The sequence below is a fragment of the Micromonospora sp. NPDC050495 genome, assembly GCF_040655175.1.
GTDB lineage: Bacteria > Actinomycetota > Actinomycetes > Mycobacteriales > Micromonosporaceae > Micromonospora.
This window is the reverse complement of sequence record NZ_JBFAJK010000020.1, coordinates 20491-75714: the sequence shown is the minus strand read 5'-3', so window position 1 is coordinate 75714 and position 55224 is coordinate 20491. Positions and strand designations below refer to the sequence as shown.

Here is a 55224-nt window from a genome sequence, read left to right as displayed (position 1 = left end):
CCGGCCGCAGCTCCAGCGGCCAGACGGTGAGGCCGCCGCCCGGGTCGTCGCGGGGCGGGCCGACCGGGACGGCGGTGCCCGCCGCCCCGGTCAGCCAGGCCGCGAGGTCCGCGACGGCCGCCTCGATCGCGCCGGTCATCGCGGCGGCGTCCCCTGGATCCGGTACGCGATGGCCTCGTTCCACACGTGCGGGTAGACGCCGATCTCGAAGTACCGGGTGAACCGGTTGATCGGGGCGTTGCTGTGGTCGTGCCAGAGCAGCCACACCGGGGCGATGGTGAACAGGACGTAGTTGAGCACGACCAGCGGCAGGTAGAGCGGGCCGAGCAGCCGGGCCTGGAAGACGTGTACGTCCTCGTGGCGCTGGATGCCGGGGCTGGAGCCGGCGCAGACCGTGCCGATCGTGGTGGCGTACCGCGGGGAGACCCCCTCGATCAGGTTGACCCGGCCGCTGGCCTGGGAGATCACCCGGTCGAGCTGGTGCCCGAAGATCAGGTGCAGGGCGAGGTAGAGCGCGCCGACCACGGTGTTGAGCAGGCTCCACGTGTGGTCGACCACGAACAGGAAGATCCCCCGGGCGTCCGTGCCGTACGTGCCGGCCGAGGCGACCGCCCAGCCGAAGGGGGCGCCGAGCAGCAGCCCGACCGCCGCCCCGATGAGCAGGCCGAGGGGGCCGCCGGCGAGCCCGCCGAGCAGGGCGCCGAGGCCGACGTGTACAGCGGCGCTGATGATGCCGAAGACCATGGCGGGTACCTCTTTCAGACCCACGAGCGGATGAAGCGGGGCTCGCGTCCCTGCGCGAGCTGGGTGGGCGAGGCGTTCGTCGCCTGCCGGTTGCCGGGTGGCAGCTGGTTGATGCCGAGGGCGGCGGAGAAGATGACCAGCCCGTTGAAGAACGCGATGATCCACTTTTCCGGTCCGGCGTCGTCGGCGAACCCCGCGGTCAGGTAGGACAGTGCGAGCGCGACGCCCAGCGCGAGCCACTTGCGCGCCTTGTCGCCGCTGGGGCCGAGCAACCCGCCGATGACGTTGGTGGCCAGCAGGGTGGCGGCGCTGGCGCCGGTGAGGCTGCCCAGCGCGGCCCAGGTGAAGAGATCGTTCACGGCGATCTCCCTTCGGGTGGTGCCTACGTGCTCGGGGTGATGGGGGAGGTACGGCGGGCGGGCCGGTTGCGGCCGGTCCCGTCCGCCCGTGGTGCGGCACCGGGCCGGGTCAGGCCGGATGGTCGGCCTGGGGGGCCGGCGCAGGGCTGGCGGCGGCCGGGTCGGCGGCCGCCGGGCTGGCGGCGGTCGGGGCGGCGCCCGGACCGCGGGGGCGGCGGAGCAGGAGGATGACGACCACGGCGACCAGCAGCAGGGCCAGTACGCCGCCGACCACCAGCAGCCAGGGGAAGCCGCCGCCGGCGGGGTCGGCCGCGGCCGGCGCGCCGCCCGGCGCCTCGGCCTCGGCGACCAGCTCGGCCGGCTTGTTCTGGTTGCTGTCCACCTTCCAGGTCACCGAGCGGCCGTTGATCGTGCCGTTGGCGTCGAGGACCCGGCCGGGAAATGTCACCGAGATTTCGAACGACATCAGTTTGACGAAGGTCCGCCGGGTGTCCGCATTTAGTTCGGGCACCTTTCCGGCGTAACCGTCCGGGTCGAGCGGGAAGGAGAAGTGGTAGCGGTCGCCGGTGCGGATCAGTTTCACGCTGTCGCTGGTGAATTGTGACAACGGCTTTTTCCGGTAGCTGACCTGTACGCCGTAGTATTTGGCGTCCTCGTAGCGGCTCTCGTCTCCGGCGGGCAGCGTGGGCAACTGCCGTCGCATGTCGGCGAAGGCCGTCGGTACGTCGGGGTTGCGCCCCTTGAGCAGGCCCTTGTCGGCGGTGACCAGGAGTTGGCCGGTGACCGTGTCGTCGGCGTTCACGGTCAGCCCGAGATTGAGTTGCATGCAGCCGCTCAGCGCCGCCACGAGGGCGAGACACACCGCGAGCGAAAAAACGCGGCTGCGGCGGAGTCTCCTATTCATGTGCACAGTGTGTGTGATCGCTATCACGTCCAGCAGTCAGCGATCAGTCACATGCCTGTCGCCGATCTTACGGGCCGGTCATCCCGTTCGGCTGACGCCGCGAACTCCGCCGGCCGATAACCTGAAGGGTTGACCATTTTCCACAATTGCGCGGCGGCCGCCGCCGTCCGGGCCGCCGCCGTCCGGGCCGCCGCCGTCCGGGCCGCCGCCGTGCGGCCGGCCGGATGCTGGCCCGCCGGCCGGATGCTGGCCCGCCGCGATCCGCCGTGCGGCACCGGCCGGCGTGACCGGCCCCACGGGGTGCACGTGGTGTTCAACGCTGCTGGCCGCCCCGGCGCGACGCAGGATGGTGGGGCGAGGCGACGGGAGGCGGCGATGGTGCGGTGGGGCAGGGGCCGGCGGCGCGGCGGGGCCGGCCCGACGGTGCGGGCCCGCGCCGCCGTCCGGGCCGCCGCCGGGCGGCTCCGCCGCGGCTGGCCGCCGGTGGTCGAGGCCACCCTGGCGGCCACCGTCGCCTGGATCCTCGCCACCCGGCTGGTCGGCCACCCGCAGCCCTTCTTCGCCCCGGCCGCCGCGCTGATCGTCCTCGGTCAGGCCCGCGGCCAGCGGATCCACCGGGCCGTCGAGGTGGTGCTCGGGGTCGCCGCCGGCGTGCTGGTCGGCGACCTGGTGGTGCAGGCGCTCGGGCCGCGGAACACCGGGACGGTCCTCACCGTCATCCTGCTCACCATCACCCTCGCGGTGGCGGTCGGCGCCAGTTCGGTCACCGTCGTGCAGGCCGCCGTCTCCGCCCTCTACCTGGTGGTCGCCGAGCCACCGACGCAGGGGCTGATCCCGTTCCGGTTCGTCGACGCGTTGATCGGCGGGGGTGTGGCCGTCGTGGCCAGCCAGCTGGTCGACGCCCGGCGGCCGCTCGCGCCGCTGGTCGCCGAGTTCCGGCACACCTTCGATGACCTGGCCGGGGTGCTCGACGACATCGCCGGTGCGCTGGACCGCCGCGACGACGCGGCGGCGCTGGCCGCGCTGGAGCGGGCCCGGCACGCCGACGCCGGGGTGGAACGGCTGCGCGGCGCGGTGCGGGCGGCCGGCGAGGCGCTCCGGCTCAACCTGCGCCGCCGGGCACAGCTGGGGCGGCTGCGCTCGGTGGAGGGTTCCATCCGGCAGATCGACTACGCGGTACGCAACGTGCGGGTCCTGGCCCGCGCGGCGGTCACCCTGACCCGTAGCCCGACGCCGGCGCCACCGGAGCTGGGCGACGCGGTCCGGACCCTGGCCGAGGCGGTGCGTTCGGCCGGGAACGCGCTCGCCGCCGACCTGACCGGGCAGGACGCCGCCGCCGACGCCCACGCCGAACGGGTCGACGTGGCCGCCCTGACCGCGGTGCGGGCGGCCGGGCGGCTGTTCACCGCCGGCCAGACGCTGCCGCTCGCCATGATCATCGGCCAGGTCCGGGCCACCGCCATCGACCTGCTGCGCGGGGTCGGGGTGGACGACGACGCCACGGTGCTGAGCCGGGTCGACGCGGCCGTCGCCCGGCCCGGACCCTGACCGGGCTCAGCCCACCAGCCAGTCCACGGCCTGCCGCCGGATCTCCGCCGGCACCTCGTGCCCGCCGGTGAACTCGGCGTACTCGGCCGGGTAGCCGAGGGCGTGCAGGCGGGGCACCAGACGCCGGCTGCATACGTCCACCGGCAACACCCGGTCGTCGGTGCCGTGCGAGACGAACAGCCGCGGCCGGCCCTGGGTCACCAGCGGCGCCGCGAAGCCGGGGGAGAAGGCCAGCACCGCGTCGACCAGGTCGCCGTTGGTCAGGCCCAGGGAGAGGGCGTACGAGGCCCCGTCGGAGAAGCCGCCGAGCGTCACGCCGTCCACCGGATAGGCCGCGAGCGTCCCGGCCAGCAGCGCGTCGATCCGGGCGACGTCCGGGCCGTACCCCTCGGCGATCAGGTCCCAGGTGCTCGCGCTGGCCTGCGGGGCGAGCAGCAGCAGCCGGTGGGCGTCGGCCAGCGGCAGGAGCAGGTCCAGGCCTTGCCGGGCCGACCCGCCGGCGCCGTGCAGCAGCAGCACGAGCCGGTACGGTCCCGGGCCGCCGGACGGCACGTGGCGCAGCGCGGGCGGCCCGCCGGCCGGATCGGGGACCTCGGCCGGGCCGGTCGGGCCGGGCGCCGCCACGGTGACCGGCCGGGCGGTCAGCCGGCCGTGCCGGTACCCCGGCGCCGGTTGCCCCGCTGGCACGGGTCCGGTCACCTCGCCCGCCCCCAGTCGCGGCGGGCGAGCGGCAGGCCCACCCAGAGCAGCAGCAGGACCACCGCGGTCAGGCCGGTGAGCAGCAGCGCGGCGGCCCGCGGGAGCACGAAGTCGGTGATCAGCAGCACCGCGCTGGCCATGGCGATCAGCAGGAAGCCCAGCGCGCCGCTGGACAGCCGGTGCGCGTACCGGACCAGCTCGGACTTGCGGCCCCGGCGGAACAGCGCCGCGTGCAGGGCGACCGGCGCGATGATCAACGCGGTCGCGGCGCCGGCGGAGGCCAGCGCGACGAGATACGCGCCGCGCTGGAACGGGGTCACGCGCGGGAACCCGGCGGTGAACGGCAGGGTGAGCAGGAAGGCGAAGAGGATCTGCACGCCCGTCTGCGCGACGCGCAGTTCCCGCAACTCGTCGGTGAAGTTGCGCTCCAGGCGCTTCTTCTCGGTCTCCCTGGCCATCACCCTGCACCGTCCCGTCCGGCTCGGCCGCCCGGGGCGGGACCGGTACCCGATGCTAGAACGGCGCGGGCCCGCCGCGCCGGTGTTCGAGGTTGGCGGCCCTGGTCACCCGCGGGAACCGGGGTCGCCGACGCCGCCGGGCGCCTGTTCGTGCCGGGACGTTAGGTCCCGCCCCGAACAGGTATAGGGGGACATGGCGACGGCCGGTGGCAGCGGGACGGTGGCGGGTGCGGGAAGGCCGTCCGGGCCGCCCAACATCCTCGTCATCCTGGCCGACGACCTGGGCTGGGCGGATCTCGGCTGTTACGGCTCCACCCGGATCCGTACCCCCCATCTCGACCGGCTGGCCGCCGCGGGCCTGCTGTTCCGGCACGGCTACGCCTGCTCGCCGTGGTGCTCGTCGACGCGCATCGGGCTCTACACCGGGCGCTATCCCACCCGGCTGCCGGCCGGCCTGGAGGAGCCGCTGACCACGCGCGCGGCGGGCAACGGGATCCCCGCCGACCAGCCGACCCTGTCGTCGTTGCTGCTGGCCGCCGGTTACGAGACGGCGATGTTCGGCAAGTGGCACTGCGGGTGGCTGCCCTGGTACAGCCCGCTGCGCATCGGTTTCCAGCGCTTCTACGGCAACTTCGACGGGGCGATCGACTACTTCGAGCACATCAACACCACGGGTGAGGCCGACCTGTACGAGGGGGAGACCCCGGTGGCGGAGGCCGGCTACTACACGTCGTTGATCTCCGACCGCGCGGCCGAGTTCGTCGCGGCGGACCGGGCCGGCCCGTTCTATCTGCAGCTCAACTACACCGCGCCGCACTGGCCCTGGGAGGGGCCGGGGGACCGCGACGTCAGTGCGGAGATCCGCCGCAGGTTCGCCCGGGAGCCGGTGCCCACCCCGCTGATCCACCCGGACGGCGGGTCCCTGGAGAAGTACGCCGAGCTGGTCGAGGAGATGGACGCGGGCATCGGCCGGGTGCTCGCCGCGCTCGCCGGGGCCGGGCGCGCCGAGCAGACCATCGTGGTCTTCACCTCCGACAACGGTGGTGAGCGATGGTCGAAGAACTGGCCGCTGGTGGGCGAGAAGGGGGATCTCGCCGAGGGGGGCATCCGGGTGCCGCTGATCCTGCGCTGGCCGGCCGCCGTGGCCGGCGGCCAGGTCACCGACGCGCCGGTGCACACCCTGGACCTGACCGCGACGCTCGTCGACGCCGGCGGGACCGTGCCGGACGAGCGGTACCCGCTGGACGGGGTGAACCTGGTGCCGTGGCTGGTCGACGGGGCCGACTTCCCCGCGCACGACCTGTTCTGGCGCACCTCCAACCAGGGTGCGCTGCGTCGCGGCCGGTACAAGTACCTGTTCGACCGCCGCGACCGCTCGGTGCTCGGCAACTGGCCGCGCCGCCCGGGCCCCTTCCATCTGCTCTACGACCTGAGCGTGGACGGCCGGGAGCAGGCGGATCTCGCCGGCCACCACCCACGCCTGCTGGACGAGCTGCGGACCACCTGGGCGCGGATCGACGCCGACCTGCTGCCCTTCCCGCCGGAGCATCCGGGCGTGCCGGCGGAGGCGGTCGAGCACAGCGAACCGGACTGAGCCGCCGTGAGCACGGTGCGCGAGTGGCTGTCCGGGCTGGCGAACCTGGCGGTCCTGGTGTTCGCCGTGACGTCGATGCTCTCGGTCGGGTTCGCCTACTCGGCCCGGCAGATCCTCGGCCCGCTGCGGGACGTGCCGAAGTTGCTGCGGGCGTTGCTGGCCAACTTCGTCCTGGTCCCCCTTCTCGGGCTCGCCATCATCCGGCTCTGGCCGCTCGAGCGGCCGCTGCAGGCCGGGCTGGTCCTGGCCGCGATGACCGCCGGCGCGCCCTTCCTGATCAAACTGACCGCGGTGGCCAAGGCCGAGGTCGCGCTCAGCGCCACCCTGCTGGTGCTGCTGCTGCCCGTCACGGTCCTGTACGCGCCGATCGCCGTGCCGCAGGTCCTGCCGGAGGCGGACGTCTCGGTCGCCGGGCTGGCCGTGCCGCTGGTGCTCACCCTGCTGCTGCCGCTCGCGGTGGGCCTGCTGGTGCGCGCGCGCTGGCCCGCGCTGGCCCGGCGTTCGGTGCCGATCGTCCGCCACGCCTCCACCGTCGCGCTGGTGGTGCTCGTCCTGGGCACCACGCTGGCCAACGTCCCGACGATCGTCGAGCTGTTCACCACGGGCGCCATCGTGGCGCCGGTGCTGTTGATCGTCGGCGCGTTCGTGATCGGCTTCCTGCTCGGCGGCCGGGACCGCGACGTCCGGCACGTGCTCGCGCTCGGCACCGCGCAGCGCAACATCTCCGCGGCGACGGTGATGGCCACCCAGGGCTTCGCCGACAACGACACGCTGGTCATGGTGATCGCGACGTCACTCGCCGGCTTCGCGCTGCTCTTCCCGGCGGCCGCGGTGCTGCGCCGGATCGAGTCCGCCGCCGCCGACCGGGACGGTTGAGGCGCCCGGCCGGGCGCGCGGGGCGTGGTCGGTCACTCCACCGCGATCCGTACCACCTGGACGCCCTGGTCGACGCGCACCTCGAGGATCCGGGGCCCCTCGTGGCGTGGGATCACGCTGATGGTGCCGTCCCGTTCCAGGTAGGCGAGCCGCACCCGGGAAAGGTCGGCGTCGCTGCCCTTCTCGTGCAGCGCCTGGTCGAGGTCCATCCGGGAGATGTGCGTGTCACGCAGCGCGGCGGGGTCGGCCCGCCCGTCCTGGACCAGCAGCACCGGATGCCCCTTGACCAGCGGACCGAACCAGTGCAGGTGGTACGCGAGGGTCGCCATCAGCCGGTGCAGCAGGATGAGCACGAAGCCGGCGAGCCAGACGGCGAGCAGTCCCAGGGTGTTCGTGATGGCGCGGCTCAGCACCGAGCCGATCATGATCGCGACGACCAGGTCGAACGCGGTCCCCTTGCCGAACAGCCGCTTGTGGCCGAGGCGGACGATGATCACCGCGACCACGAAGGTCAGCACCGCCCGCACCGCCATCTGGCCGGGGTTGAGGGTGTCCGCGTCGATGCCCAGCACGGACCGCAGAAATTCGATCATCGGACGGGCGCCTTCCCCCGAATGGTCAGAATCGGGACTAACCGGAGGCTACCGGGCGCGACCGCGCGGCGGGGCGAAGCGACGTTCTGCCGTGGGCGGGACGGATCCGGCGGGTGCTCCGAGCGCCCCGGCTGCCGCTACGCGCTCTCCCGGGCCACCAGCCGGGAGGGGAACGCGGTCACCGGCGGCACCGGCCGGCCGTCCAGCACCGCGCTCGCCGCCGCGGTGGCGATCCGGGCCACCGGATGGGTGGCCGTGGTCAGCGCCGGAGCGCTCACCGCCGCGTACGGGATGTCGTCGAAACCGGCCACCGCCACGTCGTGCGGCACCCGGATTCCGCGGCCGCGCAGCGCGGCGATCACGCCCAGCGCGGTGGCGTCGCTGACCGCGTAGATCGCGTCGGTGTCCGGCCAGCGGCGCAGCGCCGTCAGCGCCGCCCGGCCACCGCGCGCGGCGGTGAAGTCGCCGGTCACCAGCCGCACCGGCAGCCCGGCCCCCCGCATGAGCCGCTGGTACGCGGTCACCGACCGCTCGGCGCAGCTCAGCCAGCGCGGGCCGGTGACCATGGCGATCCGGCGGCGGCCGCCGGCGTGCAGGTGGCGCAGCACCGCCTCGGCGCCGCCCGCGTTGTCCACGTCGAACGAGGGGACGTCCGGCGAGCCGGCGCCGATCGAGATGACCCGCCCGCGCAGCCCGGCGGGCACCGCGTCGAGCACCGGCGCGGTGGTGTTGACCAGCAGCACCCCGCAGACGCTCCGGTCGTCGCCGAGGCGGCGCAGCCCGGCCGGGGCGTCCCGCGGCAGCCACTCCAGGGCGACGCCGACCCCGTGCGGGGCGCACACCCGGGCCGCCGCGCCCACCAGGCGGTCCACGTACGGATCGTCGAGCACGGTGGCGTCGGTGCCGGAGACCGCCACGACGAGGCGTACCCCGGCGCCCCGGACCAGCGCGCGGGCGGTGATGTTCGGCACGTAGCCGAGCCGGTCCGCGGCGGCGCGTACCCGGTCCCGGGCGTCCACCGAGGCGAACCCGTAGCCGCCGAGCACCCGGGACGCGGTGGCCCGGGAGACCCCGGCCGCGCGGGCCACGTCGTCGAGGGTCGCCGGTCGGGCGGTCGGTGGCTGCATGTCTGGTCCTCCCCGTGCTGGCCGTTCTGCCGGCATCATGCCCGGTCCGGGCCGGCCGGGGTAAGGGGTGGGGGCGTTTGTGGTGGTAGCGCTCTCAGGTGTGCGATGGTCGTCGGACCAACCCTGGGGGAGAGGACACCAGCACGGTGAGCGGCACCATCAACGCGCCGGCCGAGGCCCGCGGCGCGACCCCGTGGGCGGTCGTGGCCGCCCGCAACGGCGTGGCGACGGTGTTCGCCCTCAACGGGCTGGCGGTGGCCACCTGGTTCTCCCGGGTGCCCGCGGCCCGCGAGGCGCTCGGGCTCAGCGCCGGGCGGCTCGGCCTGCTGCTGCTGGCCATGTCGGCCGGCGCGCTGGTGGCCATGTCCACCGCCGGCCTGGTCACCCTGCGGCTCGGCCCGGCCCGTACCGTGGCGGCCTCGACCGCCCTGCTCGCGCTCGGCCTGGCCGTCGTCGGCCTCTCGGCCAGCCTGGCCGGTTCGCTGATCGGCGTCGTGGTCGGCCTCTTCGCGGTGGGGTACGGCTCCGGCGCCTGCGACGTGGCGATGAACGTCGAGGCCGCGGCGGTGGAGAAGCGCCTCGGCCGGACCATCATGCCCCGGTTCCACGCCGCCTGGAGTCTCGGCTCGGTGGCCGGCGCCGGTCTCGGCGCCGGGGCCGCGCGGCTGGGCGTGCCGGTCGGCTGGCACCTGCCGGTGATCGCGGTGCTGGTCCTGACCGGCACGCTGCTCGGTGTCCGTGCCTTCCTGGCCGCGCCGGCCGAGTCGGCCGATTCGGCCCGGCCGACCGACCACCGCCGCGCGCTGCTGGCCACCTGGCGGGAGCCGCGCACCCTGCTCATCGGCCTCTTCGTGCTGGTGATGGCGTTCACCGAGGGCAGTGCGAACGACTGGCTGGCGGTCGCGTTCGTCGACGGGTACGGGGTGAGCGAGGCCGCCGGCGCCGCCGTCTTCGGGGTGTTCGTGGTCGGGATGACGCTGGGCCGGACCGCCGGCACCGTGGCGATCGACCGGTGGGGTCGGGTGCCGGTGCTGTTCGGCACCATCGGGTTGGCCGTCGCCGGGTCCACCTGCGCCGTGCTGGCCGGCTCCGGCGCCCTGGCCGTGGTCGGCGTCGTGCTCTGGGGCATCGGTGCCTCGCTCGGCTTCCCGGTCGGGATGAGCGCCGCCGCCGACGAGGAGGACCGCGCGCCGACCCGGGTCAGCGTGGTCGCGATGATCGGCTACACCGCGTTCCTCGCCGGCCCGCCGCTGCTCGGCTTCCTCGGCGACCACCTGGGCATCCTGCCCGCCCTCGGTCTGGTGCCGCTGCTCCTGCTGCCGATCCTCGCCCTGGTCCCGGTCCTGCGCCCGCCGGCCCGCTGAGGGGCGGGACGGGCTCCGGTCGGCGCCCGCCCGCCGCCCGTCGCCGGCCGCCCGGTGGGTGGCGGAGAGGGCTCAGCTGACTGTCACCCGGCTCGCAGCGCGTTGACAGGTACCGGTGCTGCACTGGGAGGCACGCCGAGGAGAGGAGCCGGAGATGGGCTGGTTCAGCCGCCGGGCCACCGACCCGACCACCCCGACCAAGCTCGACCGCGAGGCGAACCGGGAGGACCTGGCCGCCCTGGCGGCGTTCGCGACCAGCCGCCGTGGGGTCGAGTTCTACCTGGAGCCGGAGACCACGGCCACCGACACCACGGTGGTCGCGATCGCCCACGACGGCGAGTGGATCCGGCGCCGGACCGGCTCGCCCCGGGTCGCCGCGAAGATCGCCCAGCGGCACGGGATCCCGCTCTACGAGGCGGCCCGCACCGGCTATCCGGAGCGGATGCGGGCCTGGAACCGCGCCCACCCGGAGCGCCACGCCCGCTGACCCGGTCGCCGTCCACCCTTGACGGTGTACGGCGTACACCCTAGCCTGGCCGGAGACGTGTACGCCGTACACCTCAACGGACGGGGTCGCCATGAACTCCACCCGCACCCGGGACTGGCTGGTGCCGGCCGGCCTGATCCTGCTCAGCGCCGTACCGGTCATCGCCGGCGCGGCCCGGCTCACCGAGATCACCGGCGGCGCGACGGTGACGCCGGAAAACGCCCGCTTCCTCGCCTCGCCCGTGCCGGTGCTCGTGCACATCGTCGGCGCGACCCTGTACTGCCTGCTGGGCGCCCTCCAGTTCGCCCGCGGCCTCCGCCGCCGCCGGCCCGGCTGGCACCGGCTGGCGGGGCGGCTGCTGATTCCCTGCGGGCTCGCCGCGGCCCTGTCCGGCGTGTGGATGGCGGCGTGCTATCCCCGGCCGCCCTTCGACCACGTGCTCCTGACCCCGATCCGGCTCGTCGTCGGCGTGGCCATGGCCGGCTGCATCGTGCTCGGCGTCGCCGCCGTCCGGCGTCGGGATCTCGCCCGGCACCGGGCCTGGATGGCCCGGGGCTACGCGCTCGGTCTCGGCGCGGGCACCCAGGTCCTGACCCACCTGCCCTGGATGCTGCTGGCCGGCCAGCCGAGCGGCCTCGGCCGGGTCGCGCTGATGGTCGCCGCCTGGGTGATCAACCTGGCCGTGGTCGAATCGGCGCTGCGCAGGCGGCCGCGACGGCCGGCCCAACCGGTCGGTGCCCCCGCGGCCGTCCTCGCCCGCTGACCCGCCGCGGACGGGAGTCGACGGGGCCGCCGATCGGCACGGGGCGGACGGGATCGGGCATCGTTGATAGCCTCCCGCCATGCACCGCAGCCGACTGGTCGGGATTCTCATCGACACACCTGCCGCGCACGTCGACGCGACCGTGAGCTTCTGGTCCGCGGCGCTGGGTGCCCAGCCCTATCCCGCGCCCGGCGAGGAGCAGTTCACCGCCCTGATCGACGCCGCGCCCGGCCTGTTCACCGTCGTCCAGGCCGTCGATGACGCGCCGCGCTACCACGTCGACATCGAAACCGACGACCTTGAGGCGGAGGTGGCCCGACTGACGGCGCTGGGCGCGGAACTGGTGACCCGCTGGAAGGACGCCTTCACCCTGCGCGCCCCGGGCGGCCACCTGCTCTGCGTGGTGCCCGTGCACAGCGACCCCGAGACGTTCGCCGCGTCGGCGCGGACCTGGCCCTGAGCGCACCCGCCGGCCTCCGTGGCACCGGCGTCGTCAGCCGGTCAGGGCGGCCCGTGCCTCGGCCAGCCGCACCGGCTCGTCGTGCGCCGAGACGTACCAGTCGACGTCGTCGCTGAGCAGGCCGCGCGCCATCGCCAGGTCGGGTCCGTCCTCCGGCCTACGCAGGTGCGCCGGGGGCGGGTACCAGCAGTCGCCGAGCAGCAGCACCCCGGAATCCGGCACCAGCACCACCGCCGAGTCCGGGGCGTGCCCGCCGCCCACGTGCCGGACCAGCACACCGGTGGGCAGGGTCAGCTCGTCGGCGAACGTGCGGGCCGGCGGGAGCACCGCGAACCCGTCCCAGCAGTCCACGGCGAGCGCCCGGGCCCGGAAACTGTGGCCGAGCAGCGGGTTCTCGCGTACCTGCTCGCGGAGGTAGCGGTGGCTCCACGGCCGGGCCGCCTCGGCGCGCAGCGGCGCCACCCCGGCCTCGTGCCCGACGATCTCGACGCCCGGCCACGCGCAGGCGCCCCAGACGTGGTCCCAGTGGTGGTGGGTGTAGACCAGCCAGCGCGGCTCGGGCAGCCCCGCGGCGGCCAGCCCGGCCTGGATCTCGCGGGCGTGCGCCGGGCTCTGGCCCGCGTCGACGAGCGTGCTTCCCCGCTCGTCGGCGACGACCGCCACGGTCGGCCGGACCGCCAGCGGATCCGGGTCGCCGGGAAACAACCAGACCCGGCCGGCCAGCCGCGTGGGTGCGAGAGCGTCGATGGCGGCGACTCCTCTCGGTCGGTGGCGGACGTTCCACAGCCGATGTGGATGCTATCGGTCCGGGTCCGCCCCGCCTCGGGTGGCGTGCCGGCCCGGGCGGGGTGCGGCTGACCCGCGCCGGGGCGCCGGCGGCACGTACCGGCCGGCCCGCCGGCGCCGGTCAGCCGGTGACCGCGCGGGCCAGCGCGTAGCCGACGGTGGCCGCGGCCAGCCCGGCGGCGATGCTGGCCAGCGGGTAGGCCAGGGCCAGCCGGCGGTTGCCGGCCCGGCGCAGTCGCAGCGTCTCGTAGCTCAGCGTCGACCAGGTGGTCAGCGCGCCGCAGAACCCGGTGGCGAGCAGCGCGGTCACCGCCGGGTCGGTCGGCAACGCGGCGACCAGACCGAGGATCAACGAGCCGGCCACGTTCACCGTCAGTGTGCCGAACGGCACGGGCGAGTCGTGGCGGGCCTGCACGGCCCGGTCGGTGAGGTACCGCAGCGGGGCGCCGAGCGCCGCGCCGAGCGCGATCAGCAGCGCGGTCACCGGGGCGCGCTTCCGGCGTGGGCCAGCAGCCGGGCGGCGAGGGCGTCACCGGCGGCGACCGCCAGCAGCGCCCCGACCAGGGTCGCCGCCAGGTACGCCAGCGCGGTGCCGGGCGCTCCGGCCAGCACCGCCCGCTGCCCGTCGACGACATAGGTGGAGAAGGTGGTGAACCCGCCGAGCACGCCGACGCCGAGGAACGGCCGGGCCAGCGGGCCGGCCGGGCGGGCGGTGAGCACCGCCATCAGCACGCCGATCAGCAGGCAGCCGCTGACGTTGACGCCCAGGGTGGCCCACGGGAAGCCGGTCGGCGAGTGCGGGAACAACGCCTGCGCGCCGGCCCGGGCCAGCGCGCCCAGCGCGCCGCCGGCGGCCACCGCGCCGAGCACCGCGGCCGGGTGCGCGGCCAGTTCGCCGCGGTCGGCGGGTACCCGAAGGTCGACGTCGGGATCGACGCGAAGGTCGACGTCGGGATCGACGCGGCGCTCGGACGGTCCGGTCACGGAGCCTCCCCACCAGGACGGGCAGCACTGGCAGGGACCGTCGGCGAGGGTGTCGCGGTTCTCCCGGCCGGTCCCGGGACGGCGGGCCCCACCGCCGGTCCCGCCGAGCATAACGCCGGGCCCCGCCGCCCCGGCCGGGCCGCCCGTGCCACCCGACCTCGCCGCGCCTGCCGGCTCCGGCGCCACCCGACTCCGCCGCGCCTGCCGGCGCCGGCGCTGGTCGAGGCGGTTTCGGGACGACCGGCCCGGGGCACATGCGGGAGGTGATCGACGTGTGACGGAAGGGGGTTCCGTGATGTCGGGAGGCAGCACCACGACCGGCACCCGCTCGGCGCGGTCCCGGGTCACCGGCGGCAACGGGGGTGGCCGCCGGGCCGGGCGGGAGGGCCCGCCGTTCCGCAAGCCGCGATGGCCCAAGGCGTACTCCTTCGCCCTGGTCACCGGGGCGCTGTTCCTGTTCTCCTGGCTCGGCCAGTTCGTCTTCCAGATGGCCGTGGAGAGCAACGAGGCCAGCCAGCACGGGCAGTCCTTCGCCTGGAGCGAGTTCCTGCCCCAGTTCTTCGCCAGCACCTTCGAGAACTGGCAGTCGGAGTTCCTCCAACTGGTCTGGCAGGCCGCCGGGCTGGCCCTCTTCTACTACTGGGGCTCCTCGCAGTCCCGCGAGTCCGACGATCGGATGGAGGCGAAGCTGGACGCGCTGCTGCGCGAGCGCGGCCTCGACCCGGAGAACCCCTGACCGTCGGCGCACCTCCCCGCGGCCCGGCGCCTTCCGCGCCGGGCCGCCGCCCGGATCGGTGGCCGGCGATGGCCGCCCAGCTGACCTGGCAGGACGGGCCGTACGGGCGTACGGTGATCGGCATCGCCCGGCGCGCGGCGGCGTCGGGGCCGTCGCGCAGGAGGCAACCGTGCAGGACCGCACCCCTCGTCCGGAGGAGCTGGAACCCGTCGAACGGGTCGGCGTCGACGAGCTGCGGGCCCGGCAACTGGAGCGGCTGCGCTGGTCCCTGCGGCACGCCTACGAGAACGTGCCGCACTACCGGCGGGCGTTCGAGGCCGCCGAGGTGCACCCGGACGACCTGCGCGACCTGGCCGACCTGGCCCGCTTCCCGTTCACCGGCAAGGCCGAGCTGCGGGAGAACTACCCGTTCGGGATGTTCGCGGTGCCGCGGGAGCAGGTGGCCCGGCTGCACGCCTCCTCGGGCACCACGGGCCGGCCCACGGTGGTCGGCTACACGAAGCGGGACCTGGACACCTGGGCGAAGCTGATGGCCCGCTCGATCCGGGCCGCCGGCGGCCGCCCCGGCGACCGGGTGCACGTGGCCTACGGCTACGGGCTGTTCACCGGCGGGCTCGGCGCCCACTACGGCGCCGAGGAACTGGGCTGCACGGTCATCCCGGTCTCCGGCGGGATGACCGAGCGGCAGGCGATGCTGATCCGCGACTTCACCCCCGAGGTGATCATGGTCACCCCCAGCTACATGCTCGCCATCGTCGACGAGCTGGAACGCCAGGGCGTCGACCCGAGGTCGACCTCCCTGCAGGTCGGCATCTTCGGCGCGGAGCCGTGGACCGAGGACATGCGCCGGGAGATGGAGCAGCGCCTCGACATGCACGCGGTCGACATCTACGGCCTCTCCGAGGTGATGGGCCCGGGCGTGGCCGTCGAGTGCGTGGAGACCAAGGACGGGCTGCACCTCTGGGAGGACCACTTCTACCCGGAGATCATCGACCCGGTCACCGGCGCCGTGCTGCCCGACGGCGAGCGGGGTGAGCTGGTGCTCACCTCGCTGACCAAGGAGGCGATGCCGGTGGTCCGCTACCGCACCCGGGACCTCACCCGGCTGCTGCCGGGCACCGCCCGCAGCATGCGGCGGATCGAGAAGATCACCGGCCGGACCGACGACATGATGATCGTCCGGGGGGTGAACGTCTTCCCGACCCAGATCGAGGAGCTGATCCTGCGGACCCCGGCGCTCTCCCCGCACTTCCAGTGCGTGCTGGACCGGCAGGGCCGGATGGACACCCTCACGGTGAAGGTGGAGCGCCGGCCCGGGGTGGCCGCCGACGAGGCCGAGCGGGCCGGAGTGGCCCTGGTGCAGCAGGTGAAGAACACCATCGGCGTCAGCGTGGCGGTGCGGGTCATCGAGCCGGACGGGGTGGAACGGTCGATGGGCAAGATGCGCCGGATCGTGGACCAGCGGCGGGGTCGCTGAGATGGCGGGGAACGACGGCCGCACCCCGGCCCACGACATGTTCGACGCCGATGTGGCGTCCAAGGGGCTCGGCATCGAGCTGGTCTCCGCCGGTGACGGCGCGGCGGTGGCCCGGATGCGGGTCACCCCGGCCATGCTGAACGGCCACGCCATCGGCCACGGCGGGTTCGTCTTCCTGCTCGCCGACACCGCGTTCGCGCTGGCCTGCAACAGCCACGGACCGGTGACCGTGGCGGCCGGCGGCGAGATCAGCTTCCTGCGCCCGGTCCACGAGGGCGACCTGCTCGAGGCGCGGGCCACCGAGCGGGTCCGGCACGGTCGCAGCGGCATCTACGACGTCACCGTCTGGCGCGACGGCGAGGTGGTCGCCGAGTTCCGCGGCCGTAGCCGCACCATCGCCCGCGGCTGACCGGCGTGCCGGCCGATCGTGTCGGTGGGGTGCGACAGGATGGGCCGATGGCACACATCCTGCTCCTGCACTCCGTCTACGGGCTGCGGCCCGCGGTGTCGGCCGCCGCCGACCGGTTGCGCGCCGCCGGTCACCAGGTGACCACCCCCGACCTGTACGGACTGCCCGCCGCCGACACCGTCGAGGAGGGTTTCGCGCTGCTGGAGAAGGTCGGCCGGGACGCCGTCCTGGAGCGGGCCCGGGCGGCGGCGGCCGAGCTGCCCGCCGCGGCCGTGCTCGCCGGCTTCTCGATGGGTGCCGGCGTCGCCGGGGCGCTGCTCGCCGAGCGGCCGGCCGCCGCCGCGCTGCTCCTGTTGCACGGCACCGGCGGCGACCCCGAGTCGGTCCGCCCCGGCCTGCCGGTCCAGCTGCACCTCGCCGACCCGGACGAGTACGAGCCGCAGGAGGAGGTGGACGAGTGGCAGCGTGCGATGGCGGACGCCGGCGCGGTGGTGTCCGTGCACCGCTACCCGGGCCCCGGCCACCTCTACACCGATCCTGACCTGGCCGACCACGACCCGCTCGCGGCCGCGCTCACCTGGGACCGCACGCTGGCCTTCCTCGCCGAGCGCTGACTCCGCAACCGCCGCCGGCGCACCGCGTGCGGCGCACGGCCGAGCCGTTCCGTGCGGTCGGCCGCGTCCAGTCGGCGCGGGTCCGCCGCCGGCCGCGCCGTGTCGCCGGCCGGACGTGCCCCGTGGCCGGCCGGTCGGCGGCGTCCCGCCGTCCGCCCGGCGTGGTGCCCGGGTCGGAGTGGCCCCGTGCCCGCTCCGACCCGGGCGCCGGCTCAGGCGGCCCGTGCCGGATCGCCGCCGGTGTCCCGGGTCCGCGCCGCAGGCCGGCCCGGGCGCGCCGCCCGGGCCGGCCGGCGCTGCCGGTCCGGCGCGGGCGGCCCGACCGTCGGAGGTCGACCGCCCACCGCCGCGACCGGCACACCCACCGGTGCCTCCGCCCCGCGGCCTTCCCCCGGCTCGACCGGGGCGACCGCTTGCCGGGCCCCCCTCGGCCCGGCCGGGGCCACCGCTTGCCGGGCCCCCGTCGGCCCGGTCGCCGGCACCGCCCGCAGCGCGGCCCCCGGGCCGGTCGGCCCGGGCACCGGCGGCACCGCCGGTGCGCGCCCCGGCCCGGCCGGCTCGCGGCCGTCGGGCCGTAGGCCGTGGGCCGCGCCGGTCGCCTCGGCGGGCGCACCCCCGGCCCGCCGGCCGGCCCGGTCCGCCGGCCCACCGGGGTCCGGGACCGGAGCCGAGCCGTCGGCCCCATCGGCGGCGGCCCCCACCCGTGGCCGGTCGCCCGGCCCGGGTCGGCCAGAGCCAGCCGTCCGGACCGGTGCCGCCCCCTCAGTCGGCACCGGCCCGCCCGGGCGGCCCGCGACCGCCAGCCCCGCTCGACCCCGGACCGCGCGCCGGGCCCGGCGCACCCGGTCCCCACCGGCGGCGCCGGCCGCCGCGGTGGCGCGGGTACCGGCCCGACCCGGGCAGGACCCGGGCTCGGCGTGGCACGCCGGCCGCACCGGCCCGCCCTCGGCGCCCGCCGGCACCGGGTGCGGCCCGTCCGGCAGGCGGCGGGTGAACTCGGCGCGCAGCGCGCGGGGCAGCCGGTCCCGGGCCACCCGGCCCACCGCCGGTTCGGCGACCGCGTACCCGCCCGGGACGCGGCGCAGCAGACCGGTGCCGGCCAGCGCGCGCAGCACCGGCTCGGCGTCCGCCGCGAGCCAGTCGAGCAGCCGGGCCACCAGGTGCGCGTCGGCGGTCGCCCCGTGGTGCGCCACCGCCATCAGCGCGGCCCGCTGCTCCCCGTCCAGCCGGTCCAGCCGGACGTCCACCAGGCGGCGTACCGGCTCCGGTACGCCGGCCGGCACGCCGTCGCGGTCCAGGGCCGCCACGTACGCGCCCGCCACGGCCGGGTTGCCGCCGACCAGCGGCAGCAACCGGTTGGCCAGCGCGGCCGGACGGTCCGCCCGGGTCAGCAGGTGGCGCAGCAGCCGCCCGGTGTCGACGGCGCCCAACGCGGGCAGCGGCACCCGCCGGCGCCGGCCGGCCGCGCCGGGGAGCAGGTCCGCCCAGCCCGGCCCATGGGTGGCCACCACCGCCAGCGGCAGCGACCGTCGCGTCGCGGCGGCGAACAGCAGGTGCAGGAACCGGTTCAGCGGCGCGGCCGCCCGGTCCAGGTCGTCGACGGCCACCACGACCGGCTGCTCCGCCGCCAGCGCGAGCAGGACCTCCCGCCACGCCTGCGCGCCGCGGCCGGCCGCGGTGTCCGCCTGCGCGGTCACCAGGTCGGCCAGGGCCTGCACCGCCTCGGCCCGCCCGTGCGGCGCCAGCAGCCCGTGCAGCGCCCCGGCCAGCCGCCGCCGTACCGTTGCCGGCGGATCGCCGTCGCGGAGCCCGGCGAAGGCGCGGACCATGTCGGCCAGCGGCGCCAGATCGCCCCGCGGGTACGGCGGGCAGTGCGCCACGTACCAGCGGACCGGCCGGCCGTCCACCGTCGACACCGCCCGGGCCAGCTCGTGCAGCAGCCGGCTGCGCCCGCTGCCACCCGGGCCGACCAGGGAGACCCAGCGGGGCCGGCGGTCCCGCACCGCGCGGCTGATCTCGTCGCCGGCGGTGGCCAGCTCCCGCCGGCGGCCGACCAGCCGGCCCCGGTGGCGCGGCCGGCGGGGCCGGGCCAGCCCGGCGACCCGCCAGACATCCAGCGGCGCCGGCCGGCCGGCGAGCGCCATCGCGGCCGCCGGGCGCAGGTCGAGCAGGCCGACGGTGGCCCGTTGGGTGGCGGCGCAGACCACCACCCCGCCCGGCGGCGCGTACTCCTGCAGGCGCGCCGCGGCGGTGATGACCGCGCCGCTGGCGGCCCCGTGCCCGCCGTCCCGGGTGCCGGCCAGATCCACCAGGACCTCGCCGGTGGCCACCCCGACCCGGACCCGCAGCCGGACGCCGGCCGGTGCCCGCCGGGCCAGCGCGTCCTGGATCTCCAGCCCGGCCCGCACCGCCCGGTACGCGTCGAAGCCGTCCGAGCCGTGCACCCCGAACAGGGCCATCACCGCGTCGCCGACGTACTTCTCCACCACGCCGTGCCACCGGCGCAGCACCCCGGCCACGGTGCCGAAGTACGCGCGCTGCAGCGCCCGGACGTCCTCCGGGTCGAGCCGTTCCACCAGCCCGGTCGAGCCGACGATGTCAGCGAAGAGCACGCTGACCGTCCGCCGCTCCTCGGGCACCGGCCAGCGCGTGACGGCATCCCGACACCCCACGGTCGAGGTCATTGGCATCGTGCCCACCCTTTCCCCCCGTCCGCTGCCTGACGACCTCCGGAGACTTTCACCACCGGGTCGTCGGGGGATCGGTAGGACGACGTATGTCGACCACCCGCAACCTTTAGTCGCAATGTCGACGCGAGAGGTACCGCAAGGGCACCGAGCCCGTAGAAGGGCGCGGGAAGCGGTGACTAGGCTGCGTGCCATGGCCAGCGATGTGGACACCGCGCCGCTCGTCGGCCGTGCCGACACCGTCGCGTCGCTGCGGTCGGCGCTGCTCGACGCCGTCACGCCGGGCAGCACCGCGGCGGTCTTCCTCACCGGCGAGAGCGGCGTCGGCAAGACCCGGCTGCTCACCGAGGTCAGCGAGCGGGTGAGGCAGGCGGGCGCGCTGGTGCTGACCGGTTCCTGTCTGGACATCGGCGACGCCTCGCCGCTGCACCCGCTGCGTCAGGCGCTGCGCCGCTTCGACGCCGAGCCGGCCGAGGCGCGCACCGCGGCCGCGGTGCGCGGCCTGCTCCAGGTGTTCGACGAGGAGACGCCCGGCCCGGACGGCGCGGGCGCGCTGCTGGAGCGGGTCACCCGAGGGCTGCACCTGGTCTCCGGCGGCCGCCCGCTGGTCCTCGTCCTCGACGACCTGCAGTGGGTCGACCGGAGCACCCGGCAGCTCCTGCTCTATCTGCTGGCCGGCCTCGGCGACCTGCACCTGTCGGTGCTCGCCGCGATCCGCGCCGAGTCCCTGCAGGGCGCGCACCCGCTGCGCCGGGTGCTCACCGAGCTGCGCCGGCTGCGCTCGGTGCGGGTGGTCGACCTGGCGCCACTGGACCGGGCCGGCACCGACGAGCTGGCCGCCGCGATCGCGGGCGCGCCGCTGGCGCCGGAGGCCGCCGACCGGATGTGGCAGCGCAGCGGCGGCAACCCGTTCGTGGTCGAGGAACTGGCCCGCGACCTGCGTGACGGCCGGCACGGGCTCTCCGACACGCTGCGCGAGGTCTTCCTGTCCCGGGTGGACGCGCTGCCGCAGCACGCGCACGCGGTGGTGCACGCGGTCGCCGCCGGCGTCGAGCCGGTCGAGCACTGGCTGCTGGCACAGGTGGTGCGGCTGCCCGAGGAGGAGCTGATCGAGGCGGTCCGCGCGGCGGTGGCGCACCGCCTGCTGGTCGGCGCCGACGACGGCTACCGGCTGAAACACCGGCTGGTGGCCGAGGTGCTGGCGCACGAGCTGCTGCCCGCCGAACGGGCCGTGCTGCACCGCCGCTACGCCGAGGCGCTGACCTCGGCGACCGGCGAGCTGCACCAGGCCCGGCTGGCCCACCACTGGCGGTTGGCCGGTGAGCCGGCCCGGGCGCTGCCCGCCGCGATGGCCGCCGCCCGGGAGGCGGAGCGGCTGCACGGCTACGCCGAGGCGCACCGGCACTGGTCGGTGGCGTTGCAGCTGGCCACCCCGACCGACCCGGACCGGGCCGCGCCGGCCGGGGTGGACCGGGCGGAGCTGCTCACCCACGCCGCCGAGTCGGCGCACCACTGCGGCGAGCACGCCCGCGCGCTGGACCTGCTGGAGGAGCTGGCCGGGGCCTCGGACGGCCCGCCGGCCTGCGCGCTGCACATCCGGCGGGCCCGCTACCTGGCGGCCGCCGGCCGTTCGGCGCCGGCCGAGGCCGAGTACCGGCGCGCGCTGGAGTCGGCCGACTGCACGCCGCAGGAGCGGGCCACCGCCGCCGCCCACCTGGCCGAGCTGCTGCTGCACCTGGGCCGGTACGCCGAGGCGGGCGACCAGGCCCGGGAGGCGCTGCTGCTCGCCGCGGCGGTGCCCGGCGCCGCCTCGGAGGTGGTGCTGGCCAGCGCCGCGCTCGGCTACAGCGAGGCGTACCTGGAGGATCCGGAGACCGGGCTGACCGTGATGCGGCGGGCCCTGGAGACCGCCGAGCGCTCCGGCCGCCCGGAGGACGTGGCGTGCGCGTACCTGCACCTGGCGGAGCTGCTGACCGGGCCGCTGAACATCCTCGAGGAGGGGGTGGTGGTGGCCCGCCGGGGCGCGGAGCGGGTGGCCGAGCTGGGGCTGGGCCGCACCTGGGAGACCCGGCTGCTCGCGATCGCCACCAACGGCCTGTTCCGGGTGGGACAGTGGGCCGAGGCGGAGAAGGTGGTCGCCGCGGCGCTGCGGCACCGCCCGTCCGGCGCCGACGCGGTGGAGCTGCTGCTGGCCCGCTGCCGGCTGTCGGTCGGGTACGGCGACGTCGAGGCCTCCGACCGCGACCTGGAGGCGGTGGCCACCGTGCTGGCCGGCGGGGGTGCCCGGCACGTGCTGCCGATGCTGATCCTGCGCGCCGGGCTGGCCATGTGGCAGGGCCGGCACGACCTGGCCCGGCAGGCGGTCCAGCGGGGCCTGACCGAGAGCCGCTCCGACGACGTCATCGTGCTGGCCACGCTGGCCTGGCACGGGTTGCGCGCGGAGGCCGAGGCGTCCGCCAGCCGCACCGTCGAGGTGGACCCGACGGCGGTGCGCCGGCTGCGCGAGGTGGTCGACCGGGTGGCCCGCAAGAGCGAGAAGGCCGGCGCCCCGGTGCGCTACGTGGCCGACGGGTTCCTGGCGCTCTGCGCCGCCGAGATCAGCCGGCTCGACGACGGTCGGGGCGACCCGGAGCTGTGGGCCCACTCGGCGATCGAGTGGGACCGGCGCAACCACCCCTATCCGGCGGCGTACTCCCGGTTGCGGCAGGCCGAGGCGCTGCTGGCCCGGCGCAGCCGGGTGGCGACCGCCGGCAAGCTGCTGCGCCAGGCGTACCGGACGGCGCAGGCGCTGGGCGCGGCGCCGCTGAGCTCGGAGATCCGCACCCTGGCCGGGCGGGCCCGGGTGACCCTGGAGGAGCGGGAGCTGGCCGCCCGTCCGGTGCCCCTGCCCCGGTCCGCCCCGCCGGCCGACGGCCCGGTGGTCGACGAGCTGGCCGCGCTGACCGCTCGCGAACGGGAGGTGCTGGCCGCGGTGGCCGAGGGGCTGACCAACAAGGAGATCGGGCAGCGGCTGTTCATCAGCGAGCGGACCATCGGGGTGCACGTGTCGCACATCTTCGACAAGCTCCAGGTCCGCACCCGGGTCCAGGCCAGCGCCATCTACCTGCGCAACCGTCCTGAGTAGCGCCCGCCGGCGGGGCGGGCGAATACGTCGTTCTACTGATCCGGCCGGCGTACCGCGGCTGGCAGGCTGTCCGTCGTTGATGGGGGCGCTGTGGGGGCGCCGGCCACTGTGGAGGGGACAATGACGGAACCGGTCTGGGGTCCGGTGCACCAGGACATCGTCGGGCTGCTCGCCGACCATCCCGCCGACGTGCCGGCCGTCGTCGACCACCTCACCAAGCTGCAGGACCTGCTGGTCCGGCTGCCTCCGCTGGAGGCGAGCTGCCCGCTGGCGGACTTCAACAAGCTCTATCTGGTCATCACCAGCACCGTCCTGGACGGCCTGTACGACGACCGGTTCAGTGACCCGGCCTTCCTGGCCCGGCTGGACGTGGAGTTCGCCGCCCGGTACTTCGACGCGCTGCGCTACTGGACCGACTCCAGCCCGAGCACCCCGAGGGCGTGGTCGTGCCTGTTCAAGCGGATGCGCGGCCCGGACGCCCGGCCGTTGCCGTCGGCGGCCGCCGGGGTGAACGCGCACATCAACTACGACCTGCCGTTCGCGCTGGTCACCACGTTCGACAGCCTGGAGTCCGAGCCGGTCGACGGCAGTGACCAGCACCGCGACTACCTGGAGATCAACGAGATCTTCGCCGAGCGGATCCCGGTGCTGCGCCGGGGCTACCTGGACAACTGGCAGCTCATGATCGACATGGTGAACGGCGACATCGACGACTGGTACCAGGGCGAACTCGTCGAGTACACCCGCAACGTGGCGTGGCGCAACGCGCAGAAGATCTGGCGGTGCCGGCACGACCCGGACGCCCGCGAGTGTGAGCGGACGCGGTTGGACGACAACGCCGCGCTGCTCGGCCGGCTGCTGCTGTCGCCCCTCGGGGCGTTCCTGCAGTAGCCGGGACGGGGGGTCCCCGCGTCCCGCCGTCCGGGCGTGGGGCGCGGGGACGCCGTCCGGCTGCCAGGATGGGCCGGTGGAGCAGCCGCTGATCGGCAACGTCAGCACCGGCGTGGTGCGCGTGGGTGACACCGTACGGCGGCCGGTGGGCCCGTGGACCGACGCGGTCGACGCCCTCCTGGCGCACCTGCGCGAGGTCGGTTTCACCGGCGCGCCGCGGCCGCTCGGCCGCGACGACCGGGGCCGCCAGGTGCTGGAGTACGTCCCGGGGGAGCTGGGCGACGCCACCGGCACGTACCCGGTGGCGGAGCTGGCGTCGATCGGCGCGTTCCTGGCCGACCTGCACCGCGCCACGGCCGACTTCGTGCCCCCGCCCACGGCGTCCTGGCAGCGGGTCATCCCGCCGGACGGCGCGGAGCTGATCTGCCACCACGACGTCGCGCCGTGGAACCTGGTCCGCGCGGCCCGCGGCTGGGTGCTCATCGACTGGGACGGGGCCGGCCCCGGCACCCGCGGCTGGGAACTGGCGTACGCGGCCCAGAGCATGGCGGGGATGCGCCCGGAGCGGCCGGTCGCCGAGTCCGCCGCGCGGCTGCGCGCCTTCGTCGACGGCTACGGCCTGCCCGACGCGGAGCGGCCGGCGCTGGCCGCGCTGCTCGGCCGCCGGGCCCGGGCGATGTCGGAGCTGCTGCGCCGGGGGGCCCGGGACGGGGTGCAGCCGTGGGCGCGGATCCACGCCGAGGACGGCGCGTACTGGGCGGCCACCGCCGAGCTGCTGGACGCGCACGTGGACCGGTGGACCGCCGCGCTGGCCTGACCGGTCAGCCGCGCCGGGACCGGCTCCGGTACGCCGCCGCGGCGGCCCGGTTGTTGCACAGCTCGCAGCAGTAGCGCTGCCGGCCGGCCCGGGTGCGGTCCAGGTAGGGCGCCCGGCACGGGTCGGCGGCGCAGACCCCGAACCGGTCGGTCCCGCCCGTCGCCGCGGCCCGGGCCAGCGCCCCGGCGACCAGGGCGGCGAACGGCCCGACCGGGCCGGGCCGGGGCAGCGGGGTGAGCCGCAGCGCGCCGTCCGGGCCGGACTCGACGGCGGTGCCGGCGCTGACCTCGGCCAGTACGCCGTTGAGGGTGGCCAGCCGGGCGGCCGGGTCGGGCGCGGCGAACACCTGGTAGAGCCGTTCCCGCAGCTCGCGCAGGCGGGGCAGGTCGTCCTCGCCGAGCGGGTCGGTGACCTCGGCGAGGTCGAGGTCGCGGCCGGCGGCCCGGATCCGGGCCACCGAGAGCTGGTCGGCCGGCTCCTGGAGCACCCAGTAGCTGTGCAGCAGCGTGACGGCCAGCCGCAGGGCGGGCTCCAGCGGTGGCACCGCGCTCATCGGCGCCCGCTCCGCCGCCCGGTTGTCGACACGCCCGCCGTCCCTCCGTACTTGACCGATCGCCGCCGCCCATCCTAACGTCATCAGTTATAAAACGTGTTTAAAAACTTACGGAGGTGGTGCTGGTGCGACCTCTCACGATCCTTGCGTCCACGGCCGTGCTGCTGGTCTCCGGCGTGCTCACCGGCGGTGCCGGCGCGCACGCCCCGGCGCCGGCCGGCGCGACCGGGGCCGCGCCCGCCGGTGGCGGGTCCGCGCCGGCCGTGCTGGTCCGGGACATCGAGATCCCGGTGCCCGGCCAGCCCGCCGTGCGGGCCTGGCTGGTCCGGCCGCAGCGGGCCGGCGGCCGGCTGGCCGGCGTGCTCGACCTGCACTGGTTCGAGCCCGGCCGGGCCAGCCAGGACCGCGGCGAGTTCCTCACCGACGCGACCCTGCTGGCCGGGCGCGGCGTGGTCTCCGTGCTGCCCCAGCTCACCTTCCCGTGGGCCGGTGACCCGGTCGGCGACGCCCGGGACCGGAGCGCGGTCACCGCCCAGCTCGACGCCGTGCGGCAGGCGTACCGGCGGCTGCTCGCCGAGCCCGGCGTGGACCGCACCCGCACCGCGGTGGTCGGCCACGACTACGGCGCGATGTACGGCGCCGGCCTGGCCGCCACCGAGCCGGGGCTGCGCGGCGCGGTCCTCCTCGCGCCCGACGCCACCTGGGCGAACTGGTTCGACACGTACTGGCTGCACCTGCCGGCGGGACAGCAGGCGGCGTACCGGGCGGTCTTCGCCGGACTGGACCCGGTGGGCCAGGTGGGGCGGCTCGGCGCCGGGGCGTACCTCCAGTTCGCCGGGGCGGACCGGTTCGTGAGCGCGGAGACCCGGGCCGCCTTCGCCGCGGCCGCGCCGCGGGCCCGGGTGTCGCTCTACCCGCAGGAGGAGCACGACCTGGGCGCGAGCCAGGCCCGCGACGACCGGCTCGGCTGGCTGGCCGACCGGCTGGACCTGCGCGGATGATCCGAGCGGGAGGGGACCGGCCGGCCCGGGGGGTGCCGGCCGGTCCCGGCGTACGGGGCACCGGCTGGGCCGGCCCCACCTGAGCGGTGGCGGGTGTCGGCGCGGTCGGGCCGGGTACCTCGCGGCCATGGCACAGAGCGAACCGGCCCGCACCGGGCCGACCCCGGACGGCACGGTCCGCCGCTTCGCGTTCCGCTTCGACCGGCCGTTCCGGCTGCCGCTGGCCCTGCTCGGGGTCCGCCCGGACACGGCCCGGGTCGAGGTGGGCCCCGACGAGGTGACCGTCCGGTTCGGGCCCTGGCGGCTGCGCACCCCACGGGCGAACGTCACCGGGGCGGAGCTGGGCGGGCCGTACCGCTGGTGGCGGGCGATCGGGCCGCACCTGTCCCTGGCCGACGGCGGGGCGACCTTCGGCAGCAGCGTGACCGCCGGGCTCTGCCTGCGGTTCGCCACCCCGGTGCCGGCGCTGGTCCCCGGTCCCTGGCCGGCCCACCCGGCGGTGACCGTCACGGTGACCGACCCGCAGGCGCTGCGCGCCGCCCTGGTCGGCGCGCCCGGCTGACCACCGGGCCCGCGGATCTCCGGCCGGCTTTGTCGGGTTCCGCCGGGCGGGACCCGGGGTACCGCCTACCGTCGGGACAGGGCCGGGAAGGGATGCGGATGGTGGACGGGCGGAGCGGGGAGCGGCCCCGGCGTACCCGGGGGCGGCGCGACCACGCGCACCCGCCCGCGGCGGAGCGGGCCCTGCGCGCCGCCCGGGACCCGGACCGGCGGGAACGCTCCGGCCGGGAGCCGGGCGTGATCCCGGCGTGCGTGGACAGCCCGGTCAAACCCCGGGAGCCGGACCGCCCGCTCACCCGGTGGCTCTTCGCGCACCGGGTGCAGCCGGTCGGCCCGGAGACCCGCGAGCACCAGGTGTCGGCGCGCCCCTGGTGGCAGGTCATGTGCCTGACCGGGGTCGACTACTTCTCCACGCTGTCCTACCTGCCCGGCATCGCCGCCGTGGCGGCCGGCGCGCTCTCGCCGCTGGCGACCCTGCTGATCGTCGCGCTGACCCTGCTCGGGATGCTGCCGATGTACCGGCGGGTGGCCCGGGAGAGCCCACACGGGCAGGGCTCGGTGGCCATGCTGGAGCGGCTGCTGCCGTTCTGGCGCGGCAAGATCTTCGTGCTGGTGTTGCTCGGGTTCGTGGCCACCTCCTGGATCATCACGATCACCCTGTCGGCGGCCGACGCCACCGTGCACCTGCTGGAGAACCCGGTCCTGCCCGAGTCGTTCCCGAACGGCAGCACGGCCGCCGTGGTGGTGACGGTGGTGCTGCTGCTCGTCCTCGGCGGGGTGTTCCTGCTGGGCTTCAGCGAGGCGGTGCAGGTGGCCATCCCGCTGGTCGCGGTCTTCCTGGCGCTGAACGCGGTGATCGTGGTCGCCGGCCTCGCGGCGGTCGCCGCCGACCCGGCGGTGCTCACCGGCTGGACCGACCGGCTGACCCGGCTCGGCGGGCTCGGCGACGTGCTGGGCACCAGCGTGCTGGCGTTCCCGCTGCTGGTCCTGGGGCTGTCCGGGTTCGAGACCGGGGTGAGCATGATGCCGCTGGTCAAGGGGGGCGGCGCGGACCCCGAGCAGCGGCTGGCGGTGCGGGTCCGCAACACCCGCAAGCTGCTCACCACCGCCGCGTTGATCATGTCGGTCTACCTGATCGCCACCACGTTCGTGACCACCGTGCTGATCCCGGCCGACGAGTTCCGCCCCGGCGGGGCGGCCAACGGGCGGGCGCTGGCCTTCCTGGCGCACGAACACCTGGGTGAGGCCTTCGGCACCGGGTACGACATCAGCAGCATCCTCATCCTCTGGTTCGCCGGCGCCTCCGCGATGGCCGGCCTGATCAACATCGTGCCCCGCTACCTGCCCTCGTACGGCATGGCGCCGGAATGGGGGCGGGCCGTGCGACCGGTGGTGCTGGTCTACACCGCGATCAGCATCGGCATCACGGTCGCCTTCCGGGCCGACGTCAACGCCCAGGCCGGCGCGTACGCCACCGGCATCCTGGCCATGATGGTCTCCGGGGCGATCGCGGTGACCATCTCCGCGTACGCGGAGCGGCACCGGTTCGCCGGGGCCGGCTTCGCGGCGCTCACCGTGGTGCTGCTCTACGCGCTGGTGGAGAACGTGGTCGCGAAGCCCGACGGGATCACCATCTCCGGCCTCTTCATCGCCGGCATCATCGTCGTCTCGCTGGTCTCCCGGGTGTCCCGGACCACCGAGCTGCGGGCCGAGGCGATCGAGTTCGACGACGCCGCCCGCCGCTTCGTCGCCGAATCGGTCGCCCACGACGGCCGGCTGCACCTGATCGCGAACAAGCGGCAGAGCGGCTCGCTCAAGGAGTACCGGGTCAAGGAGCGGGCGCAGCGCGGGATGAACCCGGTGCCCGGCGCCGCCGACGTGCTCTTCCTGGAGATCGACGTCACCGACCCGTCGCGGTTCAGCGGCGTGCTGCGGGTGCAGGGGGTGGAGGTCGGCGGGTACCGGATCCTGCGGGCCGGCAGCCCGGCCGCCCCGAACGCGATCGCCGCGATCCTGCTGGCGCTGCGCGACGCCACCGGCATCCGGCCGCACTGCCACTTCGAGTGGTCCGAGGGCAACCCGATCGCCCACCTGCTGCGCTACCTGATCCTGGGCCGGGGCGACACCCCGCCGGTGGTCCGGGAGATCATTCGCAAGTCCGAACCGGACCCCACCCGCCGCCCCGGCATCCACGTCGGCGGCTGACTCGCGGCGCTCAGCCGGTCCCGGTGCGCGGCGGGCTCGGGTGCCCGGCGGGATCAGGCCGTGGCGCGCGGCGGGCTCAGCCCATGGCGCGCAGCGGGGCGGCGAGTTCGGCGGCGAAGAAGTCGAGGAAGCCGTCCGGGTCGGGGCCGGCGTTCTGCAACACGATGTGGTCGTAGCCCGCCTCGACGTAGGCCCGCGCCTTGGCCAGGTGCACGGCCGGGTCCGGGCCCACCGAGAACTGCTGGCGGATGTGGTGATCCTCCACCCAGACCGTGGCGGCGTCGAAGTTCGCCGGGTTGGGCAGCTCGCTCATCACCTTCCACCCGGTGACCGCCCACCGGCTGGACTCCTTCGCCGCCCGGACCGCCTGCTTTTCGTCCGTGGCCCAGGCCAGCGGCACCTCGGCGTACCGGGGACCGGCGCCGCCGGCGTCCCGGTAGTGCCCGACGATGGACGACTTCGGCTCGGTGGCGAACAGTCCGTCGCCCAGTTCTGCGGCGAGCGCCGCTGAATCCTGCCCGCTGGCCGCCACCGCGATCACCGGCGGCGTGTCCGGCAGGTCCCACACCCGGGCGTCCTCCAGTTGCAGGTGCCGTCCCTCGTACGACTGGTAGCCGCCCCGCCAGAGCAGCCGGATGATCTCCAGCGCTTCGCGGAGTCGTTCGTGCCGGCCGCGCACGCTCGGGAAGCCCTGCCCGACGACGTGCTCGTTGAGCCGCTCCCCGGCGCCCACGCCGAGGGTGAACCGGCCGTCGGAGATCAGCGCCATGGTGGCGGCGGCCTGCGCGATGATCGCCGGGTGGTAGCGGACGCTCGGGCAGGTCACCCCGGTGGCCAGGCGCAGCGTGCTGGTCTTCGCCGCGACGGCGCCCAGCGCGCTCCAGGTGAAGCAGGAGTGGCCCTGCACCTCCAGCCACGGGTGGTAGTGGTCGCTCATCTCGACGAAGTCGAACCCCACCTGCTCGGCGCGGACCGCCTGGCGGATCAGCTCCTGCGGTCCGAACGCCTCCGAGGCCAGCTTGTAGCCGATCTGCATGCCGGTTCTCCCGTTCCCTGCGCGCCGGACCGCTGCCCTTCCCGTCCCGCCGGCCGGTAAACGCCCCGCTCACCCGCGAAAGCCCAGCCTCCTAGGAAGCTCTACGGGCGGTGCCGCTGCCCGCGCCGGCACGACGAGGCCCGCGCCGCGGGGGAGCGGGGCGCGGGCCGGGAGGAACGGAGCGGGGGTGACCTACTTGGACGGCTCGGGCAGCTTGCAGTCCACCTTGGGGTTGGCGCCGATGTAGTTCAGCGGGCCGGCCACGATGGTGACCAGGATGGTGCCGGCCTCGGCGCAGTTGGTGTCGTCGTTCGAGTAGTAGCCGCGCTGACCGGCGGCGATCGCGCCGATGATGAGCCAGATGACGACCAGGACGCCGAGTATCGAGGTGCCGCGCATGGGTTGCCTCCACGGGGTTGTGGTGGATTCGAGGTGGAGGTCATGTACCCCGGGCGGGTCGCCGGCCAAACGGTGTGCGGCATCGGCGAGGCTGATTTCGATCGCATCGGGCCGGCGCGGGTGCGGGCCTCCGGTGGTGTCACCGGCTAGTGCGGCGGCGCCGGTTCCTCCGGCGGCCTGCCCCGGCTGCGCAGGTGGTCGGCGATGGCGACGCCGGCCAGCACCAGCATGGCGCCGAGCGAGGCGTAGACCGGCGCGAGGAACAGCACGCCCGGCGCGATGGTGAGCAGGGCCAGGACGCCGCCGGGACGGGACAGCGACACCCGGCTGAACACCTCGTACTCGAACGCGGCGCGACCGACCAGGAACAACGCCGGCCCGCCGATGATGACCGCCAGCCAGGCCGGTGGGGTGTGCCCGGTCGGTTCGAGCAGCACCAGGTCGAAGCCGGCGGCGGTGGTCACCACCCCCGCCACCATCAGCAGGTGCGTGTAGGGGGCGGTGTTCAGGAACCGGGCCGGCTGTCGCGACCGGGCGATCGCGTGCGGCAGCAGCTCGCCGGACTTGTGCACGTAGATCCGCCAGAGCAGCAGGGTGGTGCTGAACGCGGTGGTGAAGGCGGCGATGTTCTCCACCTCGGAGTGGTGCAGGCTGAAGACGGTGCCGGCGACCAGGATGGCGTCGCCTAGCGCGATGATGAAGAACTGCTGGTAGCGCTCGGAGAGGTGTTCGGCGGTCACCGCCCGCTGGGCGTCCGGCACCACGCCGAGGCCGGGCACCGGGTAGGCCAGCCGGAAGCCGACGTAGTCGATCGCCAGCGCCAGCGCCCACCACGACTCCCGGCTGTATCCCTCGCTCGACACCACGCCACCGATCAGCCACGGCACCGCCGAGACGGCGAACCAGATGAAGATCCGGGTCGCCCGGCGCTGGGTCTGGCGGTGTCGCCGTACGGCCGGCATCAGGTACAGCCCGCGACCGAGATGGATCGCCACGTACGTCCCGGCGAAGATCAGGCCGCGGGCGGCGAACGCCTCCGGGATGGCGGTGGTCATCAGCAGCGCCCCGAACATCACCGCGATGATCAGCACCTTGATCTCGGCGCGCTGCGGGTCGTACAGGTCGGTGACCAGGGTGGTGATCGCCCAGGTCCACCACATCGCCATCAGCATGATCAGGGACTGGAAGGCGCGCTCCCAGTCCAGGCCGACGATCAGGCCGCGCGAGATGAGGGAGAGCGCGACCACGTAGACCAGATCGAAGAAGAGCTCCAGCAGGGTCACCCGACGTGGTGACTCCGGGTCGCGCACCAGGGGCTGCCGTGCGGGGGATGGCTCCGGCGTGGCGAAGGGCACGAACTGCTCCTGCGGGCGGATCGGCGCGGCGGGCCCCTTCTGGCCCTGTACCGACCGTAACGACGCCCGCTCGGGCCCGGGTGTGCTTTCGGCTATCCGGCCCGGCCGCCCCCGCCGCAGCACGCGGGGGTCCGGCCGGGCCGGTGACGACCGTCGGTCAGCACCGGCCCGGACCTGACTCAGGCGTCGGCGCCGCCCGCCGGGAGCACCGCGGTGGCCTCGTCACGGGCGCCGGCCAGCACCTTGGCCTGCTGCGACCAGGTCGCCAGGCCCGGCGCGGCGCGCAGCCCGGCGGCCTTGACGGTCTCCCGCAGCGCCGCCTCGTCCAACTCGGCGAGCTGCTGGTAGGTACGGATCCCGGCGGCCTGCAGCGCGGCGGCCAACTTGGGCCCGATGCCTTGGATCCGGCGGAAGTCGTCGGCGGCCTCCGCGCCGGCGGGGACGGCGTCCTCGACGGCGGTCCGCTGCGCCGGCACCGTCACCGGCGTGACCTCGGCCGGCCCGTCCGTCGTGGCGACCGGCTCGGCCAGCGCTCCGGCACCCGCCGGCTCGGCGGCAGCCGCGACCGGCTCGGCCACGGCAACCGGCTCAGCGGCAACCGGCTCATCGGCCGCAACCGGCTCGGCGGCGACCGGCTCAGCGGCGACCGGCTCATCGGCCGCAACCGGCTCGGCGGCCACCGGCTCGGCGGCGACCGGCTCGGCAGCGGCGACCGGCTCGGCCGCGTCCTGGTCGGCGGGCGTCGGCTCCTCCGTCACGGCGACGGCCGGCGGCATCTCGTCGACCACGGCCGTCGGCCGCTCCTGGTCGACGACGGCGCCCGCCGGCGCACCCTCCACGGTGGGCGACACCCGGTCGGCGCCGGTGCGCCGGCCGCTCACCACCCAGCCGATCACCAGACCCACCACCAGGGCCAGGATCAGGACCAGCCACTGCCCGAGATTCGACGGCACGGCCTACCTCCTCATATGTATGTGCTCGACAGTCGCGAGAAACCCGGGGCAGCTTCGCACACGTGCGGCCGGGACGACAGGGAGGTCCGCCCGATCCCGGCGCCGGTGGAATGCGGGGTGTCGCCGGGTGGCGGGGGGATGACGGAGCGTGCCGCGACGCGAGGGCGCCCCGGACCCTGGTGCCATCAGGGGTCCGGGACGCCCGGTCCGGGCCCGCGCGGGGCGGGCGGTTCAGCGCAGCGAACCCGCCGCGGGCTCGTCGGCCGCGTTCCAGCTGTAGAAGCAGGGCGCGATGGCGTCCCGCGGTGACCGCCAGGTCGGCAGGTACGGCGAGGTGTGCGCGGCGAGCCGTTCGTCGACCCGCCGGTACAGCGGGTGGGCGCGGGCCTCGGCCGCCGTGTCCGGGTCGACGTCCGTGGTCTCCATGAGATGGACGCAGAGGTCGTGCAGCGAGTAGAGCGAGCGGTGCCGCAGCCCGGTGAGCCGGGGCAGCCCGGTCGCGTCGGCCTCGGCGAGGATCTGGCCCACCCGTCCCTCGGCGCCCGGCACGATCCGGCTGACCACCAACAGTCGACTCATCTCCGACCCCTCTCGCCGGTGCCGCCCGGGTCTCGCCGGCCGGGGGGCCTCGGGCGCCGTGTGCCGCCAGCCTGCCGGCAGTGCTGTCACCTGCCCGTCACCGGGCATTCCCACCCGGTGACGTCGACTGTGGCCGGTGCGCGCGGACCGACCGGGGCCGGCCCGGCCGCAACGGGCTGCGGTCGGAACCTGGTACCGAACCGACCCGACTCACCGGTTGCCCGGGGCGGTGGGTGCGGTCGGGCCCCGCTGCGGCGCCGGGCCGGCGCGGTCCGGGCGGCGCGGCGGCTCCCGGCGGCTGGCGTGCCGGATCGGGGCGAGGGTGTCGGCGAGCAGCGCGGCCATCGCCGGCGAGGGTTCCAGCCGCAGCTCGCGCAGGAGCAGGTCCCGGTAGACGTAGAAGGCGTGCACCGCCTCGAACGCGTTGCCCTCGGCCAGGTGGACGCGGACCACCAGGCGATGCGGGGTCTCCCGCAGCGGCTCGGCGGCCATCGCCGCCAGGGCCGCCTCCAGGGCCTCGCCGTGCCGGCCGGCGGCCAGGTGGTTGCCGGCCAGCTCCTCCAGCAGGTGCAGGCGCAGCTGGCGCAGCCGCTCGCGTTCCAGCAGCACCCAGTCGTCGTACCAGCCGGGGAGCAGGTCGTGCCGGCAGATCTCGGCGGCGACCCGGGGCAGGTCGCCGGCGCGGACCCGGGTGGCGGCCCCGACCAGCTCGTCCACGTCGAGGCGTACGGAGTCGCCGAGCCGGACGGTGTCGCCGTCGGTGAGCAGCGGGCAGCACGGGTCCTGCCGCAACCGCCACAGCGCGGTCCGCAGCGACGACAACGCCCGCTCCTCGGAGGTCTCCGGCCAGAGCAGCCCGGCCAGGTGGCTGCGGGTGGCGGCCGGTTGGAGCCCGATCAGGGCGATGACCCGTTGCAGGCCCCGGGGCACCACCACCGGGACGTCGTCGTGCAGCAGCCGGAAGCCTCCCAGCAGGTGCAGCGACACCCGTGGCGGTTCCGGGTCCCCGGCCGTCGGCATCCTCGAATGACCGGACACGGGCGCACCCCCTGCACCGGAACCCTCGTCCCGACCGTCTCGTGACGCCCGGCTCGGCGGCCCGCGACCCCGGTGTCGGCGCGGCTTGGCCGCCGCGGCCGGTGCCGCGGACGCCGGGCTTATCAGGACGGAGATTATCAACGCCGATTACGCTGGGTCAACGGGTGGCCGTCTATGCGACAGTCTTCTCTGGAACCAATCAAACCCACGTTGAACTGCGGAGAAGTGTTGCCCTGGCAAATCCTGAAGATGACCTTCGGATAGCTCGCGCACAGGTTGCGTCAACGGAGCGTCACCGTATTCCGGGTGGGATGGCGGCCGGGTGACGCCGCGTTGACGGCGCCGGCGGCACCGTGTCGGCAGTCGTCCGGCGGAACCGGTGGTACCCGTGCCGGGACGCCCCCAGGGGAGGCTGTCCATGGATCGTTCGCTCATCGTCGCCAAGGTGGTGCCCACCGCCGAGGACCGGGTCGCCGAGATATTCGCCGAGTCCGACGCCACCGACCTGCCCGGTCTGGTCGGCGTCCGGCACCGGTCGCTCTACCGGCTGCACGACCTGTACGTCCACCTGCTCGAGACGGAGCGGCCGGCCGAGGGCGCCGTCGAGGACGCCCGCGGCCATCCCGAGTTCGTCCGGGTCAGCGAACGGCTGCGCCCGTTCATCTCGCCGTACCTGCCGACCTGGCGCTCGCCCCGGGACGCGATGGCGCACTGCTTCTACCGGTACGACGCCCCCGGGCGGCGGCCGTGACCACCACCGCGCCCCGCGACGAGCAGCTCTGGTCGCGCTGCGCCGGCTGCGCCTCACTCCTGTACCGCAAGCGGCTGCGCCGCAACCTCGACGTCTGCCCGGAGTGCGGGTCGCACGCCCGGCTCGACGCCCCGGACCGGGTGGCGCAGCTGGTCGACGCGGATTCGTTCACCCCGCTGCCGGACCGCGCCGCCCGGGTCGACCCGATCGGCTTCGTCGACGCCCTGCCGTACCCGCAGCGGCTGGGCGCGGCCCGTGCCGGCACCGGCCTCGAGGAGGCCGTGGTCTGCGGCACGGCCCGCATCGGCGGGCACCCGGTGGCGCTGGCGGTGATGGACTTCCGGTTTCTCGGCGGCAGCCTCGGCTGCGCCGTCGGCGAGCTGATCACCCGCACCGCCGAGCGGGCGCAGGCCGACGAGGTGCCGCTGGTGCTGGTGACCGCGTCCGGCGGGGCCCGGATGCAGGAGGGCGCGCTGGCGTTGATGCAGATGGCCACGGTCAGCCAGGCCATCGCCGGGCTGCGCGAGGCGGGACTGTTCACCGTCAGCGTCATCACCGACCCGACGTACGGCGGGGTGGCCGCCTCGTTCGCCACCAACACCGACGTGCTGCTCGCCGAGAGCGGCGCGCGGATGGGCTTCGCCGGGCCGCGGGTGATCCGCCAGGTCACCGGGGCCACCCTGCCGGAGGGCTTCCAGACCGCCGAGTTCCTGCTCCGGCACGGGCAGGTCGACCTGGTGGTGCCCCGGCAGGCGCTGCGTGGCCGGTTGACCGCGCTGCTCGCCGCCGCCGGCGCGGGCCGGACGAACCGGCGTCCGCGCGTACCCCGGCAGGAGCCGGCGCCGGTCCCGGCGCCCGCGGCCGGTCCCGCGACGGCGGCCGGCCCCCGCCGGGACGCCTGGGAGACGGTACGCACGGCGCGGCACCCCGGCCGGCCCACCACCCTGGACTACCTGGAGACCGCCTTCGACGGCTTCGTGGAGCTGCACGGCGACCGGCTCGGCGCGGACTGCCCGGCGGTGGTCGGCGGGCTGGCCCGGCTGGACGGGCGGCCGGTGATGGTGATCGGCCACCAGAAGGGACACACCACGGCCGAGCTGGTGGCCCGCAACTTCGGCATGGCCAGCCCCGCCGGGCACCGCAAGGCGCTGCGGCTGATGCGGCTGGCCGCCCGGCTCGGTCTGCCCGTGGTGACCCTGGTGGACACCCCGGGCGCGGACCCGGGGGTGAGCGCGGAGCAGCAGGGGCAGGCGGCGGCGATCGCCGAGAACATCCTGGCGCTGAGCGTGCTGCCCACCCCGGTGGTCGCGGTGGTCACCGGGGAGGGCGGCAGCGGCGGCGCCCTCGCGCTCGCCGTCGCCGACCGGGTGCTGATGCTGGAACACGCGGTCTACTCGGTGATCAGCCCGGAGGGCTGCGCGGCGATCCTCTGGCCGGACAGCTCCGCCGCCCCGCAGGCCGCCCGGGCGTTGCGGCTCACCGCCGCCGACCTGTGCCGGCTCGGGGTGGTCGACGAGGTGGTGCCCGAGCCGGCGCCCGCCGCCCACGGCGATCCGGCCGCCGCCGCCGACCTGCTCGGCCGGGCGGTCGCGGGCCACCTCGCCGGCCTGCTCGACGTGCCGACGGCCACCCTGGTCCGGCGCCGCCGCAACCGGTTCCGCCGCTACGGCGCCGCCCGCACCGCCGGGACGACCCGGTGAGCGCCGCGCCGGACCCGGACGGGGTGCTGGAGGGGTTGTGCCGGCAGGCCCGCGAGCTCGTCGCCGAACTGGCCGGCCCGGTACGCCGGGTGCGGCTGCGCAGCGGCGGGACGGTGCTGGAGGTGGAGTGGCACGGCTCGGCCGCGCCGGCGCCCGCGCCCCGGGCCGAGCCGGAACCGGTCGCGCGGCCGGTGGCCGAGCCGGTCGCCGGCGCGGACCGGCCGGCCGTGCGGGCGCCGGTGGTGGGCACCTTCTACCGGGCCCCGGAGCCCGGCGCCGCGCCCTTCGTGGCCGTCGGCGACCTGGTCCGGCCCGGGCAGGTGGTCGGCATCGTGGAGGCGATGAAGCTGATGAACGAGGTCACCGCAGGCCAGGCCGGCCGGGTGGTGGAGCTGCTGGTGGAGGACGGCAAGCCGGTCGAGTACGACCAGCCGCTGATCGCCCTGGAACCGGTGACCGGGCGGGACGGGTGATGTTCGAGAAGGTGCTGATCGCCAACCGCGGCGAGATCGCGCTGCGGGTGCTGCGGGCCTGCCGGGAGCTGGGCGTACGGACCGTGGTGGTGCACTCCAGCGCGGACGCCGACTCGCTGCCGGTGCGGCTGGCCGACGAGACGGTCCGGATCGGACCGGCGGCCAGCCGGCAGAGCTACCTGAACGCCGCCGCGATCGTCGAGGCGGCCCGGCAGACCGGCGCGCAGGCCGTGCACCCCGGCTACGGTTTCCTCTCCGAGGACGCCGACTTCGCCGAGATCTGCGCGGAGAACGGGCTCACCTTCGTCGGCCCGCCGCCGCAGGTGATGGCCGCGCTGGCCGACAAGTCCACCGCCCGCGAGCTGATGAGCAAGGCCGGGCTGCCGCTGCCGCCGGGCAGCGTGCGGACCCTGCCGACGGCCGCCGAGGCGCTGGAGGTGGCCGCCGGGATCGGCTACCCGGTGATCGTCAAGGCCGCCGCCGGCGGCGGTGGGCGCGGGATGAGCGTGGTCCGCTCCGCCGCCGAGCTGCCCCGGGCGTACGCCCGCACCCGGGCCGCCGCCCAGGTCGCCTTCGGCGACGACCGGGTGTACGTCGAGCGGTACCTCACCGACGCCCGGCACGTCGAGGTGCAGGTGCTCTGCGACGCCCACGGCAACGGCATCCACCTGGGCACCCGGGACTGTTCGGTGCAGCGTCGCCACCAGAAGCTCGTCGAGGAGGCCCCGGCGCCGGCGCTGCGCCCCGCCACCCTGGACACCCTGGCCGAGACGGCGCTGCGCGGGGCCCTGGCGGTCGGCTTCACCGGCGCCGGCACCTTCGAGTTCCTGGTCGACGCGGCCGAGGAGTGCCACTTCCTGGAGATCAACTGCCGGATCCAGGTGGAGCACCCGGTCACCGAGCTGATCACCGGGATCGACCTGGTCCACGAGCAGCTGCACATCGCCGCCGGGACGCCGCTGCGGTGGCGGCAGGAGCAGATCCGGCCGCGCGGCGTGGCGATCGAGGCGCGGGTCAATGTGGAGGACCCGGACCGGGACTTCGCGCCGGCGCCCGGCCGCCTCGACCGGTTCCGGCCCCCCGGCGGCCCGTTTACCCGGGTCGACACCCACGGCCACCCCGGCTACCTGGTCAGCCCGCACTACGACTCGCTGCTGGCCAAGGTGGCCGTGTGGGCGCCGGACCGGGACGGCGCGCTGGCCCGGCTGGACCGCGCGCTGGCCGAGTTCGACGTGGCCGGCCCCGGGGTCCGCACCACCATCCCGTTCGCCCGGCGGGTGCTGCGCGACCCGGAGTTCCGGGCGGCCCGGCACACCACCGCCCTGGTCGACCGCCTGCTCGGCGGCCCGGCCGGCCGCGCCGGCGCCGCGCCGGCCGCGCCGCCCACCGCCACCGATCCGGTACCCGCCGCTCGTGCCGACACCGACGCGGCCGGCCGTACCCCCGTCACCGCCGCGCCCGCGGCCGGCCCGACCGCTTGGAGGAACCGATGACCGTAGCTCCCGACCGCCCGCTCGCCGGCGACATCACCGACATCCTGGTCACGCACTGCGGCCTGGACGCCGAGGCCGCCGCCCGCACCCCGGCCGCCAGCCTGGAGGAGCTCGGCATGGACTCGCTGGCCCTGCTCGAACTCTCCGCCGTGGTCGCGGACCGGTGGCGGGTGGCCATCCCGGAGCAGGCCGGGCAGCTGAGCATCGCCGGCGTCGCCGACCTGGTGGCCCGCAAGGCCGACCCGCCCGGGCACACCGAGAACGCCGTCGACATCGCCGCGCCGCTGCGGCTGGTCTGGGCGGTCACCAACGACGTGGCCCGGTGGACCGAGCTGTTCACCGAGTACGCGGCGGTCGAGATCCTGCACCGCGACGGCGACACGGTCCGGTTCCGGTTGACCATGCACCCCGACGAGAACGGCACCTCGTGGAGCTGGGTCAGCGAGCGCACCGCCGACCCGGGCGCCCGCGAGGTGCACGCCCGGCGGGTGGAGACCGGGCCGTTCGAGTACATGCGTATCCACTGGCGCTACGACGAGATCGACGGCGGCACCCGGATGACCTGGGTGCAGGACTTCGCCATGAAACCCACCGCGCCGGTGGACAACGCCGGCATGACCGAGCGGATCAACACCAACAGCAAGGTCCAGCTCGCCGTCATCAAGGAGCGCATCGAGCGGGCGTACGCGGGAGGCGCGCGATGACCGACACCTCCACGGCCCGGGTCTCCGTCCACGACGTCACCGCCGACCGGCGGCGCGGCGGCGAGCTGCGGGTGCTGCTCGGCCCGAAGACCGTCGGCAGCACCTCCGGCTTCATGGGGGTGGCCACCCTCGGGCCGGGGGAGCGGATCGCCGAGCACTACCACCCGTACAGCGAGGAGTTCCTCTACGTCGCCCGCGGCGCCATCACCGTCGACCTGGACGACCGGCCGGTGCCCCTCGCGGCCGGGGAGGCGCTGTTCGTGCCCAGGGACGTGCGGCACCGGCTGCGCAACACCGGCGCCGAACCGGCCGAGGTGGTCTTCCACCTCGGGCCGCTCGCGCCCCGCCCGGAACTCGGCCACGTCGACACCGAGGGTGCCCCACCACCCCGGACACCGTCGTGACCGGCCGGCGGACCGTGGTCACCGGCGTCGGCGTCGTCGCACCCGGCGGCGCCACCCGGGACCGGTTCTGGAAGACCATCACCGAGGGGCGCACCGCCACCCGGCGGATCAGCTTCTTCGACCCGTCGCCGTTCCGCTCCCAGATCGCCGCCGAGTGCGACTTCGACCCGGACGCCGCCGGCATCACCCTCGCCGAACGGCAGCGCGCCGACCGGTACGTGCAGTTCGCGCTGGCCTGCTCCGCCGAGGCACTCGCCGACAGCGGCCTGACCCTCAGCGACGCCGAGCGGGAACGGGCCGGCGTGGTGCTCGGCACCGCGGTCGGCGGCACCATGGCGCTGGAGAAGGAGTACGTGCGGGTCAGCGACTCCGGCCGGCACTGGCTGGTCGACCACACCCTCGGCGGGCCGTACCTGTACCAGGCGCTGATCCCGAGCAGCCTGGCCGCCGACGTGGCCTGCCGGCACGGCCTGCACGGCCCGGCCCAGGTGGTCTCCACCGGCTGCACGTCGGGCATCGACGCCATCGGGTACGCCCACCAGCTCGTCGCCGACGGCGAGGCGGACATCGTGCTGGCCGGCGCCGCCGACTCGCCGATCTCCCCGGTCACCGTCGCCTCGTTCGACGCCATCGGGGCCACCAGCCCGGACAACGACGACCCGGCGCACGCGTCCCGGCCGTTCGACGCCGACCGGCACGGCTTCGTGCTGGCCGAGGGCGCGGCCGTGCTGGTGCTGGAGGAGGCCGAGCACGCCCGCCGCCGGGGCGCGCACGTCTACTGCGAGGTCGCCGGCTACGCCAGCCGCAGCAACGGCTTCCACATGACCGGGCTGCGTCCGGACGGGGCGGAGATGGCCGTCGCCATCAGCGACGCGCTGCGCCAGGCCCGGCTCGCCCCGTCCGCCGTGTCGTACGTCAGCGCGCACGGCTCCGGCACCCGGCAGAACGACCGGCACGAGACCGCCGCCTTCAAGCGGGCGCTGGGCGCGACGGCGTACCGGGTGCCGATCAGCTCGATCAAGTCGATGGTCGGGCACTCGCTCGGCGCGATCGGCTCCATCGAGATGGCCGCGTGCGCGCTGGCCATCGAGTACGGCGTGGTGCCGCCCACCGCCAACTGGGCCACCAGGGACCCGGAGTGCGACCTGGACTACGTGCCCAACGAGGCCCGGGAGGTGCCGGTGGACGTGGCGCTCTCGGTGGGCAGCGGCTTCGGCGGCTTCCAGTCCGCGATGATCTTCCGCCGGCTGGCGGTCCACCCGTGAGCGCGAGGAGTGAGCCGGTGTTGCGAGCCCCGCAGTCGCGAACCAGGATTGAACCGTGACGGCGCGGGCCGTGGTGACCGGGATCGGGGTGGTCGCGCCGACCGGGGTCGGCGCCGACGCGCACTGGGACGCGGTCCTCGCCGGCACCCGCCGCACCGGGCCGATCACCCTGTTCGATCCGGCCGGCTACCCGACCCGGGTGGCCGGGGAGGTGCCCGACTTCGACCCGGCCGGCTTCAGCGACACCCGGCAGCGGGTGCAGACCGACCGGTGGACGCACCTGGGCTTCGCCGCCACCCGGCTGGCGCTGGCCGACGCCGGCCTGCCCGAGCAGTCGCCCGATCCGTACCAGTGGGCGGTCACCCTGGCCAGTTCCTCGGGTGGGAACCTGTTCGGGCAGCGGGAGCTGCAACGGCTCTGGGGCGGGCCGAGCCGGACCGTCGGGGCGTACCAGTCGATCGCCTGGTTCTACGCGGCCAGCGTCGGGCAGCTGTCCATCCGGCACCAGCTCAAGGGGCCCTGCGGGGTGACCGTCTCCGAGTCGGCCGGCGGGCTGGACAGCCTCGCCCACGCGGTGCGGACCATCCGCCGCGGCACTCCGCTGGTGGTGGCCGGGGCGACCGAGTGCCCGCTCAGCCCGTACGCGCTGGCCTGCCAGCTCCGCTCGGGACTGCTCAGCGACGTGGCCGACCCGGAGCGGGCGTACCGGCCGTTCGACGTGGGCGCCACCGGCTACGTGCCGGCCGAGGGCGGCGCGGTCTTCGTGGTCGAGGAGCTGGGGCACGCGCTCGCGCGGGGCGCCCGGATCTACGGGGAGATCACCGGCTGGGCGGCCACCCACGACGCGGCCCCCACCGATCCGGACGGCGAGCCCGACCCGACCCACTACGCCCGGGCGCTGCGGCTGGCCCTGGACCGGGCCGCGGTCCGCCCGCACGACGTGGACGTCATCTGGCCGGACGCGCTCGGCGTGCCGGCGTACGACCGGGCGGAGGCGGCCGCCCTGCGCGCGGTCTTCGGCCCGACCACCCCGCCGGTGACCACGCAGAAGCCGCTGACCGGCCGCGCCCACCAGGGCGGTTCGGCGCTGGACGCGGCCACCGCGCTGCTCGCCTTCCAGCGCGGCCTGCTGCCCGCCTCGGCCGGGCCGGAGCAGCCGGCGCCGGGCTGCGAGCTGACCTTCCTGCGCCGGCCGCGCCCGCCGCGCAGCCGCATCGCCCTGGTCGGGGCGCGCGGCTTCGACGGCTTCAACAGCGCGGTGGTCCTCCGCGGCGCGGCACCCCCGCCGGCGGGCGGACGCTGATCGGGCCGCCGCGCCGGGGCAGCATCCGGCGGCCGGCGGGCCACCGAGCCGGCGTGCCATCGATCCTGCCTGTCCGATCGAGCCTGAGCAATCCACCCAGCCGCCTTTCTTGATCTAGCCATTTGCATCTAGCGATGTCATGAACACCCGTCGTAGGGTTCCGTCAGCACCCCGGAGAACGCACGTGTTGGGCGGATTTCGCCCACTTTCACGCTGGGCGGTGGCGGCTCGTGACAGCACATCCCTTGCCGGAAGATCCTGCGGTGGCAGCGCCGAGTTGGGTGGACGACGTCCTGTTCACCGGGCGACCCACCGACATTTGTCTGCGCCTGCCCGAGCCGATCGACAAGGCCGGCCTGCGCCGGATGGTCGGCGAGGCGCAGACCCGGCTGGCCGAGGCCGGCCTGCGCCCCGGCGGCGCCGCCGCGCTGCGGCTGCCCCCGTCGCTGGCGTACGTGGTGCACCTGCTGGCCACCTGGCGCAGCGGCGCCCAGGCTATCCTGCTCGACCACCGGCTCACCGACCACGAGGTCGACAAGGCCCTGCGCCGGCTCGGCCCGCAGGTGGTCGTCGCGCCGGTGCGCGCCGGCGCCGGCGCCCTGCGGATCTTCGTGGACGTCACCGCCGGCGTCACGCCGTACGACGACGGCCCGGCCGCCAGCCCGCACGCGGTGATCCAGCTCAGCTCCGGCTCCACCGGACCGTCCAAGGTGATCGGCCGCACCGCCGAGGACCTGGTCGGCGAGGTGCACCGCTACACCCGGATCGACGGCGTCGCGCTGCCCGGCGAGCGGATCATCCTGCTGCCCTCCATGGTGCACGTGCTCGGCCTGGTCGGCGGCCTGCTCTACGGGCTGCACGCCGGCGTCGAGCTGTGCCCGCCGGAGCGGCTCAGCGGCGACGCGATCCTCGCCGCGGTGGCCGCCCAGGACAGCCCGGCCACCGTGCTCGGCGTGCCGTTCCACATCGGCCTGCTCGCCTCCACCGTGCCGTCCGGGCCGCTGCCCCAGCTCAAGCGGATGACCACCGGCGGCGAGCTGGTCCCGGCCGCCGTCGCCGGCGCCTTCACCGACCGCTACGGCGTCCCGCTGGGCAACATGTACGGGATGACCGAGGTCGGCGTCATCGGCACCGACCTGCACGGGGCGCACCGCCCGGCCATCGCCCCCGCGCCCGGCATCCGGGTCCGGGAGTCCGGCGGCGAGCTGTGGGTCAGCTGCCCGGCCAACCCGTACGTGGGGCTCGCCGACCCGACCCGCTGGGCCGACGGCTGGCTGCACACCCGCGACGCCGGCGTGGTCGACCCGGACACCGGGCTCGTCACCATCAAGGGTCGGCTCGACTCGCAGGTCTCCGTGGGCGGCATGAAGGTCGACCTCACCGAGGTCGAGGCCACCGTCGCCGAGCTGCCCGGGGTGACCGCCGCCGTGGTGGTCTGGGACGACGGCATCACCGGGTACGTGCAGACCGACGGGTCGCTGTCCGAGGACACCCTGGACAAGCTGCTCGCCGAGCGGCTGGCCGGCTACAAACGGCCCCGCACCCTGCACCTGCTCGACCAGTTGCCCCGCACCACCACCGGCAAGCTGGTCCGCTCCGCGCCGGCGCTGCGGGACGCCGCGTCATGACCGGCCCGCTACGCGAGGGCGACCTCGACCGGCCCGGCCGCCCCGGCGACCGCGACGGCGAGCACCAGGCCCGCCCCGCCGGCCGGATGACCGACCCGCACCCCGGGACAGCCGGGGACCGGGCGCAGCAGCTCGCCGCCGTCGTCCGGCGCGGGCATCCGGCGGCGCAACCCACCGTCGCGCAGCCCGGTGCCGAGCGCCTTGCCGACCGCCTCCTTGGCCGTCCACAGGCGCAGGAAGTCCAGCTCCCGGCCGGCCTCGGCCCGGGCGGCCAGCCAGGCCGCCTCGGCCGGGTGGTACCAGCGCCGGGCCAGCGGCGTGGCGGGCAGCGGCCGGCGTCGCTCGACGTCCACCCCGACCGGTCCGCCCGTCCGGGCGGCCACCACGACCACCCCGTCGACGTGGCTGACGCTGACCGGCAGCGTCCGCCCGCCGGCCGCGTACACCTCCGGGCGCCCGCCGGGTGCCCGTCCCACCCCGATCTCCGCCTCGGGCCGGCCGAGCAACGCGCCACCCGCGCGCCTGAGCAGCCGTCGCGCCAGCTCCCGCTGGTCGCCGACGGCGCGGCCGGTCCACACGTACACGGTGTCCCGACCGGGCACCGGTAGCTGGTTCACGGAAAGAGGTTAACGCCATGCGAGACGAGGTCCGCGCCTTCGTCATCGAGCAGCTCACCGACATGAACTACGACGTCGAGGACGTCGACGACGACACCACCCTCGGCCCATCCGGCGTCGACCTCGAGTCGCTCGCCCTGGCCGACCTCGCCGTCCGCGTCGAGGACCGGTACGGCCTGAAGTTCGACGACGACGAGTCGGAGAAGCTGGCCCTCATGACGGTCGGCGAGTTCACCACGATGGTCGCCGACCGGGTGGCCGCGAACAGCGACATCGCCTGATGACCGGTCAGCCCGACCTGGGGCGAGCTGACCTGGTGAGCATGCTCGCCGAACTGACCGCGAAACCCGTCGACCAGGTGTCCGACCGGGTCGGCTCGATGGAGCTGGCCTGGCTCGTGCACCTCGTCGAGCAACGCTACGACCGTCGACTGGAGCTGACCGACGACCAGCTCGCCGGCATCCGCACCGTCGACGACGCGCTCGCGGTGTTCCGCACCTCGCTGACCGTTCCCGCAGATGGCTGAGCGGGAGCACCTGAGGATCACCGGCGTCCACGCGCTTAGCGCCCTGGGTAGGGGCGCCGACGCGCTGCTCGCCGGGGTGCTCGCCGGCACCCCGGCGTTCACGCCGGTGCGCCGCTTCGACACCGCCGGCCGCCGGGTCACCGTGGCGGCCACGCTGCCGGACGTCGGCACCCTCGCCGACGAGCTGACCGACGCTGTCGACCACGCCTGCCGGGCGGCGGGCCTGGACCGGGCGCACCGGGCCGGCGCGGCGCTGTTCCTGGCCACCCACGGCGGTCCGCCCTCGCTGCCGGTGCCGGACGGTCCCGGTAACGGGGACACCGGGCCGCAGGTGCCGGCGCTCGCCGGCCACCTGGCCCGCCGCTGCGGCCTGGGCGGGCCCACCCGGGTCTACACGACCGCCTGCGTCTCGGCGAGCACGGCCGTGGCCGACGCCGCGACCCTGATCGGCCGGGGCGACCTGGACCGGGTGGTGGTCGCTGCCGGCTACCTGGTCGAGCCGGACCAGTACGCGCTATTCGACGCCGGCCGGGCGCTCGCCGCCGACGGGGCGGTCCGCCCGTTCAGCGCCGGCCGGCAGGGGCTGCTGCTCGGCGACGGGGTGGTGGCAGTGGTGCTGGAGGCGGCCCGCGCCGCCGCCGCGCGGGGCGCCCCGACGCTGGCCACGGTGGCCGGCTGGGGGCGGGCCGGCGACGCGTACCACCCGTGCCAGCCGGATCCGCGAGGGCTCGGTCTGGCCCGGGCCGTCGAGGCGGCGCTGCGCCGGGCCGGGCTGCCGCCCGAGGCGGTGGGCTACGTCAACGCCAACGCCACGGGCACCGCGTACAGCGACGCCGCCGAGGCGGCGGCGCTGGGCCGGGTGTTCGGCGCGGCGGCCGGGCGGCTCCCGGTCAGCTCCACGAAGGCGGTGCACGGGCACGCGCTGGAGGCGTCCGGGCTGCTCGAACTGGTGGTCACCGTGCTCGCGCTCGGGCACGGCAAGCTGCCGGTCAACGCCGGCTGGCTCGGCCCCGACGAGAACTGCCCGCTGGACGTGGTGACGCACGCGCCCCGCTCGACCAGCACGGCGCACGCGCTCACCCTGAACGCCGCGTTCGGCGGGGCCAACACGGCCCTGCTGGTGAGCACGCCGTGACCGCCGCCGACCACCCACCACCGGGCCCGGGCGCGGCACCCGTCGGGTGGGACCGGCCGGCGCCGTCCGGTGCCGGGGTCGTGCTGGCGCGGGCGTGCTGGCCGGAGAGCGGGGACGGTCCGCCGGCGCCGGTGCCCGGCTTCGTGCACTCGGGGTTCGCGCCGCTGGTGGTGGCGGTCGCCGACCGCTGCCTGCGCCGGCGGTACGGGGACGGGCCGCTGCCGGCCGGCAACCGGACGGCGGTGCTGCTGGTCAGCGCCAGCGGCGACCGGGCCAGCGCCACGCACGTGCGGGCCACGGTGGCGGCCGGTGGCCGGGTCGGTCCGCTGTTCTTCTTCCAGTCGGTGCCGAACAGCGTGGCCGGGCACGTGGCGGCGCGCTGGGGGCTGGACGGGCCGGTGGTGTGCCTGAGCCCGACCGGGGACGGGTGGGACGAGGGCGCCGCCGAGGCGGACCTGCTGCTGTACGACGGCGACGCCGCGCAGGTGTTGCTGGTCCTGATCGAACAGGCATCGGACGGTACGCCGGGCGAGGCGACCGCGGTGCTGCTGGGGGAGGGAACACGTCAATGAGGACGAGGGGACTGCGCGGCGCCCTGGCGGCCGACACCGAGCTGGGCGCGGGAAACGTGCTGGCCCGGGTGCTGGCCCACGGCGCCGACCCGGACGGGCCGGGACTCACCTTCGACACCGCGGTCGACGGCCACCCGGCCGAGACCTCGCTGACCCTGGGCCGGCTCGACGAGCTGGTCAGCGCCCGGGCCGCCTGGCTGCACGAGCGCGGGGTCGGGCCGCGTGACCCGGTGGCGGTCTGGGCCGGCACGGCCGCCGACATGGTGCTGTCGTTCCTGGCGCTGGCCCGGCTCGGGGCGATCCCCGCGCTGATGAACGGCCGGCTCCGGCCGGAGATCGCCGCCGAGTACATCCGCCGGCTGCGCGCCGCCGGGGTGCTCGCCGACGCCGCGCACGCCGCGGCGCTGCGGGGCCACGACCTGGGCGCGCCCCTGCTCGGCGAGCCCGCCGAGGCGGGCGGCGGCGACCCGGCGGCGGCCCCGCCGCACTACCGGCACCACGACGACGACCCGATCGTCATCACCCACACCTCGGGTACCACCGGGGTGCCGAAGGCGGTGCTGCACTCGCACGCCAGCCTCTTCGCCGCCACCCGGCACCTGCTGTCCATGCCGCAGGCGCAGGGCACCAGCCGGATCCTCAACGCGCTGCCCGCCCCGCACACGGCCACCGTGCTCATGGTCAACCAGGCGCTGGGCAACCGGGCGGAGATGTTCCTGCTCTCCGAGCAGAGCGGCGAGCGGGTGCTCGACGCGATCCAGCGCTGGCGGCCGGACGGCGTGTTCGGCTTCTCCGTCACCTGGGCGGAGCTGGCCCGTTTCGACCTGTCCGGGTACGACCTGGACTCGGTGCGGCTGTGGTTCAACACCGGCGACTGCTCCCACGAGCCGCACGTACGGCGGCTGGTGCGGGTGGGCTCACGGGACGTGATGACCCGCGCCGGGGTGACCCGGATGCCCGGCTCGGTCTTCATCGACGGGCTGGGCTCCAGCGAGATGGGGCACTCGATGTTCCACATCACGCACACCGTCGACACCGACCGGTACGGCCGCTGCGTCGGCCGCCCGTACCGGTTCACCCGGGTGGCGGTGCTCGACCGGGACGGCAACGAGCTGCCCCCCGGCCAGGTGGGCTGGCTCGGCATCGACTCGCCGTCGCTGTTCCGCGGCTACTGGAACGACTCGGTCACCAGCTACCGGTTCCGGCTGCGCGGCTGGTACCTCACCGGCGACCTCGTCCACGCCGACGAGGAGGGGCGCTACTACCACCTGGACCGGGCGGTGGACTCGGTCGAGGTGGGGGACGGGCGGTGGTTCTTCACCGCGTTGTCCGAGGAACGCGTCCTGGCCGCCTGCGCCGACGTGACCGACTGCACGGTGGTGATCGTCAAGGCGGACGACGGCACGGTCACCACCGACGTGCTGCTGGAGTTGGCGGCCGGGGCGGACCCGGAGGCGGACCGCACCGAGCGGATCCGCGCCGCGCTCGGCCCGGACGTGGCCGCCACGCTGCGCCGGGTCGTCCCGGTACGCGCCGACGACATTCCGGTCACCGTCACCGGCAAGGTGCGCAAGGTGGTGCTGCGCGAGCGCTACCTGACCGAGGCGCCGTCGTGACCGCCGTCATCACCGGCATGGGCCTGTTCACCCCGGCCGGGCGGGGCGTGGCGGACACGTTCGACGCGCTGATCTCGGGCCGCTCCGGGCTGCGCCGGCCGCCCGAGGGGCACCCGGTGGCCGGCAGCCTGGAGGTGGCCGGGGTGCTGCCGGAGGTGGACCCGCGCAGCGTCGCCTCCGGCCCGGAGACGAAGATCCTCGACCGGATCGTGCTGCTGGCCCTGCTCACCGCCGCCGAGGCGCTCAGCGACGCCGGCATCGAGGTCGGGCGCGACGTCGACCCCGACCGGATCGGGGTGATCGTCGGCGGGGTGGGCGGCATGTCCACCCTGGAGAGCCAGGTCCTGGCGCGGGCCGCCCGGGGGCGGGCCGCGGTCAGCCCGTACCTGCTCACCGGGATCCTGCCGAACATGCCGTCGGCGCGGATCGCCATCGCCCACGGCATCCGCGGCTACAGCTCGTCGGTCGGTACGGCCTGCGCCTCCGGCGCCCAGGCGGTGGCCGACGGGGTACGCCTCATCCGGACCGGCGAGGCCGACGTGGTGCTCTGCGGGGCGAGCGAGGCGCCGCTCTTCCCGACCTTCGCCGACACCTTCGGCAACGCCCGGGCCCTGGCCCGGGGCTGGGCCGACCCGGCCGAGGCGAGCCGCCCGTTCGACAAGCGGCGCAACGGCTTCGTCCTCGCCGAGGGCGCGGCGCTGCTGGTGCTGGAACGCGCCGAGCACGCCGCGGCCCGCGGCGTCACCGGCTACGCCGAGGTCGCCGGGTACGGCGCGAACACCGACGCGTACCACCCGACGGCGCCCCGCCCGGACGGCGCCGGTGCGGCCGCGTGCATGCGCCGCGCGCTGGCCAGCGCCGGGGTGGAGCCGGCCCAGGTCGGTTACGTCAACGCCCACGGCACCGGCACGAAGCTCGGCGACATCGCCGAGACCACGGCGCTGGCCGAGGTGTTCGGGGTGGGCGGGGTGCCGGTCAGCTCCACCAAGGGGCTCACCGGGCACCTGCTCGGCGCCTCGGGGGTGCTCGAGGCGGCGGCCACCGCGCTCGCCCTCGGCCGCGGCCTGCTGCCGCCCACGTACCACCTCGACGACCCGGACCCGGAGTGCGTGGCGGACCACGTCCGCGCCGCGCCCCGGGCGACGCGGGCCGAGCACGCGCTGACCAACTCGTTCGGCTTCGGCGGGCAGAACGTCAGCCTGCTGCTGCGCCGGCGAGCCGCCGCCACGACGGCACCGCACGACAACGGATCGGGGAGGTGATCCGAGGCTCCCCGGGCGCGGTGCGCCCGGACGCCAGGCACGGGGGGAAAAGGGGAAGGGAAAGATGCACATCAACGGCATAGATCATGTCGAACTGTACGTGGGGGACGCCCGGCAGGCCGCCTTCTACTTCGGCACCGCGGTCGGTTTCCGGCCGCGCGGCCAGGGCGGACCGGAGACCGGGCTGGCCGACCAACGCTCGCTGCTGCTGGCCCAGGGCGGGATCCGGATGCTGCTCACCTCGGGCCTGACCGCCGAGCACCCGGCGTCGGCGTACGTGCAACGGCACGGCGACGGCATCGCGGTGCTCGCCCTGGAGGTCGACGACGCCGCCGGGGCGTACGCGGAGCTGGTGGCCCGGGGGGCGACCGGGGTGACCCCACCGCGGACCTGGACCGGCGCGGACGCCGAGGTGGTGGTCGCCGAGGTCGGCGGCTTCGGCGACGTGCTGCACCGCCTCGTCGAGCGGCGCGGCGACCGGGACGCGTTCCTGCCCGGGGTGATCGAGGCGCTGCCCGCCGGCGCCGGCGACGACCTGCTGGCCGAGATCGACCACCTGGCGGTCTGCGTGCCGCCCGGCCAGCTCGACGAGACGGTCGGGCACTACGAGAAGGTCTTCGGCTTCGCCCAGATCTTCACCGAGCACATCGAGGTCGCCGGGCAGGCGATGAACTCCAAGGTGGTGCAGAGCCCGTCCGAGCGGGTCACGCTGGTGCTGCTGGAGCCGGACACCGGCGCCCGGCCCGGCCAGATCGAGGACTTCCTGCGCTGGCACGCCGGCGCCGGGGTGCAGCACCTCGGGCTGCGCACCGACGACATCGTCACCGCCGTCGGCGCCCTCGCCGGCCGGGGTGTCCGCTTCGCCGGCACGCCGGCCACCTACTACGACGACCTGGAGGCGCGGGTCGGCAAGATCGACGCGCCGCTGGACCGGCTGCGCGACCTGAGCATCCTGGTCGACTCCGACCACGGCGGCCAGCTGTTGCAGATCTTCACCGAGTCGATGCACGTGCGCCGCACCCTCTTCCTCGAACTCATCGAGCGGCGCGGGGCGCGCACCTTCGGCAGCGGCAACATCAAGGCGCTCTACGAGGCCAAGGAACGCGAACTGGCCGCGGCGGGGGCGACCCCCACCGTCGCGGCCGGCACGGCAGGAGGGGCTGGGGCATGACCACCACACATCCGACACTGACCGCCGAGGAGGAGGCGCTGCTGCCCTCCGAGGCGGACCTGCGCCACTACGCCGAGCACGGCTGGTACCTGTCGAAGAAGCTGCTCACCGACGCGGAGGTGGACGAACTCGTCGCGGCCACCGACCGCTACTACGCCGGCGAGCGCGACCGCCACCTGCCGGTCCGGCCCGCGCGCCTGGCCTACTGGGACCCGAGCCGGGGCGACGTGCAGCGGCACAACGACTACGTGCACTACGAGCACGACGTCATCGGCCGGATCCTGCGCAAGCCGCTGATCGGGGCGGTCGCCGCCCGGCTGGCCCGGGCCGACGAGATCCGGGTCTTCCAGTCCACCCTGATCTGGAAGCCGCCGATCTCCGGCGAGCCGTCCAACATCGTGCCCTGGCACTTCGACAAGCACTACTGGGCGTCGTCCAGCTCGACGGAGATGCTCACCGCGTTCATCCCCTTCCACGACTGCGGGGAGGAGATGGGCACCATCACCATGGTCGACGGGTCGCACCGCTGGCAGGAGATCGGCGCCGACGACACCGTGGTCCGGCACTTCGCCGACCGGGACCGCGACCAGCTCGAGGTGATGCTCGCGGAGAACGCCGCGCACAACGGCGCGGAGATCCGCAAGATCCCCATGGTGATCCCCAAGGGACACATGAGCTTCCACCACTGCCGCATCTACCACGGCAGCGGCGCGAACGTCAGCGGCCGCCCCCGGCGGGCCGTCTCGCTGCACCTGCAGGACGGCGGCAACGCCTGGCGGGAGTATCCGCTCTCCGACGGCACGCTCGCCGCGTACAACCACGACGTGCTGGTCCGTCGCACCCCGCAGGGGCGGCCGGACTACGCGGACCCCGACTTCTGCCCGGTCATCTGGCGCCGTGCCGCCAAGGCGGGGCGCCCGACGTGACCGACGTCGACCCGGTCCGGCTCTACCGCACGGTACGGCTGATCCGCCGCTTCGAGGAGCGCGCCATCGACCTGGTGCGCGCCGGGGAGATCGTCGGCGGCATCCACCCGTACCTCGGGCAGGAGGGGATCGCCGCCGGGGTCTGCGCCGCGCTGCGCGACGAGGACCTGGTGACCGGCACCCACCGCGGGCACGGCCACGTGCTCGCCAAGGGCGCCGACCCGGCCCGGATGCTCGCCGAGCTCTGCGGCCGGGTCACCGGGCTCAACCGGGGCCGGGGCGGGTCGATGCACGCCGCCGACTTCGGCGTCGGGGTGCTCGGCGCCAACGCCATCGTCGGGGCCGCCGGCGCGATCCTCACCGGAGCGGTGTGGGCGCGCCGGCGGCGCGGCGACGACGTGGTCGGGGCGACCTTCTTCGGCGACGGCGCGGTCAACGAGGGGATGCTCCTGGAAGCGTTCAACCTGGCCGCGCTCTGGCGGGTGCCGGTGCTGTTCGTCTGCGAGAACAACGGCTACGCCACCACCATGCCGGTCGCCGGCGCGGTCGCCGGCAGCATCGCCGGCCGCGCCGCCGCCTTCGGCATGCCGGCGGCCGCCGTCGACGGCCAGGACCCCGAGGCGGTACGCGACGTGACGGCCGCCGCCGTGGCCCGGATGCGCGCCGGCGGCGGCCCCGAACTCGTCGAGGCGCACACCTACCGCTTCGACGCCCATCACACCTTCGAACATCAGGTACGCCTGGACTACCGCCCGCCCGAGGAGGTCGCCGCCGGCCGTTCCCGCGACCCGGTCGACATCCAGGGCGCCCGGCTGCCCGCCCCGGTCCGGGCCGAGGTGGACGCCGCCGTCGAGGCGGAACTGGCCGCGGCCGTCGACTTCGCGCTGGCCGGGCCGCACCCGGACCCGGCGTCCGCGCTGGACCACCTGTACGCCAGTGGCCGCACCGCCCGCACCGGAGGTGGCTGATGCCCCGGCTCTCCTACCGCCGGGCGCTCACCCGGGCGCTCGCCGACGAGATGACCCGCGACGGGTCGGTCTTCCTGCTCGGCGAGGACATCCGGGTGGCCGCCGCGAACGTCACCTCGGGGCTGCTGAAGCGGTTCGGCCCGGACCGGGTCCTCGACACCCCGCTGTCGGAGCAGGCGTTCACCAGCTTCGCCACCGGCGCCGCGCTGGCCGGGGCCCGCCCGGTCATCGAGTTCCAGATCCCGTCGCTGCTCTTCCTGGTCTTCGAGCAGATCGTCAACCACGCGCACAAGTTCCCACTGATGACCGGGGGGCAGTGCGCGGTGCCGGTCACCTATCTGGTGCCGGGCTCCGGGTCCCGTACCGGCTGGGCCGGGCAGCACTCCGACCACCCGTACAGCCTCTTCGCCCACGCCGGGGTGACCACGGTGGTGCCGGCCACCCCGGCCGACGCGTACGGGCTGCTGGTGTCGGCGATCCGCTGCGACGACCCGGTGGTGGTCTTCGCCCCCGCCGGGGCGATGGAGGTGCGGGCCGACGTCACCGCGTTCGACCCGGTGCCGCTCGGGCGGGGCGTGGTACGCCGGCCCGGCTCGGACCTCACCGTGGTCGCCGTCGGGCACCTGGTGCACGACGCGCTGGCGGTCGCCGAGGAGCTTGCCGGCCAGGCGTCGGTGGAGGTCTTCGACCCGCGCACCGTGTACCCGTTCGACTGGGACGGCCTGCTGGCGTCGGTCTCCCGCACCGGCCGTCTGGTGGTGGTGGACGACTCCAACCGGTCCTGCGGGATCGCCGGGGAGATCATCGCCACCGTGGTCGAGCGGGTCCGGCTGGCCGCGCCGCCCCGGCGGGTCACCCGCCCCGACGGCGCCGTGCTGCCGTTCGCGCCCGCCCTGGACCGGGCCGTGCAGCCCGGCCGGGACCAGCTCACCGCCGCCATCCACCTCTGCCTGAAGGACGGATCATGATCGACCCTGACTACCGGTGGCCCCCGCTCGGCCAGGCGTGGGCCGACCTGCCCGAGCCGACCCGCACCGGGATGGTCGCCGCCGGCGCCGCCGCCTGGGAGAAGATCTTCCACGGGCGGGCCACCTACAACAAGCAGTGGCGGCTGGCCCGCCCGCCGGTGCTCACCGCCGACGCGTTCCGCGAGCTGAACGAGGTCTGCGACCGGATCGCCCAGCTCATCCTCGAGGCCTGCCGGCGCCGGGCCCGCACCGCCGGGGAGCTGCGCCGGCTGCTCGACGTGCCGGTGGGGGAGACCCAGCTGCTCGACGAGGACGAGCCGCTGCACGAGGGACTGCTCGCCGCGTACCGGCCGGACGTGCTCTACTCCGGTGGCGTGCCGTGCATCGTCGAGTACAACATCGACAGCAGCCTCGGCGGCGGCTTCGACGCCGACACGGTGATCTACCGGTACGCCGACCTCTACCGGGCCCAGGGCCTGCTGGACGGGCTGCGGCCCGCGCCGTCCCTGCTGGACCAGCGCTTCGTGGCCATCCGCGACACCCTCGACCTGGCCGACGGGACGCGGGTGGCGCTGCTGATGGACTTCGAAGCCGACTACCCCGGCCTGGACGACCCGGAGACCTTCATCCGGATCCTCTCCCCGCTCGCCGACCAGGCGAAGCGGTTCGGCATCGACCTGGTCATCGCACCCGTCGCCTCGGCCACCCTGGACGAGCGGCGGCGGCTCGTCGTCGGCGGCGCCCCGGTGGACGCGCTGTTCCGGCTCTTCGTGCCCAACCGGGTCACCCCCAGCGCCGGCCTGGACGCGGTCGCCGGCGCGCTGGCCGCGGGCACCCTGCCGATGTTCGTCAGCACCGCCGCCTGGCTGCTCAGCAACAAGCTGAACTTCGCCTGGCTCTGGGCCGACCTCGACCTGCTGCCGGCCACCGACCGGGCGCTGATCCGCCGGTACGTCCCGCACACCGTGGCGCTCACCGCCGACCAGCTCGACCGGGCGCTGGCCGAGCAGGCCGACCTGGTGGCCAAGCCGGCCGGCGGCTCGGCCGGGCACGGGGTGCTCATCGGCCGGGAGCTGGGCGCGGTGGCCTGGGAGGACGGCGTGCGCGCCGCGATCGACGCGGGTGGCCACATCCTGCAGCGCTACCACGAGGCGGACCGGGTCTCGATGGACTTCGTGCAGATCGAGACGGGCGAGACGGTCAGCGCCGAGGTCCCGTACAGCCTCGCGCCGTACCTGTTCGGCCGCACCGGTTCCGGGGCGCTGGCCCGGGTCGGCTATCCCGGCTGCGAGGAGGTGCTGAACCTGGCCCGGGGGGTGCTGATGACCGGCATCCTCCTCGCCTGACGCCGACCCGGCCGCGCGGTCCGGCGCGGCGGGCAGGCCTGCCGGTCCGCACGCCGGGCAGGGCGCCTAGCGCGATCCAGCCGGCTCGGGCCCGGCCGGCTGGGACCCGGTCGGTTCGGGCCCGGTCGGTTCGGGCCCGGTCGGTTCGGGCCCGGTCGGTTCGGGCCCGGTCGGTTCGGGCCCGGTCGGTTCGGGCCCGGTCGGTTCGGGCCCGG

57 protein-coding genes (1 of these 57 only partly in view) are annotated in these 55224 nt (G+C 75.5%); 37 read left to right on the top strand and 20 right to left on the bottom strand.

Annotated elements, in window-relative coordinates:
* The 4 genes from AB0I11_RS20310 to AB0I11_RS20295 all read right to left on the bottom strand — a co-directional run.
* Window positions 1-139: the start of a carboxypeptidase regulatory-like domain-containing protein gene (locus tag AB0I11_RS20310; RefSeq protein ID WP_357322409.1), read on the bottom strand. 542 nt of this gene lie to the left of the window's left edge; only the first 139 of its 681 coding nucleotides appear in the window; the start codon lies at window positions 137-139; its stop codon lies beyond the left edge, outside the window.
* Window positions 136-744, bottom strand: coding sequence for a glycine zipper family protein (locus AB0I11_RS20305; RefSeq protein WP_357322407.1), 609 nt, complete (start codon window positions 742-744; stop codon window positions 136-138). The genes AB0I11_RS20310 and AB0I11_RS20305 overlap by 4 nt, the downstream gene beginning before the upstream one ends.
* A 14-nt stretch (window positions 745-758) precedes the next feature.
* Window positions 759-1103 (bottom strand): hypothetical protein, encoded by a 345-nt coding sequence (locus AB0I11_RS20300; RefSeq protein WP_357322405.1) that lies wholly within the window; start codon window positions 1101-1103, stop codon window positions 759-761.
* 109 nt (window positions 1104-1212) lie between these two features.
* Window positions 1213-2007 (bottom strand): DUF3153 domain-containing protein, encoded by a 795-nt coding sequence (locus AB0I11_RS20295; protein WP_357322402.1) that lies wholly within the window; start codon window positions 2005-2007, stop codon window positions 1213-1215.
* A 129-nt stretch (window positions 2008-2136) separates the two neighbouring features.
* Here AB0I11_RS20295 and AB0I11_RS20290 point away from each other — a divergent pair, with 129 nt between their 5' ends.
* The gene (locus AB0I11_RS20290; RefSeq protein WP_357322399.1) at window positions 2137-3555 is read left to right on the top strand and encodes an FUSC family protein; all 1419 of its coding nucleotides are present in this window, start codon (window positions 2137-2139) and stop codon (window positions 3553-3555) included.
* Between the two features lie 6 nt (window positions 3556-3561).
* On the opposite strand, the gene AB0I11_RS20285 is transcribed toward AB0I11_RS20290, so the two are convergent.
* The gene (locus tag AB0I11_RS20285) at window positions 3562-4242 is read right to left on the bottom strand and encodes a phospholipase (RefSeq protein ID WP_357322396.1); all 681 of its coding nucleotides are present in this window, start codon (window positions 4240-4242) and stop codon (window positions 3562-3564) included.
* 8 nt (window positions 4243-4250) lie between these two features.
* Window positions 4251-4712 carry a DUF6328 family protein gene (locus tag AB0I11_RS20280; RefSeq protein WP_357322393.1) on the bottom strand — a complete coding sequence of 154 codons (462 nt, stop codon included), beginning with the start codon at window positions 4710-4712 and terminating at the stop codon, window positions 4251-4253.
* A gap of 193 nt (window positions 4713-4905) precedes the next feature.
* Here AB0I11_RS20280 and AB0I11_RS20275 point away from each other — a divergent pair, with 193 nt between their 5' ends.
* Entirely contained in the window at window positions 4906-6306 is a 1401-nt protein-coding gene (locus tag AB0I11_RS20275; protein WP_357322390.1) for a sulfatase-like hydrolase/transferase, read from the top strand.
* A 6-nt stretch (window positions 6307-6312) separates the two neighbouring features.
* On the top strand, window positions 6313-7182 hold the full coding sequence (locus AB0I11_RS20270; RefSeq protein WP_357322387.1) for a bile acid:sodium symporter: 870 nt from the start codon (window positions 6313-6315) through the stop codon (window positions 7180-7182).
* Between the two features lie 32 nt (window positions 7183-7214).
* Here the strand turns inward: AB0I11_RS20270 and AB0I11_RS20265 are convergent, their stop codons facing one another.
* Entirely contained in the window at window positions 7215-7775 is a 561-nt protein-coding gene (locus AB0I11_RS20265) for a YetF domain-containing protein (protein ID WP_357322384.1), read from the bottom strand.
* 137 nt (window positions 7776-7912) lie between these two features.
* Entirely contained in the window at window positions 7913-8902 is a 990-nt protein-coding gene (locus AB0I11_RS20260; protein WP_357322381.1) for a LacI family DNA-binding transcriptional regulator, read from the bottom strand.
* Between the two features lie 146 nt (window positions 8903-9048).
* Here AB0I11_RS20260 and AB0I11_RS20255 point away from each other — a divergent pair, with 146 nt between their 5' ends.
* The 4 genes from AB0I11_RS20255 (at window position 9049) to AB0I11_RS20240 (ending at window position 11976) form a co-directional block, all read left to right on the top strand.
* The gene (locus AB0I11_RS20255) at window positions 9049-10266 is read left to right on the top strand and encodes an MFS transporter (protein WP_357322378.1); all 1218 of its coding nucleotides are present in this window, start codon (window positions 9049-9051) and stop codon (window positions 10264-10266) included.
* A 154-nt stretch (window positions 10267-10420) separates the two neighbouring features.
* A complete protein-coding gene (locus tag AB0I11_RS20250; protein WP_357322376.1) occupies window positions 10421-10753 on the top strand; it encodes a hypothetical protein in 333 nt (110 codons plus the stop codon).
* A gap of 91 nt (window positions 10754-10844) precedes the next feature.
* Complete coding sequence (locus AB0I11_RS20245; protein WP_357322373.1) at window positions 10845-11516, top strand: DUF2306 domain-containing protein; 672 nt, start codon at window positions 10845-10847, stop codon at window positions 11514-11516.
* 79 nt (window positions 11517-11595) lie between these two features.
* Complete coding sequence (locus tag AB0I11_RS20240) at window positions 11596-11976, top strand: VOC family protein (protein WP_357322370.1); 381 nt, start codon at window positions 11596-11598, stop codon at window positions 11974-11976.
* A 33-nt stretch (window positions 11977-12009) separates the two neighbouring features.
* Here the strand turns inward: AB0I11_RS20240 and AB0I11_RS20235 are convergent, their stop codons facing one another.
* The 3 genes from AB0I11_RS20235 to AB0I11_RS20225 all read right to left on the bottom strand — a co-directional run bounded on the left by AB0I11_RS20235 (window position 12010) and on the right by AB0I11_RS20225 (window position 13746).
* The gene (locus AB0I11_RS20235) at window positions 12010-12639 is read right to left on the bottom strand and encodes an MBL fold metallo-hydrolase (protein ID WP_357322368.1); all 630 of its coding nucleotides are present in this window, start codon (window positions 12637-12639) and stop codon (window positions 12010-12012) included.
* A 244-nt stretch (window positions 12640-12883) separates the two neighbouring features.
* Window positions 12884-13246: a fluoride efflux transporter CrcB gene (gene crcB, locus AB0I11_RS20230; protein ID WP_357322365.1), complete on the bottom strand. Its 363-nt coding sequence runs from the start codon at window positions 13244-13246 to the stop codon at window positions 12884-12886.
* The gene (locus AB0I11_RS20225) at window positions 13243-13746 is read right to left on the bottom strand and encodes a CrcB family protein (protein WP_357322361.1); all 504 of its coding nucleotides are present in this window, start codon (window positions 13744-13746) and stop codon (window positions 13243-13245) included. The genes crcB and AB0I11_RS20225 overlap by 4 nt, the downstream gene beginning before the upstream one ends.
* A gap of 295 nt (window positions 13747-14041) precedes the next feature.
* On the opposite strand from AB0I11_RS20225, the gene AB0I11_RS20220 reads away from it, so the two are divergent.
* The 4 genes from AB0I11_RS20220 to AB0I11_RS20205 all read left to right on the top strand — a co-directional run bounded on the left by AB0I11_RS20220 (window position 14042) and on the right by AB0I11_RS20205 (window position 16982).
* Complete coding sequence (locus tag AB0I11_RS20220) at window positions 14042-14482, top strand: DUF6766 family protein (protein ID WP_357322358.1); 441 nt, start codon at window positions 14042-14044, stop codon at window positions 14480-14482.
* Window positions 14483-14651: 169 nt separating this feature from the next.
* Window positions 14652-15959, top strand: coding sequence for a phenylacetate--CoA ligase PaaK (gene paaK / locus AB0I11_RS20215; protein ID WP_357322355.1), 1308 nt, complete (start codon window positions 14652-14654; stop codon window positions 15957-15959).
* 1 nt (window position 15960) lies between these two features.
* Window positions 15961-16368, top strand: coding sequence for a hydroxyphenylacetyl-CoA thioesterase PaaI (paaI, locus tag AB0I11_RS20210; protein ID WP_357322353.1), 408 nt, complete (start codon window positions 15961-15963; stop codon window positions 16366-16368).
* Between the two features lie 47 nt (window positions 16369-16415).
* A complete protein-coding gene (locus AB0I11_RS20205; protein WP_357322350.1) occupies window positions 16416-16982 on the top strand; it encodes a dienelactone hydrolase family protein in 567 nt (188 codons plus the stop codon).
* A 212-nt stretch (window positions 16983-17194) separates the two neighbouring features.
* Here the strand turns inward: AB0I11_RS20205 and AB0I11_RS20200 are convergent, their stop codons facing one another.
* Window positions 17195-19672 (bottom strand): adenylate/guanylate cyclase domain-containing protein, encoded by a 2478-nt coding sequence (locus AB0I11_RS20200; protein ID WP_357322347.1) that lies wholly within the window; start codon window positions 19670-19672, stop codon window positions 17195-17197.
* A gap of 190 nt (window positions 19673-19862) precedes the next feature.
* On the opposite strand from AB0I11_RS20200, the gene AB0I11_RS20195 reads away from it, so the two are divergent.
* From AB0I11_RS20195 to AB0I11_RS20185, 3 genes are all read left to right on the top strand, one after another.
* The gene (locus AB0I11_RS20195; protein WP_357322344.1) at window positions 19863-22793 is read left to right on the top strand and encodes an AAA family ATPase; all 2931 of its coding nucleotides are present in this window, start codon (window positions 19863-19865) and stop codon (window positions 22791-22793) included.
* 120 nt (window positions 22794-22913) lie between these two features.
* Entirely contained in the window at window positions 22914-23684 is a 771-nt protein-coding gene (locus AB0I11_RS20190; RefSeq protein ID WP_357322341.1) for a DUF5995 family protein, read from the top strand.
* Window positions 23685-23760: 76 nt separating this feature from the next.
* A complete protein-coding gene (locus tag AB0I11_RS20185) occupies window positions 23761-24501 on the top strand; it encodes a phosphotransferase (RefSeq protein ID WP_357322338.1) in 741 nt (246 codons plus the stop codon).
* Between the two features lie 4 nt (window positions 24502-24505).
* Here the strand turns inward: AB0I11_RS20185 and AB0I11_RS20180 are convergent, their stop codons facing one another.
* Window positions 24506-25054, bottom strand: a complete 549-nt coding sequence (locus AB0I11_RS20180; RefSeq protein WP_357322336.1) for a CGNR zinc finger domain-containing protein — start codon at window positions 25052-25054, stop codon at window positions 24506-24508.
* 125 nt (window positions 25055-25179) lie between these two features.
* On the opposite strand from AB0I11_RS20180, the gene AB0I11_RS20175 reads away from it, so the two are divergent.
* The 3 genes from AB0I11_RS20175 (at window position 25180) to AB0I11_RS20165 (ending at window position 28821) form a co-directional block, all read left to right on the top strand.
* Window positions 25180-26055, top strand: a complete 876-nt coding sequence (locus tag AB0I11_RS20175) for a hypothetical protein (RefSeq protein WP_357322333.1) — start codon at window positions 25180-25182, stop codon at window positions 26053-26055.
* A 127-nt stretch (window positions 26056-26182) separates the two neighbouring features.
* Window positions 26183-26617, top strand: a complete 435-nt coding sequence (locus tag AB0I11_RS20170; RefSeq protein WP_357322330.1) for a hypothetical protein — start codon at window positions 26183-26185, stop codon at window positions 26615-26617.
* A 98-nt stretch (window positions 26618-26715) separates the two neighbouring features.
* Entirely contained in the window at window positions 26716-28821 is a 2106-nt protein-coding gene (locus AB0I11_RS20165; RefSeq protein ID WP_357322327.1) for an amino acid transporter, read from the top strand.
* 76 nt (window positions 28822-28897) lie between these two features.
* On the opposite strand, the gene AB0I11_RS20160 is transcribed toward AB0I11_RS20165, so the two are convergent.
* The 6 genes from AB0I11_RS20160 to AB0I11_RS20135 form a co-directional block, all read right to left on the bottom strand.
* Window positions 28898-29857 (bottom strand): TIGR03557 family F420-dependent LLM class oxidoreductase, encoded by a 960-nt coding sequence (locus AB0I11_RS20160; RefSeq protein ID WP_357322324.1) that lies wholly within the window; start codon window positions 29855-29857, stop codon window positions 28898-28900.
* Window positions 29858-30049: 192 nt separating this feature from the next.
* A complete protein-coding gene (locus AB0I11_RS20155) occupies window positions 30050-30256 on the bottom strand; it encodes a hypothetical protein (protein WP_046564384.1) in 207 nt (68 codons plus the stop codon).
* A 146-nt stretch (window positions 30257-30402) separates the two neighbouring features.
* Window positions 30403-31611: a low temperature requirement protein A gene (locus tag AB0I11_RS20150; RefSeq protein ID WP_357322320.1), complete on the bottom strand. Its 1209-nt coding sequence runs from the start codon at window positions 31609-31611 to the stop codon at window positions 30403-30405.
* A gap of 179 nt (window positions 31612-31790) precedes the next feature.
* Entirely contained in the window at window positions 31791-32564 is a 774-nt protein-coding gene (locus tag AB0I11_RS20145; protein ID WP_357322317.1) for a helix-hairpin-helix domain-containing protein, read from the bottom strand.
* A gap of 231 nt (window positions 32565-32795) precedes the next feature.
* Window positions 32796-33143 (bottom strand): TcmI family type II polyketide cyclase, encoded by a 348-nt coding sequence (locus AB0I11_RS20140; RefSeq protein ID WP_357322314.1) that lies wholly within the window; start codon window positions 33141-33143, stop codon window positions 32796-32798.
* 210 nt (window positions 33144-33353) lie between these two features.
* Window positions 33354-34163, bottom strand: coding sequence for a BTAD domain-containing putative transcriptional regulator (locus AB0I11_RS20135; protein WP_357322311.1), 810 nt, complete (start codon window positions 34161-34163; stop codon window positions 33354-33356).
* A gap of 436 nt (window positions 34164-34599) precedes the next feature.
* Here AB0I11_RS20135 and AB0I11_RS20130 point away from each other — a divergent pair, with 436 nt between their 5' ends.
* The 9 genes from AB0I11_RS20130 to AB0I11_RS20090 all read left to right on the top strand — a co-directional run bounded on the left by AB0I11_RS20130 (window position 34600) and on the right by AB0I11_RS20090 (window position 43902).
* Entirely contained in the window at window positions 34600-34932 is a 333-nt protein-coding gene (locus AB0I11_RS20130) for a TcmI family type II polyketide cyclase (RefSeq protein ID WP_357322308.1), read from the top strand.
* Window positions 34929-36632, top strand: a complete 1704-nt coding sequence (locus AB0I11_RS20125; RefSeq protein WP_357322305.1) for an acetyl-CoA carboxylase carboxyltransferase subunit alpha — start codon at window positions 34929-34931, stop codon at window positions 36630-36632. The genes AB0I11_RS20130 and AB0I11_RS20125 overlap by 4 nt, the downstream gene beginning before the upstream one ends.
* Window positions 36629-37105, top strand: coding sequence for an acetyl-CoA carboxylase biotin carboxyl carrier protein (gene accB / locus AB0I11_RS20120; protein ID WP_357322302.1), 477 nt, complete (start codon window positions 36629-36631; stop codon window positions 37103-37105). Before AB0I11_RS20125 ends, accB begins: the two co-directional genes overlap by 4 nt.
* On the top strand, window positions 37105-38598 hold the full coding sequence (locus tag AB0I11_RS20115) for an acetyl-CoA carboxylase biotin carboxylase subunit (RefSeq protein WP_357322299.1): 1494 nt from the start codon (window positions 37105-37107) through the stop codon (window positions 38596-38598). The genes accB and AB0I11_RS20115 overlap by 1 nt, the downstream gene beginning before the upstream one ends.
* The gene (locus AB0I11_RS20110) at window positions 38595-39302 is read left to right on the top strand and encodes an SRPBCC family protein (protein WP_357322297.1); all 708 of its coding nucleotides are present in this window, start codon (window positions 38595-38597) and stop codon (window positions 39300-39302) included. Before AB0I11_RS20115 ends, AB0I11_RS20110 begins: the two co-directional genes overlap by 4 nt.
* Window positions 39299-39706, top strand: coding sequence for a cupin domain-containing protein (locus AB0I11_RS20105; protein WP_357322293.1), 408 nt, complete (start codon window positions 39299-39301; stop codon window positions 39704-39706). The genes AB0I11_RS20110 and AB0I11_RS20105 overlap by 4 nt, the downstream gene beginning before the upstream one ends.
* Complete coding sequence (locus AB0I11_RS20100; protein ID WP_357322290.1) at window positions 39703-40971, top strand: beta-ketoacyl-[acyl-carrier-protein] synthase family protein; 1269 nt, start codon at window positions 39703-39705, stop codon at window positions 40969-40971. Before AB0I11_RS20105 ends, AB0I11_RS20100 begins: the two co-directional genes overlap by 4 nt.
* 55 nt (window positions 40972-41026) lie before the next feature.
* A complete protein-coding gene (locus AB0I11_RS20095; protein ID WP_357322287.1) occupies window positions 41027-42274 on the top strand; it encodes a beta-ketoacyl synthase N-terminal-like domain-containing protein in 1248 nt (415 codons plus the stop codon).
* Between the two features lie 263 nt (window positions 42275-42537).
* The gene (locus AB0I11_RS20090) at window positions 42538-43902 is read left to right on the top strand and encodes a class I adenylate-forming enzyme family protein (protein ID WP_357322285.1); all 1365 of its coding nucleotides are present in this window, start codon (window positions 42538-42540) and stop codon (window positions 43900-43902) included.
* Window positions 43903-43910: 8 nt separating this feature from the next.
* Here the strand turns inward: AB0I11_RS20090 and AB0I11_RS20085 are convergent, their stop codons facing one another.
* A complete protein-coding gene (locus AB0I11_RS20085) occupies window positions 43911-44519 on the bottom strand; it encodes a 4'-phosphopantetheinyl transferase superfamily protein (protein ID WP_357322282.1) in 609 nt (202 codons plus the stop codon).
* A gap of 17 nt (window positions 44520-44536) precedes the next feature.
* Here AB0I11_RS20085 and AB0I11_RS20080 point away from each other — a divergent pair, with 17 nt between their 5' ends.
* The 11 genes from AB0I11_RS20080 to AB0I11_RS20030 all read left to right on the top strand — a co-directional run bounded on the left by AB0I11_RS20080 (window position 44537) and on the right by AB0I11_RS20030 (window position 55009).
* On the top strand, window positions 44537-44800 hold the full coding sequence (locus tag AB0I11_RS20080; RefSeq protein ID WP_046570166.1) for a phosphopantetheine-binding protein: 264 nt from the start codon (window positions 44537-44539) through the stop codon (window positions 44798-44800).
* A complete protein-coding gene (locus AB0I11_RS20075; RefSeq protein ID WP_046570165.1) occupies window positions 44800-45045 on the top strand; it encodes a hypothetical protein in 246 nt (81 codons plus the stop codon). The genes AB0I11_RS20080 and AB0I11_RS20075 overlap by 1 nt, the downstream gene beginning before the upstream one ends.
* Complete coding sequence (locus AB0I11_RS20070; RefSeq protein ID WP_357322278.1) at window positions 45038-46180, top strand: beta-ketoacyl synthase N-terminal-like domain-containing protein; 1143 nt, start codon at window positions 45038-45040, stop codon at window positions 46178-46180. Before AB0I11_RS20075 ends, AB0I11_RS20070 begins: the two co-directional genes overlap by 8 nt.
* Before the next feature lie 80 nt (window positions 46181-46260).
* Window positions 46261-46752 (top strand): beta-ketoacyl synthase chain length factor, encoded by a 492-nt coding sequence (locus AB0I11_RS20065; protein WP_357322488.1) that lies wholly within the window; start codon window positions 46261-46263, stop codon window positions 46750-46752.
* Window positions 46749-48368 (top strand): class I adenylate-forming enzyme family protein, encoded by a 1620-nt coding sequence (locus AB0I11_RS20060; protein WP_357322275.1) that lies wholly within the window; start codon window positions 46749-46751, stop codon window positions 48366-48368. Before AB0I11_RS20065 ends, AB0I11_RS20060 begins: the two co-directional genes overlap by 4 nt.
* Window positions 48365-49630, top strand: a complete 1266-nt coding sequence (locus AB0I11_RS20055) for a beta-ketoacyl-[acyl-carrier-protein] synthase family protein (RefSeq protein ID WP_357322273.1) — start codon at window positions 48365-48367, stop codon at window positions 49628-49630. The genes AB0I11_RS20060 and AB0I11_RS20055 overlap by 4 nt, the downstream gene beginning before the upstream one ends.
* Before the next feature lie 64 nt (window positions 49631-49694).
* Window positions 49695-50801, top strand: coding sequence for a 4-hydroxyphenylpyruvate dioxygenase (gene hppD / locus AB0I11_RS20050; protein ID WP_357322270.1), 1107 nt, complete (start codon window positions 49695-49697; stop codon window positions 50799-50801).
* The gene (locus AB0I11_RS20045; RefSeq protein ID WP_357322267.1) at window positions 50798-51727 is read left to right on the top strand and encodes a phytanoyl-CoA dioxygenase family protein; all 930 of its coding nucleotides are present in this window, start codon (window positions 50798-50800) and stop codon (window positions 51725-51727) included. Before hppD ends, AB0I11_RS20045 begins: the two co-directional genes overlap by 4 nt.
* Complete coding sequence (locus AB0I11_RS20040; protein ID WP_357322265.1) at window positions 51724-52695, top strand: thiamine pyrophosphate-dependent dehydrogenase E1 component subunit alpha; 972 nt, start codon at window positions 51724-51726, stop codon at window positions 52693-52695. Before AB0I11_RS20045 ends, AB0I11_RS20040 begins: the two co-directional genes overlap by 4 nt.
* The gene (locus AB0I11_RS20035; RefSeq protein ID WP_357322262.1) at window positions 52695-53663 is read left to right on the top strand and encodes a transketolase C-terminal domain-containing protein; all 969 of its coding nucleotides are present in this window, start codon (window positions 52695-52697) and stop codon (window positions 53661-53663) included. Before AB0I11_RS20040 ends, AB0I11_RS20035 begins: the two co-directional genes overlap by 1 nt.
* The gene (locus AB0I11_RS20030) at window positions 53660-55009 is read left to right on the top strand and encodes a hypothetical protein (RefSeq protein ID WP_357322259.1); all 1350 of its coding nucleotides are present in this window, start codon (window positions 53660-53662) and stop codon (window positions 55007-55009) included. Before AB0I11_RS20035 ends, AB0I11_RS20030 begins: the two co-directional genes overlap by 4 nt.
* The last annotated feature ends 215 nt before the right edge of the window (window positions 55010-55224 follow it).

What these genes read in the sequence shown, in the direction of transcription:
- hppD (WP_357322270.1), top strand. Translation starts at nt 49,695, where the DNA reads ATGCACATCAACGGCATAGATCATGTCGAACTGTACGTGGGGGACGCC.
- AB0I11_RS20265 (WP_357322384.1), bottom strand. Translation starts at nt 7,775, where the DNA reads ATGATCGAATTTCTGCGGTCCGTGCTGGGCATCGACGCGGACACCCTC.
- AB0I11_RS20070 (WP_357322278.1), top strand. Translation starts at nt 45,038, where the DNA reads ATGGCTGAGCGGGAGCACCTGAGGATCACCGGCGTCCACGCGCTTAGC.
- AB0I11_RS20130 (WP_357322308.1), top strand. Translation starts at nt 34,600, where the DNA reads ATGGATCGTTCGCTCATCGTCGCCAAGGTGGTGCCCACCGCCGAGGAC.
- AB0I11_RS20305 (WP_357322407.1), bottom strand. Translation starts at nt 744, where the DNA reads ATGGTCTTCGGCATCATCAGCGCCGCTGTACACGTCGGCCTCGGCGCC.
- AB0I11_RS20160 (WP_357322324.1), bottom strand. Translation starts at nt 29,857, where the DNA reads ATGCAGATCGGCTACAAGCTGGCCTCGGAGGCGTTCGGACCGCAGGAG.
- AB0I11_RS20110 (WP_357322297.1), top strand. Translation starts at nt 38,595, where the DNA reads ATGACCGTAGCTCCCGACCGCCCGCTCGCCGGCGACATCACCGACATC.
- AB0I11_RS20165 (WP_357322327.1), top strand. Translation starts at nt 26,716, where the DNA reads ATGGTGGACGGGCGGAGCGGGGAGCGGCCCCGGCGTACCCGGGGGCGG.
- AB0I11_RS20105 (WP_357322293.1), top strand. Translation starts at nt 39,299, where the DNA reads ATGACCGACACCTCCACGGCCCGGGTCTCCGTCCACGACGTCACCGCC.
- AB0I11_RS20135 (WP_357322311.1), bottom strand. Translation starts at nt 34,163, where the DNA reads ATGCCGACGGCCGGGGACCCGGAACCGCCACGGGTGTCGCTGCACCTG.
- AB0I11_RS20155 (WP_046564384.1), bottom strand. Translation starts at nt 30,256, where the DNA reads ATGCGCGGCACCTCGATACTCGGCGTCCTGGTCGTCATCTGGCTCATC.
- AB0I11_RS20220 (WP_357322358.1), top strand. Translation starts at nt 14,042, where the DNA reads ATGTCGGGAGGCAGCACCACGACCGGCACCCGCTCGGCGCGGTCCCGG.
- AB0I11_RS20140 (WP_357322314.1), bottom strand. Translation starts at nt 33,143, where the DNA reads ATGAGTCGACTGTTGGTGGTCAGCCGGATCGTGCCGGGCGCCGAGGGA.
- AB0I11_RS20245 (WP_357322373.1), top strand. Translation starts at nt 10,845, where the DNA reads ATGAACTCCACCCGCACCCGGGACTGGCTGGTGCCGGCCGGCCTGATC.
- AB0I11_RS20045 (WP_357322267.1), top strand. Translation starts at nt 50,798, where the DNA reads ATGACCACCACACATCCGACACTGACCGCCGAGGAGGAGGCGCTGCTG.
- AB0I11_RS20115 (WP_357322299.1), top strand. Translation starts at nt 37,105, where the DNA reads ATGTTCGAGAAGGTGCTGATCGCCAACCGCGGCGAGATCGCGCTGCGG.
- AB0I11_RS20190 (WP_357322341.1), top strand. Translation starts at nt 22,914, where the DNA reads ATGACGGAACCGGTCTGGGGTCCGGTGCACCAGGACATCGTCGGGCTG.
- AB0I11_RS20200 (WP_357322347.1), bottom strand. Translation starts at nt 19,672, where the DNA reads ATGCCAATGACCTCGACCGTGGGGTGTCGGGATGCCGTCACGCGCTGG.
- AB0I11_RS20180 (WP_357322336.1), bottom strand. Translation starts at nt 25,054, where the DNA reads ATGAGCGCGGTGCCACCGCTGGAGCCCGCCCTGCGGCTGGCCGTCACG.
- AB0I11_RS20080 (WP_046570166.1), top strand. Translation starts at nt 44,537, where the DNA reads ATGCGAGACGAGGTCCGCGCCTTCGTCATCGAGCAGCTCACCGACATG.
- AB0I11_RS20250 (WP_357322376.1), top strand. Translation starts at nt 10,421, where the DNA reads ATGGGCTGGTTCAGCCGCCGGGCCACCGACCCGACCACCCCGACCAAG.
- AB0I11_RS20170 (WP_357322330.1), top strand. Translation starts at nt 26,183, where the DNA reads ATGGCACAGAGCGAACCGGCCCGCACCGGGCCGACCCCGGACGGCACG.
- AB0I11_RS20205 (WP_357322350.1), top strand. Translation starts at nt 16,416, where the DNA reads ATGGCACACATCCTGCTCCTGCACTCCGTCTACGGGCTGCGGCCCGCG.
- AB0I11_RS20060 (WP_357322275.1), top strand. Translation starts at nt 46,749, where the DNA reads ATGAGGACGAGGGGACTGCGCGGCGCCCTGGCGGCCGACACCGAGCTG.
- AB0I11_RS20240 (WP_357322370.1), top strand. Translation starts at nt 11,596, where the DNA reads ATGCACCGCAGCCGACTGGTCGGGATTCTCATCGACACACCTGCCGCG.
- AB0I11_RS20035 (WP_357322262.1), top strand. Translation starts at nt 52,695, where the DNA reads ATGCCCCGGCTCTCCTACCGCCGGGCGCTCACCCGGGCGCTCGCCGAC.
- AB0I11_RS20260 (WP_357322381.1), bottom strand. Translation starts at nt 8,902, where the DNA reads ATGCAGCCACCGACCGCCCGACCGGCGACCCTCGACGACGTGGCCCGC.
- paaI (WP_357322353.1), top strand. Translation starts at nt 15,961, where the DNA reads ATGGCGGGGAACGACGGCCGCACCCCGGCCCACGACATGTTCGACGCC.
- AB0I11_RS20195 (WP_357322344.1), top strand. Translation starts at nt 19,863, where the DNA reads ATGGCCAGCGATGTGGACACCGCGCCGCTCGTCGGCCGTGCCGACACC.
- AB0I11_RS20030 (WP_357322259.1), top strand. Translation starts at nt 53,660, where the DNA reads ATGATCGACCCTGACTACCGGTGGCCCCCGCTCGGCCAGGCGTGGGCC.
- AB0I11_RS20275 (WP_357322390.1), top strand. Translation starts at nt 4,906, where the DNA reads ATGGCGACGGCCGGTGGCAGCGGGACGGTGGCGGGTGCGGGAAGGCCG.
- AB0I11_RS20075 (WP_046570165.1), top strand. Translation starts at nt 44,800, where the DNA reads ATGACCGGTCAGCCCGACCTGGGGCGAGCTGACCTGGTGAGCATGCTC.
- AB0I11_RS20280 (WP_357322393.1), bottom strand. Translation starts at nt 4,712, where the DNA reads ATGGCCAGGGAGACCGAGAAGAAGCGCCTGGAGCGCAACTTCACCGAC.
- AB0I11_RS20295 (WP_357322402.1), bottom strand. Translation starts at nt 2,007, where the DNA reads ATGAATAGGAGACTCCGCCGCAGCCGCGTTTTTTCGCTCGCGGTGTGT.